At 42.6% G+C, this 46030-nt stretch carries 35 protein-coding genes, 2 tRNA genes and 2 rRNA genes; 22 read left to right on the top strand and 17 right to left on the bottom strand.

Annotated features, from left to right (window positions below; translation table 11 throughout):
- Nucleotides 1-193 precede the first annotated feature (193 nt).
- The 4 genes from VGA95_00830 to VGA95_00815 all read right to left on the bottom strand — a co-directional run bounded on the left by VGA95_00830 (nucleotide 194) and on the right by VGA95_00815 (nucleotide 3538).
- Nucleotides 194-1021, bottom strand: a complete 828-nt coding sequence (locus tag VGA95_00830) for a hypothetical protein (protein HEX9665085.1) — start codon at nucleotides 1019-1021, stop codon at nucleotides 194-196.
- Nucleotides 1022-1253: 232 nt separating this feature from the next.
- Nucleotides 1254-2273 (bottom strand): OmpA family protein, encoded by a 1020-nt coding sequence (locus tag VGA95_00825; GenBank protein HEX9665084.1) that lies wholly within the window; start codon nucleotides 2271-2273, stop codon nucleotides 1254-1256.
- A 19-nt stretch (nucleotides 2274-2292) separates the two neighbouring features.
- Entirely contained in the window at nucleotides 2293-2631 is a 339-nt protein-coding gene (locus VGA95_00820; GenBank protein HEX9665083.1) for a hypothetical protein, read from the bottom strand.
- 133 nt (nucleotides 2632-2764) lie between these two features.
- Nucleotides 2765-3538: an SDR family oxidoreductase gene (locus VGA95_00815; protein ID HEX9665082.1), complete on the bottom strand. Its 774-nt coding sequence runs from the start codon at nucleotides 3536-3538 to the stop codon at nucleotides 2765-2767.
- Nucleotides 3539-3826: 288 nt separating this feature from the next.
- Between VGA95_00815 and VGA95_00810 the strand changes: the two genes are divergently transcribed.
- A complete protein-coding gene (locus VGA95_00810; GenBank protein ID HEX9665081.1) occupies nucleotides 3827-4399 on the top strand; it encodes a DUF4126 domain-containing protein in 573 nt (190 codons plus the stop codon).
- Between the two features lie 134 nt (nucleotides 4400-4533).
- Here the strand turns inward: VGA95_00810 and hemG are convergent, their stop codons facing one another.
- The 3 genes from hemG to hemE all read right to left on the bottom strand — a co-directional run bounded on the left by hemG (nucleotide 4534) and on the right by hemE (nucleotide 9045).
- Nucleotides 4534-5955 (bottom strand): protoporphyrinogen oxidase, encoded by a 1422-nt coding sequence (hemG, locus tag VGA95_00805; protein ID HEX9665080.1) that lies wholly within the window; start codon nucleotides 5953-5955, stop codon nucleotides 4534-4536.
- Nucleotides 5956-6061: 106 nt separating this feature from the next.
- Nucleotides 6062-6994, bottom strand: a complete 933-nt coding sequence (hemH, locus tag VGA95_00800; GenBank protein ID HEX9665079.1) for a ferrochelatase — start codon at nucleotides 6992-6994, stop codon at nucleotides 6062-6064.
- Nucleotides 6995-7095: 101 nt separating this feature from the next.
- Nucleotides 7096-9045 (bottom strand): uroporphyrinogen decarboxylase, encoded by a 1950-nt coding sequence (gene hemE / locus VGA95_00795; GenBank protein HEX9665078.1) that lies wholly within the window; start codon nucleotides 9043-9045, stop codon nucleotides 7096-7098.
- A gap of 253 nt (nucleotides 9046-9298) precedes the next feature.
- Between hemE and VGA95_00790 the strand changes: the two genes are divergently transcribed.
- From VGA95_00790 to VGA95_00765, 6 genes are all read left to right on the top strand, one after another.
- The gene (locus tag VGA95_00790) at nucleotides 9299-9892 is read left to right on the top strand and encodes a 2-hydroxychromene-2-carboxylate isomerase (GenBank protein HEX9665077.1); all 594 of its coding nucleotides are present in this window, start codon (nucleotides 9299-9301) and stop codon (nucleotides 9890-9892) included.
- A 129-nt stretch (nucleotides 9893-10021) separates the two neighbouring features.
- Nucleotides 10022-11284 carry a diaminopimelate decarboxylase gene (lysA, locus tag VGA95_00785; protein ID HEX9665076.1) on the top strand — a complete coding sequence of 421 codons (1263 nt, stop codon included), beginning with the start codon at nucleotides 10022-10024 and terminating at the stop codon, nucleotides 11282-11284.
- 242 nt (nucleotides 11285-11526) lie between these two features.
- Nucleotides 11527-12183: a MotA/TolQ/ExbB proton channel family protein gene (locus tag VGA95_00780; protein HEX9665075.1), complete on the top strand. Its 657-nt coding sequence runs from the start codon at nucleotides 11527-11529 to the stop codon at nucleotides 12181-12183.
- Entirely contained in the window at nucleotides 12180-12602 is a 423-nt protein-coding gene (locus VGA95_00775; protein HEX9665074.1) for a biopolymer transporter ExbD, read from the top strand. Before VGA95_00780 ends, VGA95_00775 begins: the two co-directional genes overlap by 4 nt.
- 382 nt (nucleotides 12603-12984) lie before the next feature.
- Nucleotides 12985-13920, top strand: a complete 936-nt coding sequence (locus VGA95_00770) for a bile acid:sodium symporter family protein (protein ID HEX9665073.1) — start codon at nucleotides 12985-12987, stop codon at nucleotides 13918-13920.
- A gap of 29 nt (nucleotides 13921-13949) precedes the next feature.
- Nucleotides 13950-14855: a DMT family transporter gene (locus tag VGA95_00765; GenBank protein HEX9665072.1), complete on the top strand. Its 906-nt coding sequence runs from the start codon at nucleotides 13950-13952 to the stop codon at nucleotides 14853-14855.
- 283 nt (nucleotides 14856-15138) lie between these two features.
- Here the strand turns inward: VGA95_00765 and VGA95_00760 are convergent, their stop codons facing one another.
- The gene (locus VGA95_00760; protein HEX9665071.1) at nucleotides 15139-16248 is read right to left on the bottom strand and encodes a D-alanine--D-alanine ligase family protein; all 1110 of its coding nucleotides are present in this window, start codon (nucleotides 16246-16248) and stop codon (nucleotides 15139-15141) included.
- A gap of 387 nt (nucleotides 16249-16635) precedes the next feature.
- Between VGA95_00760 and VGA95_00755 the strand changes: the two genes are divergently transcribed.
- A complete protein-coding gene (locus VGA95_00755; protein ID HEX9665070.1) occupies nucleotides 16636-17829 on the top strand; it encodes an acetyl-CoA C-acetyltransferase in 1194 nt (397 codons plus the stop codon).
- A 101-nt stretch (nucleotides 17830-17930) separates the two neighbouring features.
- Here VGA95_00755 and nuoH read toward each other — a convergent pair whose 3' ends face one another.
- The 4 genes from nuoH to tatB all read right to left on the bottom strand — a co-directional run bounded on the left by nuoH (nucleotide 17931) and on the right by tatB (nucleotide 21671).
- Nucleotides 17931-18977 carry an NADH-quinone oxidoreductase subunit NuoH gene (nuoH, locus tag VGA95_00750; GenBank protein HEX9665069.1) on the bottom strand — a complete coding sequence of 349 codons (1047 nt, stop codon included), beginning with the start codon at nucleotides 18975-18977 and terminating at the stop codon, nucleotides 17931-17933.
- Nucleotides 18978-19004: 27 nt separating this feature from the next.
- Nucleotides 19005-20597 carry a molybdopterin-dependent oxidoreductase gene (locus VGA95_00745; GenBank protein ID HEX9665068.1) on the bottom strand — a complete coding sequence of 531 codons (1593 nt, stop codon included), beginning with the start codon at nucleotides 20595-20597 and terminating at the stop codon, nucleotides 19005-19007.
- Between the two features lie 110 nt (nucleotides 20598-20707).
- Nucleotides 20708-21310, bottom strand: coding sequence for a 50S ribosomal protein L11 methyltransferase (locus tag VGA95_00740; protein HEX9665067.1), 603 nt, complete (start codon nucleotides 21308-21310; stop codon nucleotides 20708-20710).
- A gap of 115 nt (nucleotides 21311-21425) precedes the next feature.
- Nucleotides 21426-21671: a Sec-independent protein translocase protein TatB gene (gene tatB, locus VGA95_00735; protein HEX9665066.1), complete on the bottom strand. Its 246-nt coding sequence runs from the start codon at nucleotides 21669-21671 to the stop codon at nucleotides 21426-21428.
- 422 nt (nucleotides 21672-22093) lie between these two features.
- Here tatB and VGA95_00730 point away from each other — a divergent pair, with 422 nt between their 5' ends.
- Nucleotides 22094-23089, top strand: coding sequence for a zinc-binding dehydrogenase (locus VGA95_00730; GenBank protein HEX9665065.1), 996 nt, complete (start codon nucleotides 22094-22096; stop codon nucleotides 23087-23089).
- 54 nt (nucleotides 23090-23143) lie between these two features.
- On the opposite strand, the gene VGA95_00725 is transcribed toward VGA95_00730, so the two are convergent.
- From VGA95_00725 to VGA95_00715, 3 genes are all read right to left on the bottom strand, one after another.
- Nucleotides 23144-23974 (bottom strand): hypothetical protein, encoded by an 831-nt coding sequence (locus VGA95_00725; protein HEX9665064.1) that lies wholly within the window; start codon nucleotides 23972-23974, stop codon nucleotides 23144-23146.
- Between the two features lie 14 nt (nucleotides 23975-23988).
- The gene (locus VGA95_00720) at nucleotides 23989-25473 is read right to left on the bottom strand and encodes a hypothetical protein (protein HEX9665063.1); all 1485 of its coding nucleotides are present in this window, start codon (nucleotides 25471-25473) and stop codon (nucleotides 23989-23991) included.
- Nucleotides 25474-25543: 70 nt separating this feature from the next.
- Nucleotides 25544-26803 carry an MFS transporter gene (locus VGA95_00715; protein HEX9665062.1) on the bottom strand — a complete coding sequence of 420 codons (1260 nt, stop codon included), beginning with the start codon at nucleotides 26801-26803 and terminating at the stop codon, nucleotides 25544-25546.
- Between the two features lie 541 nt (nucleotides 26804-27344).
- Here VGA95_00715 and VGA95_00710 point away from each other — a divergent pair.
- Genes VGA95_00710 through sixA form a run of 3 tightly spaced genes read left to right on the top strand, consistent with a single transcriptional unit; the run spans nucleotide 27345 to nucleotide 28843 of the window.
- Entirely contained in the window at nucleotides 27345-27782 is a 438-nt protein-coding gene (locus VGA95_00710) for a hypothetical protein (protein ID HEX9665061.1), read from the top strand.
- A gap of 22 nt (nucleotides 27783-27804) precedes the next feature.
- Nucleotides 27805-28335 (top strand): superoxide dismutase family protein, encoded by a 531-nt coding sequence (locus VGA95_00705; protein HEX9665060.1) that lies wholly within the window; start codon nucleotides 27805-27807, stop codon nucleotides 28333-28335.
- A 22-nt stretch (nucleotides 28336-28357) separates the two neighbouring features.
- Nucleotides 28358-28843, top strand: a complete 486-nt coding sequence (sixA, locus tag VGA95_00700; GenBank protein HEX9665059.1) for a phosphohistidine phosphatase SixA — start codon at nucleotides 28358-28360, stop codon at nucleotides 28841-28843.
- On the opposite strand, the gene hisS is transcribed toward sixA, so the two are convergent.
- The gene (hisS, locus tag VGA95_00695) at nucleotides 28837-30171 is read right to left on the bottom strand and encodes a histidine--tRNA ligase (protein HEX9665058.1); all 1335 of its coding nucleotides are present in this window, start codon (nucleotides 30169-30171) and stop codon (nucleotides 28837-28839) included. The two genes, sixA and hisS, sit on opposite strands and share 7 nt — an antisense overlap.
- A 953-nt stretch (nucleotides 30172-31124) precedes the next feature.
- On the opposite strand from hisS, the gene VGA95_00690 reads away from it, so the two are divergent.
- The 6 genes from VGA95_00690 to asnB (VGA95_00665) all read left to right on the top strand — a co-directional run bounded on the left by VGA95_00690 (nucleotide 31125) and on the right by asnB (VGA95_00665) (nucleotide 39442).
- Nucleotides 31125-32027: a CotH kinase family protein gene (locus VGA95_00690; protein HEX9665057.1), complete on the top strand. Its 903-nt coding sequence runs from the start codon at nucleotides 31125-31127 to the stop codon at nucleotides 32025-32027.
- The gene (locus tag VGA95_00685) at nucleotides 32027-32401 is read left to right on the top strand and encodes a hypothetical protein (protein ID HEX9665056.1); all 375 of its coding nucleotides are present in this window, start codon (nucleotides 32027-32029) and stop codon (nucleotides 32399-32401) included. Before VGA95_00690 ends, VGA95_00685 begins: the two co-directional genes overlap by 1 nt.
- A 472-nt stretch (nucleotides 32402-32873) precedes the next feature.
- On the top strand, nucleotides 32874-34598 hold the full coding sequence (gene asnB / locus VGA95_00680; protein HEX9665055.1) for an asparagine synthase (glutamine-hydrolyzing): 1725 nt from the start codon (nucleotides 32874-32876) through the stop codon (nucleotides 34596-34598).
- Nucleotides 34599-34722: 124 nt separating this feature from the next.
- On the top strand, nucleotides 34723-35937 hold the full coding sequence (locus VGA95_00675) for an ABC transporter permease (protein HEX9665054.1): 1215 nt from the start codon (nucleotides 34723-34725) through the stop codon (nucleotides 35935-35937).
- 284 nt (nucleotides 35938-36221) lie between these two features.
- A complete protein-coding gene (locus VGA95_00670) occupies nucleotides 36222-37376 on the top strand; it encodes a glycosyltransferase family 4 protein (protein HEX9665053.1) in 1155 nt (384 codons plus the stop codon).
- A 134-nt stretch (nucleotides 37377-37510) separates the two neighbouring features.
- The gene (asnB, locus tag VGA95_00665) at nucleotides 37511-39442 is read left to right on the top strand and encodes an asparagine synthase (glutamine-hydrolyzing) (GenBank protein ID HEX9665052.1); all 1932 of its coding nucleotides are present in this window, start codon (nucleotides 37511-37513) and stop codon (nucleotides 39440-39442) included.
- Between the two features lie 117 nt (nucleotides 39443-39559).
- On the opposite strand, the gene VGA95_00660 is transcribed toward asnB (VGA95_00665), so the two are convergent.
- Nucleotides 39560-40738, bottom strand: a complete 1179-nt coding sequence (locus VGA95_00660) for a glycosyltransferase family 4 protein (protein HEX9665051.1) — start codon at nucleotides 40736-40738, stop codon at nucleotides 39560-39562.
- A 387-nt stretch (nucleotides 40739-41125) separates the two neighbouring features.
- Between VGA95_00660 and VGA95_00655 the strand changes: the two genes are divergently transcribed.
- From VGA95_00655 to VGA95_00640, 4 genes are all read left to right on the top strand, one after another.
- A 16S ribosomal RNA gene (locus VGA95_00655) occupies nucleotides 41126-42712 on the top strand.
- Between the two features lie 166 nt (nucleotides 42713-42878).
- Nucleotides 42879-42955: transfer RNA gene (locus tag VGA95_00650), tRNA-Ile, on the top strand.
- Between the two features lie 75 nt (nucleotides 42956-43030).
- Nucleotides 43031-43104, top strand: a tRNA-Ala gene (locus tag VGA95_00645).
- A 182-nt stretch (nucleotides 43105-43286) separates the two neighbouring features.
- Nucleotides 43287-46030, top strand: a 23S ribosomal RNA gene (locus VGA95_00640); the annotation flags it as partial.

The raw sequence follows: 46030 nt of genomic DNA, 5'->3' as shown, positions 1-46030 counted from the left end.
GTTGACTCTTCTATATCATCTCATAGGGGCTTTTATATCACGCACTTAATTAATCTGGTGATTCAGCAAAACGTTGACAAAACGTCTTTGGGAAGTTAAATAATCAAGGATTTTTACATGTAATCTGGCTACTTCGGCATTCACCAGTCAAATTATGGTTATGATACGGATTGTAATGAAAGAAACACTTATTTCAAGGGTCTTTTTGTCCCCTTCCACCATCTTTCGAGAACTTTTTGATGACGAAAGTGATAACGATGAATCCTAAAACCATAACTATGACTGCCCCAATCAATATTATTAAAAGTTTTTCATTTAATCTCCCTAACCTCACCCCATAGAGTATATAGGATATGAAGCTAGTTAATATGATGAAAATCATGATCCATAAATAAGGTTTTAGGATCTTTTGTCTCCTTTCTTTTTCAAGGTACTTGATCATATCAAATTTATCTTCTTTTTCACTTTCCTGACTATTTTGCTCTTCTTGTTGATCGAGTTTTCGTTTTTCATCTTTATCATCTTTCATAAAATCGAAGTCGAGCTGATTTGGTATTTTGTCTTCTTCTTCTATTGAAGCCTCGTGATCAGATCTCTTAATTTTTTCGTATGCGGATCTGAGGAGATTCGCCGCCATGACATTCCGCTTCTTGGTTTCATTCCATTCTTCTCTGCCTACTTTATTCCGCATTATATACTCAAGTGTGTCCGCTTCTTTTTTTTCGCCTATGTTTATCAGGAAATATTGATAAGCCCACAATCCATCGACAATGCTTGGATCATTGTTGTTAGTCTCGTTTGGCAGCAATATGGTGAATACGAGATATTCATTGAAGCTTATCGGGATCTTCTGCTTTGCCTTAAATTGTGTACTTTCCCATTTCAGGAGCATATCGATCACAAATTGAGCGTGGGTGCTTTCCTCTTCAGATTTGGATAATTCCCTAATATCGTTGAAATAGTTTCTCATGTCTTTATAGGTTTTTTTTATTTTGTTAATGTCGAATCTTGAATCCTGCACTTCTATTCGCTCCGATAAACCGAGATGTTGTAGTACATGTTTAGAATTTCTGGTATTGGCAAACTTTTGTTTTGATGGCGCTAACTTGAATATAAGATAGTAAAGGGTGAATAACGGAATTGAAGGACTGGAAGCAATGTTTTCACTTTAGCACACCTAGTTTAAGTGCAAGTGGTGAAGAAGTGTATAACTCTATAAGAACAATAAGATTTAACTTGATAAGGATTTACTCTCATTCATTTGTGCGATAAGTAGTCAATGCCCCCGTGCCAGTACCCGGTTTTATTGATATGAATTGATCTCTTCTATTCAACTGATATGCTTCCTCAGTAGTCCCCGGAGCAAATCTCGCTGTGGCACCCTTGCTCACCGCTACAATTCTAACCGGATCTATACCCAGCCCAATCAGAAAATTTTTTGCTGCATTAGCTCTCCTCAATGCTAGTGCAAGGTTGTATTGAGCCGTACCTCTTATGTCAGCATACCCCTCAATCAGTAAGGTGAAACCTGGGTTCTCCCTGAGTGCCTTGGCATTTTCTTCAAGAACTGGTGTGGCGTCTGGTCTAATATCAGATTTGTCAAAATCGAAGAATATGTCCCTTAATTCCAATCCTATTTCGAGTGAAGATGGAGGTGGAGGAGCTTCAGGCATTTCCTGAGCGAGCATCTGTTTTTTCATCAGAGTTTCATTTATATCATTCAATACCATTTTTTCCAGGTAGCCCCTAGATCTAACAGTACCAAGGTATCCGATCTTATAATCAAAGTATGGCATGATTTTATAATTTACCTTTACCTCAGTCTCCGAGGGGGAAATGCTTTTGACATCAACACGCAATTTTTCCTTTACGAATTTTGGATTGGGTGGGGCTGGCGGAGGGGTTATTTTTTCGAAGTATGATATTTGTCTTAGATAAGACATGACCTTGGAATCTTTAATCTGGTCATTGGCGGGTTCAAGATATATTCTATCCCTTTCACCGAATTTGGGACTATAAACATATGATGTCTCAAATTGTATATTCCCATTGAGCTTATCTTGATTTTGAATTCGCCAATCGAGCGCTTCTAGAGCGGCAATAGTCGCAGACCATACTTCATCATAGCTGCCATTGAAAACGATTGGTTCATTTTCATAATATCCAGCCTCCGGCGCAGGTCCTACGGGTGTTTCACCTACGCATGATAGAAAAAGGACCGGAGCGAATATATAAAGTAGAAATCTTGTCTTTTCTTTTATTATTAAACTCATTCTCTATGATTATAGTAGTTTAATAAACGCAAGAGCTGGCCAGTTCGCTTTCTTTTTTCTGGTAAATGTGAACGCAAAATGGTTGCCTGAGTGCCGTTCTTCCCCTGTCAGCGAGTATGTCAGCTAACTGTTTTGCCTTTTGCGGGTTTGGCGGCGACCCAACCGCCTTTGAGGAAGTTTTCACCCATAATGATATTGGAGAATCCCAGTCTGCGCTAATAACACCGGGAAGACTCATTATAATTGAAGTGAAGTGCTTTTGTGATGCCGTTTGACTGTATTCCATTCCAAAGGAGCTAAGACCGTAGAAGCCGATTGCGAAAATCAAGGCGGAAACGATGGTTAACCTAATTTTCATCCTCACCCTCCTTTAAGATGATTTAGACTTTAAAAATGTCAGACATATTTATACCATCAATTTAAATCAAATTCTACACTTATTTCAGCGATAATTCACTGCGATGTAAAATTTTCATCCCGGATTAGAGCGGTTAACCAGCGATCCATCCAGCGTCAACTGAAAGCATAGAGCCAGTCATATACTTAACATTGTCGTCACAGAGAAATGAAACAGCATGAGCAATTTCTTCGGGTGTGCCAAAGCGCCCTAAATGTTTGGCAAGGGGTTGGAGTGATTCCAAATACCCCTTAAGCGCGTTTTGATCGGGCACGGCAGCGAAAAATCCTTCGACCATCGGAGTCCATATTGTGCCGGGACATATACAATTGACACGGATTCCTTTTTCCGCGTACTCTAGAGCCATGCTCCTTGTGAGCTGCGTTATGGCTCCTTTGCTGGCGTTGTACGCGGCCGCACCAGGAATAGCTTTCAATCCTAGTATAGAAGAGTTGTTGACTATGCAACCACCACCATTTTCTAACATCCTGGGAATCACATATTTTGACATAAAATAAGTGCCTTTTACGTTGACATCAAAAGTCTCTTCCCATTTGTCTGTCGGTGTTTCATGGGTGTTGTAAATATACAGGACGCCTGCATTGTTGAATAGAATATCTATGCGCTTGTGTTTTTCTAAAGTATAATCGACTGCGGCCTTGCAGTCCTTTTCTTTAGATACATCGCTAACAAAATAATCAATTTCCAACCCTTCTTTTTTCGCTTCTCCTACGGCTTCTTTTAAGGTTTTTTCAGTGCGACCCGTAATTACAACTTTTGCTCCCTCTCTCGCGAACAGAATTGCCGCTGCCTTCCCCAATCCCAGGCTTCCACCTGTGATAAGTGCTACCTTGTCCTTATGCTTCATTGATTACTTACCTCCGTTGGAATGTTTTGAATTATAACCAAACGTTTTATTTGAAGATATTTTTATTCGCATCCTTATTGTTTAATTTCTGACTTTGAATATTGGAGTTTCTAATATAATATCCAAACATTTATTAGTATCAAATCTTTTCAAATAAGCATTTACTTAAGCCTAGTAAGTATCAATGAAGAGTTTTATTTGGTCTGGCAATCTAGCATGCTAAATCTAGTTCTTTCTTGATCTCGAAAACACTGTTTATATAATTACTATAGCAGGAGGGCTAAAGCCATGGAAACATTACTTAGCATTTTTTTAGGTATTGGTCTCAGCGCTGCATGTGGGTTTAGAGTCTTCATTCCACTGATGATAGTAAGTGTTGCTTCACTTTCTGGGCATCTAATCTTGGCCCCTGGCCTTGAATGGATTGGCACTTATCCGGCTCTTGCAGCATTTGGGATTGCTTCGATGGTTGAAATATTTTCATATCATATTCCTATCATCGATAACCTCCTTGATACGCTTGCGGTTCCTGCGGCAACAATCGCGGGTACGATCGTGATGGCCTCGGCAGTTTCGGAAATGAGCCCGTTACTCAGATGGTCTCTTGCAGTTATAGTTGGTGGAGGAATTGCCGGTATGGTTCAGGGTTTGACTAGCATAACTAGACTGGCTTCAACCGCTGCAACAGGCGGATTTGCTAATCCTATCGTTTCAACTGCTGAAGCTGGCGGATCGGTAGCCATGTCGGTTATAGCAATTTCTTTGCCTGTGGTGGCGTTTATTTCAGTAATCGGAATAATATGGTTTGCGTTCGTCAAATTGTATAGAAGGCTGTTCAGAGAAAAGGCGTTTAATACATAGTCATATTTAAAATCTTTCGATTATGTATCGTTGACATCAGCAAATATGTAGAGACGCAAAATTTTGCGTCTCTCCTACAAATCTTGAACTCTGCAACTAGTAATGGATTACTGATTTTTTCGAATGGCCTACGCTCAACTGTGTTTATTTTTTAGATTGTTAAATATTTTTTCCGCCGCCATTTCACCGGAATTTATACAGTCCGGTATGCCAACCCCGCTGTACGCATTTCCGGCAAGCTCAAGGGACTTATATTTGCTTACTCGCTCTTTTATCTTGGAAACGAGGTCAAGATGCCCAACAAAGTATTGAGGCATTGATTGATAGTACCTACTTACCATCTTCAAGATGGGTTTATCACTTACTCCGAGTAATTCGCACATCTCTTCATGTGCTGTTTTCATCAGCCAGTTATCATCTCTTTCATAAATTTCGGGATTAGTTGCACCTCCCATGAAACAGCGTAGTAAAACCTTGCCTCTTGGTGCTCTTCCCGTGAATTTTAAACTGGTAAAAGAGCATGCTAAAATAGGGCGCTTTTCAACTGTCGGCACAACAAATCCGAAACCGTTTAGATTATGGGATATGTCGTCAAGATTGTAAGCGAGGTTGATAACGACAGAGGATTCGTATTTTATTTGTGATAATTCCTTAGCAAGACGACTGTCAAATCCTTCCAGTAAATGGTATGCCTTATTTGAGGCTAACGCGATTATTACACCATCGGCATCTATCATAGTGCCATCTTCAGTCATTAGGGTCCACACGCTGTTTGAAAGTTCTAAACGTTTAACAGTTTTCCCGAGTTTTAAAGATTTCCCGGGCAGACTGGAACCCAACTTTTCTATCAGAGATTCCATTCCATCTTTCAGCGATAAGAATAGACTATAACGGGCCCCGCTCTCACCAGATTTAGAGGTATTTCTTTTGTTTTTCTCTCTGATCAAAGCCCTTATTACACTTCCGTGCTTCTGTTCCAATTCAAGAAATTGCGGGAAAGTGGCCTTAAGGCTCAGGGATTGGGGGTCGGCGGTGTAAATCCCACTTATTAATGGTTGCGCAACAAGATCGAGCACCTCTCGCCCAAATCGTCGGGTAACGAACGATGCAAGGCTTTCATCACTTTGGCTGGATCTACTTGGCAGCACTGTCTCTAATGCTGTTCGTAGCTTCCCGCGCCATGTAAATAACGGAGATGTTAAGAACGATAAAAGGCGAGTCGGAGCAAGCATAAGAAATCCATCAGGCACGTATATAAGTCTTCCCCGTTTGACAACGTATGTACGACGGTTTTCTTCATTTGTAGGGATTAGTTCTGGACCTAAACCCAATCGCCTGCATAGGTTCAACGCCCATGGCTTAGTAGTTATGAATGAATCAGGTCCTTCTTCGATTAAAAAATCATATGCGTGTTTGGTAGATATAACCCCGCCGAGCTTATTACGTCCTTCAAATAGAAGAACTTCGAGCTGAGTTTCACTCTCAGAGCTCAACTCCATTAGCCGATGTGCGGCACTCAGACCTGTTATACCACCACCTATGATAACTATTCGCATTATTTGTTAAGTTATATAACCACAGATGAATAGATATTGTTAGAAATAAACCGATACGAGTAAAAGATCTACGATTCATGGCGGATCATGCATCCTGGATCCTGCATCATGCTTCCTGTCTTATGTGACTTTTAACAACGTCTGCTAATGCTTCAATAAACTTCTGATCATCATTTACCGTTTTAGCCCTCAACATTTTTATTCCGACCTCCTCAGCAACCTCTGCTGCTTCAATACCGATATCATAGAGAACTTCGACGTGATCACATATAAATCCGATTGGTTGAATTATTACATGAGCGGTGGATTTTTTGGAAAGCGCTCTGATTAGATCACACACATCGGGCTCGAGCCAGGGGTCTGTAGGACGACCGCTCCTGCTTTGATATGCAAGCAACCAGTTTTCATGACCGAGCCTCTCCGATATCAGTCGACATGAAATGGTAAGTTGCTCTACGTATGGGGATGCTTCGGCCATGGGAGTCGGTATGCTGTGTGCTGTAAAAATCAAAACGGTATCGTCGCGGTCAGTGGACGGTATCTGTTCAAGGCATTCGGCTATCCGCTCGGCTGAGTCTTCAATAAATAGAGGATGATCATAAAATGGTTCTGTGTAATCTACGGACAATTCAACACCTGTCGTAGAAATGGCCTCCTCCACATCTCGCTGATACCTTTCCCAGCTCGCATCGGATTGATGGGCTGCCATTATTATGGCCAGAGCATTGTTTATTCCTTCTTTTGACATTTCGATGACTGTATCTGACAAAAATGGATACCAGTTTCTCATGCCAACATAGACCGGTAAGGGATATCCGTTAATTTTCAGCTGAGCTTCCAGCCCCCTGGCTTGCCGGTACGTAATTTCATTCAGGGGCGATCTGCCCCCTATAAGCTCATAATGATGAGCTACCTCGTCTAAACGCTCGGGTGGAATAGGTCGACCGCTTGAGACCTTAGACAGGAATGGTCTTATGTCGCCGGTCTTTTCGGGTCCGCCAAACGCTATCATTAATATTGCATCATATCTGTTTGACATTTATCGACACTGCTTTTTAATCGGCAACTGAGGACGTAAATTTGATACATGATGTACGATACAAGATACATGATGCACGATGCAAGATGCAGGATGGCGCATCAACTTTTACTCCCAAAATCATGCACATAATCTATTAGTGCAAGGACGTTATCGACAGGGGTGTTAGGTAATACACCATGTCCGAGGTTGAAGATATGTCCTGGTCTTCTCTCGGCTTTCTCCATTACCATTGATGCTTTTCTCCGAATTTCCGCAGGCTTTGTCAATAGGATTGCAGGGTCTAGGTTTCCTTGCACTCCAACATCATAGCCAACTCGTGCCCAGGCATCTTTAAGATTCACTCGCCAGTCGAGCCCAATGACATTCCCACCGGCCTCCTTCATCAGTTCCAAAAGTCCGGCTGTATTTGTACCAAAATGTATGACTGGGGTGTTTTTTGCAATATTTTGAAACAACCTATTCATATGAGGTAGAACATATTCTCTATAGTCGTCTGGTGAAAGGCAACCAACCCAGCTATCAAAAATCTGTATTGCGTCCGCCCCTGCTGAGATTTGATGATTGAGGTAGGAAACCGTAGCATCGGTTAATCTATTCATAAAAGTATGCCAAGCGGAAGAATCACCGTGCATAATTGCCTTGGTGTTTTCGTAGTTTCTCGAGCCACCTCCCTCGATTATGTATGAAGCGACGGTAAAAGGAGCACCGGCAAAGCCTATCAATGGCACCTCAGGATCGAGCGCACTTCGTGTGATCCGGATAGCGTCATAAACAAAATTAAGTTCGTCGCCATTAAATTCCCTAAGCGTAGTGACTGCCCTCCTTGATCTCAGGGGTCTTCTAATTCGTGGCCCATCTCCCCTGGAGAATTCTAGCTCTATCCCTAACGGTTCCAAGATGAGCAGTATATCGGCAAAAATAATTGCGGCATCAACAGCTAGACGATCTACGGCCATCAGAGTTACTTCTGCCGCTAATTCAGGTTTCTTGCAAAGTTCGAGAAACGAAACCTTCTCGCGGAGCTCCCTATATTCGCGTAGAAACCTCCCGGCCTGTCTCATTAACCAAATTGGCGTATAATCCGTGTGCTCGAGCCGACATGCTTTCAAAAAGGGTGAGTTTTTGGCAACTTCCTTTGAGTTGAAACTCTTGTCCTTATTCCAGATCATATCAATTCTGTGCCATTTGTTTGTGTTAACATCGTTTGAATGCGCAATCCTTTTCTTTCGCAAAAGGGCTCCACCGCGTCTTGCCATCTCTCGGACTAGATTACCCATCTTGGGACTATTGGGTTCATAGTCCGCTGACAAGCCTGCCTCATGTAGAGTCTGAGTTGTCGTAGGTCCGATCGATCCTGTGACCAGGTTTTTGAAACCTTCTCTCAGCTGCTCTTCCAGTCCTTCATCGGACGCCACCTTGATCAAATGGTGTACCTGCTGAGAACTTGTAAAGAGGGATATATCAGTTTCTTGATCCGCAATCGAACGAATTGCTGTGCGAAGAGGGGTTAGGTCTTCGGGCAGGGCCCAGCGATAGACAGGTACAGGAGTAACAATTGCGCCTCTCTCTTGCAAGCTTGATAACAACGCGGTATTCGGTAAACCATATTCCTGGACAGCTACTCTTTTGCCATTTACGGGAAGCTCGTTATCTAATGTGATTAAAATATCGCGCCATGTGTTTGGTTCGGGTACAAGAAGGTCTGGTCTAAGTCCCAATTCGCGTAATGCGGCAACTGGTTTGGGGCCACGAGCCACCTTTTTTACTTTCCGGAGTGCATCTAGAAGTTTGTTTTGTTGATATTTTGCTGATACAGCCTTGAATAGAGTGCTAGTACCAACGCCGGTCATGAAAATTATGATATCAAATTGCCCTTCAAATAGACCCTTTGCAAACTCTAATGCCTCCGTTGCTTCAGATAACGGAACCTCCCTCATAGAGGGTGCCAGAACTGGTATGCCTCCGTGGTATAGGATCAGTTTTTCCATCTCTTTTGCCCTGCGGCTCTCAAAAGCGGTAACTCGAAGGCCATTGAATCCCTTTGTCATTTTTTATCTTCCTTGAATCTTCATAAAAAACTTTTATCTTTAATGCGTTTGGACGATGAGAGAGAGGCGAATTTGGCAAGTCATACTTCTTTAGCTTATTTTGATTTGCTACAATTTTATCTGATGATTGTATTTTGATTTTAGCACACTTGCATAGAGGGTCAAGGTTTAGGTCGTTGAGTCTAAAGTTTGGATGTATGAAAATTTCTGGAAAATTATTCGATTGTCTTTATTCATTGTTTCGGAGGAAAAGATGAGCAAGAAAGTCGAATTTTATTATGATTTTTCAAGTCCGTATAGCTATCTTGCTTCAACGAAAATTGAAGGGATATGCACAAGACATGGAGCCGAGCTCGATTGGAGGCCATTTTTGGTAGGAGGTGTATATAAGGAGACCGGCAACCGTGCCCCTTTGGAGGTGCCGAGCAAAAAGAGGTACATGATTCAAGATGTAAAAGATTGGGCTAACCATTATGGAGTAGAGCTCAATTTCCCGGATCTGTTCCCGGTGAATAGCGTGAAATCCATGCGAGGCGCTTTCGTTGCGAAGGAACAGGGAAGGGTTCGGGATTACACGCACAAACTTTTCAAGTTTTACTGGATTCAGAATGACGATATAAGCCAGGATGAGATATTGCAACTAGCTTTAACCGAGCTCGATATGGACTATGAACTATTTATAAAGAGAATTAATGACCAGGAAATAAAGGATCAACTCAGAATAGAAACTGCCGAAGCCGTTAGAAGAGGTGCTTTCGGTGCGCCAACAATTTTTCTGGGGGACAAGATGTTCTGGGGAAATGATAGATTGCTTTTTGTAGAATCTTATTTGAAGAGTAAATTGTAGATCCAGCGTTTCAAGTTGCAAGATAGATGATACATGATACATGACATGTGAATTGAATGAGCCTCGATGTGTAGAAATATGAGATTTTCGGCTAATTACGTGTACTAGTAATGAAAGGGAGCAAGTAAGATGCACCACGGATTTGGATATAGAGATAATGAATTTCATGTCGAGGAAGTTCCTGTGAGAAGAATTGTTGAATCTTTCGGGACCCCTTGCTACATATATAGTTTTTCGGCGTTAAAGCATGGCTTCACCCTTTATAATAATGCATTTTCATCCGTAGGTCCTCTTATTTGCTATTCAGTAAAGGCAAATTCTAATCTAGCGATTCTTAAGGCATACGCGAACTTCGGAGCAGGATTTGATATCGTTTCGCTGGGAGAACTCCGCAGGGTTTTAATTGCGGGTGGCGACCCACAAAAGATTGTCTTTTCTGGTGTTGGGAAGACGCTTGAGGAGATGAGGGAAGCAATTAGTTCAGAGATATTATTTTTCAATGTCGAATCCACTGAGGAACTTGAAGCGTTAAACACTGTCGCGAAGGATTTGAAGAAGAAGGCGAGGGTTGCGATTCGTGTTAATCCCGATATTGATCCAAAAACACATCCGTATATAACTACCGGGCTCAAAGAAAGTAAATTCGGAATCGATATTGATAAGGCGGTATATGTGTACGGGCAAGCTGCAGCGATGGATGGTGTAGAGATTGTTGGTATAGATGCACATATTGGATCACAGATTTTTGACCTCACTCCGTTTGCGGATTCATTAAGAAAACTTATAGAGCTTTCAGATTTATTGAGGGATGAAGGAATTAATATTCAGTATATAGATATAGGAGGGGGGTTAGCCATTAGTTATGAATTAGGTGAAGTATCACCTAAACCACGAGATTATGCGGAAGTAATAGTGAGAGAGCTGAGAGACAAGCCATATAGGCTGGTTTTAGAGCCTGGACGGTCTTTGGTCGGCAATGCCGGGATACTCGTAACAAAGGTTATCTATTTAAAAGAAGGAGAAACCAAGAAATTCGTGATCGTAGATGCGGCTATGAATGATTTGATTAGGCCGGCTTTCTATGACTCCTATCACGAAATTCTGAATGTAAATCAAGGTAACAGCCACGAAGAAAGGGTGGATATAGTGGGACCGGTTTGTGAATCCGGAGATTTTTTTGCAAAAGATAGAGAACTTCCAAGGGTAAAAAAGGGTGATCTTCTTGCAATACTCAGCGCTGGAGCATACGGGTTTGTAATGTCATCAAATTACAATTCTCGTCCACGCATACCTGAAGTATTGGTCAATGGTGTGGAATTTTTTTTGGTAAGAGAAAGGGAAAAAATTGAGGATTTAATGCGAGGTGAGAGTATTCCAGGGTTTATCAAGTGAAGAATAAGTTTTAAAGACAGTCTTCTAAGGTCTAGGTGTTAACCAAAATCTCTCGGATTTGAGTTATATTGTAAAGGGTATGGATGGTATTACACTTTTTTTCCTGATAGATTACGTCGTGGATAAATTTAAACAGTAAATCAAAATTGACCTAGAATTAGCCAATGTATATCCTTTTAGTGCGTTTTAAGTGATGTCGATCTTATATTTTTGTGATTATTCGTCAATATACGGAGGTTGTTATGATATGGGAGAGTAGTTTTTTTGAGTTTATTAGAAAGGGCGGATTCTTTATGTATCCCATAATGCTTTGCTCAGTAGTGGGCCTGGCGATTTTACTTCAAAAGATTTGGGTTCTAAGACCAAAAAAAATAATTCCCGAACAGTTTTTGAGCACCCTTTATGAGTTAATCTCCCAGGCCAAATTTGGTGATGCTAGGGTGTTATCAAGGGCAAATGATTCGCCCATTGCAAGAATAGCTTCCACCGCACTTGAGTATTTTGATAGACCCAAAGATGAACTGAAGGAAAAAATCGAGGAGTCTGGTAGAAAAGAGGCGACTGATCTCTACAGATATATCGAGGGTCTCGGTGCTATTAGTAATGTCAGCACACTATTGGGTCTACTGGGAACGATATCCGGAATGATAAAGATATTTAGGGTTATTGCCGAACAACCAATTGTAAATCCTCCAAGCCTGGCAGGGGGCATTTCGGAGGCGCTTTACACGACTGCCCTTGGGCTTTTGGTTGCTATACCAGCTTTTATAGCTTACAAATACACTTCTGGAAAAGCTGGAGAGATCACGGCGGAAATGGAAGAGGAAGGGATGAGCATTATGGAAGAAATTGTTATTGCAAATGACAGAAAGGAGAAGGCCCGAGAGATTGTCAGATGAGATTTAGAAAAGACGATGATCCAAAAAAGGGTTTAGCCAGTACACTTGATCTTACCCCTATAGTGGATGTGGTTTTTAATCTGCTCATATTCTTTGCGCTTTCTCTTAATTTTGCCGTTACCTCAGGCGGAATTAATGTCAAACTGCCGAAGGCCTCATCTGCGGAGCCCATAAAAGCTGAAGAACTTACAGTAAATCTCACCGCCGATGGTAAAATCTACCTGAATGATAAGGTCATTACACTGGAGAAACTTTCACAGAGATTGAAAGAGAAGAAGGATAAGGATTCTCTGGTAATCATAAGAGCAGATAGTTTAGTGACTCACGGCAGGGTTGTTGAGGCCATGGACACTGTAAGGACTAACGGCTTTTCAAGGCTCGCAATAGCTGTGGATCAACCCCCATTTGAGAAGAAGTGAATTGCCAGGACTTTAGTCCACAGGATCTGTGACCTAAGAGTGAAACAATTAATTATATTCGCAGGAGCGGCTTACAGTCGGGATTTCATCGGGACTGGAAAGCGCCCCCTATTGATTAAATGTGAAATTATTTCCCGATACGGATAGAAGGGGTTTTCGAACCCCGCATTAAAACGTGAAGATTTACCAGACAATTAATACCCCCCATCTTAATCTTCCCCCTCGAGGGGGAAGAGATGTGCGAACGGGGACATGGGTCAGTCTCCTCACCCGTTTGAGCGGGGATTAAGGTTGGGGGGCATAGATTCACATTGTTTGACAGCATTTATTATCTTATGTAGTTTTTCGCGTCCATTGAAAACGCTTCCTTTTAAATAACGCCGTGATAATCCTCAGATTTCTCAATATCCTCATCACGAATTATTTTACATTCTGGATAATTGGATTCTCGATCTCTACATACCTCTATCCTGATCCTTTCAGAAAGCTCATATATCTGATCACGCCTGCCTTGGGTGTAATTATGTTTGGCATGGGTATCACCCTTAGTGGTCAAGATTTCAAGAGAGTACTGCTCAGACCTCTGGATGTTGCCGTTGGATTTTGTCTCCAGTACGGATTCATGCCTTTAGCAGGATTTGTTCTTTCCAATATATTCGGTCTCAAACCCTTACTTGCAGCAGGAGTGGTGCTTGTTGGATCGTGCCCTGGTGGGACGGCTTCGAACGTAATCACCTTTCTGGCTAGAGGAGATGTCGCTCTCTCAGTTACGTTGACCTCGGTTTCGACTATCATGTCCCCTGTCTTGACTCCACTATTCACATACATTTATGCAGGACAGTGGATAGACGTACCTGCTTATAAACTCTTCATTACTACTATCAAAATAATTATTCTACCAATAGCACTTGGTCTTGGAATCAAGACCTTGTACAGAGAAAAGGTCATGTTCGCTGTTGAATTTCTTCCCCTGTTGTCCTCTGTTGCAATAATTTTCATTGTCGGAGTTATAGTAGCGGCCAATGCAGAATCCATTTCTGGGGTTGGACTTAGAACAGGTCTTGTTGTAATAATTCATAATGTCCTGGGACTGGCTGTTGGTTTTGGCTTAGCTAGGCTTGCAGGTATGAACATGAAAAAGGCGAAAGCGGTATCAATAGAGGTAGGTATGCAGAATTCAGGGTTAGGGGTTGCGTTGGCGGGAGCATATTTCGGGGCTCTGGCAGCGCTCCCTGCTGCGATCTTCAGCGTCTGGCATAATATATCTGGTTCCGCACTTGCATGGTGGTGGAGTAGGCAAGAAGAAAAGATTTCATAAGCTGGTCTCAAAGGATAAAAATCATAATATTGCGAATAAATGATAAAGGTTTTCCAATAAAGGGATATTTGTTCCTGATATGTTCGGCGTTCTTTACGTCCCTTTCCTATATATTCGGGAAAGCGATTAATGATGAATTTGGTCCCGAAACGACTGTTTTTTTCTGGTTTTTTGGCGCATTTTTGTGTTCTTCTTTTGTTGTTATTTTGCTGCCTTCCCAAAGATTGGAGATCAGGGGAGTCCGTAGGTATTTCCCGATATTTGTTTACAGTTCAATTCTGACTGCGGTCGGTGCTGCTTTGTGGATTTCCTCGATATGGATAATTGGTCCTCCTCTCACATCGTTTCTAATGAAATCGCAGACATTGTTTACTTTGATGCTTGGTTTTATCTTCTTGGGTGAGAGATTAAATAGATGGGAATTTCTTGGGATCATTATAACCATATTGGGAGCAGTAATCGTTTCTTACCAAAAAGAAGGATATCTGTTAATGGGGACGTTGTTGGCTCTTATTTCGGCTTTTTTCTACTCGATATTATCTTTTTTAATAAAGAAGATTGCACAGGATTTAAATATGCTCACGGTTGCAAGCCTCAGAGCTCTCGGTGTTTCAGTAGTCGTATTTATTTACCTGACAGTCACAAATACATTTAAGATGCCTGGTCTACTGGATGTCTTGTTCATGACTTTAGGAGGTATATCTGGCGCATTTGTCGCAAAAACAAGTCAGTTCCAATCCATAAAGTTGCTTGATGTATCTCGATCTACCGCAGTAATGCCATTGGAGTCGCTTTTCGTCGTCCTTTTTTCATATCTCTTTTTTGGCGACTTGCCCTCTTTCCTAAAACTTGCAGGTGGAGTGTGTATAGTAACTGGAGTTGTTTTCCTGGTTATTTTCAGGGGGGAGAAGGCTGATGTCCTTGAGCATGAATAATGATATCGGATTCACTGTACTTACTATTCAATGTAGTGGAAGACTTTAGTCTTGTATTCTCATTTATGATTTATTGCGACCCGAGGGTCGCCGGTACATTAAAAAAAATGATGTTTTAACGACCCTGGCGCACTATGCCATCAATATCAATAAATGTAGGGACTGACGCCCCCATCAGTCCGATCTATAAGGCCCATTCGTGTGGTGCTACGAATATTTTAGTAGCTGAGGGCTTTAGCCCTCCATATACCTATTTTTATTTGTTAGATAGTCTAATTATGGTTTAATACAAATCTTTAAAAGCCGTCCTCAACTTCTTAATGTTTTCATGTCTTTCAAAGGCTAGATTTATTAACCTGGAAATAAGCTCCTTATAGCTAATACCAGTGACTTCCCAGAGTTTTGGATACATGCTTATTTGCGTGAATCCGGGAATTGTGTTCAACTCACTTACGAAAATATCTCCTGTGCCTTTTTCCATGAGAAAATCTACTCTGGCCATGCCAAAACAATCTGTTGCTTTGAATCCCTTAATTGCGAGTTTTTGAATATTCTCAGTTGTTTCTTCATTAAGTTTCGCTGGAGCGACTAGTTCTGTTCCTTTCTCAGTGTATTTTGCTTTATAGTCATAAAATTCCCTATGTGGAATTATTTCTCCGGGCAATGAGGCAATTGGTTCTTCGTTTCCTAAGACGCTTACTTCAATTTCTCTAGGATTTAAAACAGCTTTTTCCACTATTATTTTGTTTGAAAATTCACAGGCGAAATCTACTGCTTTGTCTAGCTCATTTTCTGATTTAACCTTCGTAATGCCTACGCTTGAGCCCAAATTTGCTGACTTAACAAAACAGGGAATGCCAATTTCGCCCTGAATTCTTTTTTTAACTATTCCTTTTTGTTTTGTCCAATCTGACTTATTGAATCCAATGAATTGAACAACTGGTATACCGGAGTCTCTAAATATTGTTTTCATGGCTATCTTATCCATTCCAACCGATGAACCGAGCACGGAGGATCCAACAAAGGGTATTCCCATTAGCTCAAACATTCCTTGAACGGTTCCGTCCTCTCCATATGTTCCATGCAGAATTGGGAATAGGACATCGAGTTTGTGTTCCTGTTTTACCTTTTTATTTTCAATTTCATAAAAAACGGGCTTCTGAGGGTCTAAGGAAGGGGTAAGAAAGGTGAGGTCAGAAATAATAATTTCACCCCCGACTACCCAGTCCTCTATCGAGGCCTTTCTCCAACTACCGTCTTTCATTATAAAAATCGGGAAGATATCAAATTTGCGTGAGTCAATATTTTGTATGATTGACCTGGCAGATAGAAGAGAGATTTCGTGCTCAACAGACCTGCCACCGAAAACTATTCCAACTACTCTTCTGGACAAGATTATTCCTTTGTGTGGGTTTTTAATGAGTTACCTTAATGAGCTTTTAATGTCAAGATATTTTGGGATTATTTATTAACATCTAATGGAGCGCAGCGCTTTAGCCTCCCACAGGTGGCGACCTGAAGGTCGCCGCTACATTAAAAAAATAATCTCCCAGCAACCGCGTGGCACTGCGCCGGCAATATAGACAAATGTAGGGACTGATGCCTCATCAGTCCGGTTTATAAGGCCCGTTCGGGGAACGGGCCCTACGTTGGAATTTGTTTTTTTGGCTGGGCGAACGTTGCTGCTACGATTATGTATTTTGATATAACAGCTTTTTGCAAATGACCTTTTTCTTAGGTAGAATCCCAGCTATTCACAAAAATTTAGGAGGGATTTAACATGCAGAAGGCAGTAATATGTGAACCTCTAAGAACGGCTATAGGAGCGTTTGGTGGGTCTTTAAAGGATATACCTGCGACAGTTTTAGGTTCAACTGTTGTAAAGGAGATTTTAAGCAGGGCGGATATCGATCCTAAAGAAATTGATGACTGTATAATGGGTAATATATTGAGCGCCGGTCAGGGGATGAACCCTTCCCGTCAGGTTGCACTTAATTCAGGGCTCAGTATTGAGACACCTGCATTCACACTGAACAGGGTTTGTGGATCTGGCCTGCAAACGGTTGCTCTGGCGGCACAGGCAATAAAGGCGGAGGATTCAGACTTAATTTTAGCGGGTGGAATCGAGAACATGAGCGCGGCTCCATTTTATCTTATGAAGGCTCGCTATGGATACAGGATGGGCATGCCAAAGGAAGAGATAACGGATGGAATGGTCTATGATGGTCTCTGGGATATTTTTAATGACTATCACATGGGAGTAACGGCAGAGAACCTCGCCGAGTCGTATAACATTTCAAGGGAGGCACAAGACGAGTTCTCTTACAAGAGCCAGATGAAATGCAAGGCTGCTATGGAGGAAGGAAAATTTAATGATGAAATAGTTCCCATAATGATCCCTCAGAGAAGAGGGGATCCAGTTTCATTCGTCAAGGATGAGCACGCTAGGGCTGATACGACCCTCGAGGCTCTCGGAGGTTTGCGCCCTGTGTTTAAGGTTGGGGGAACAGTTACTGCAGGGAATGCTTCCGGTATAAATGACGGAGCTGCAGCAATGCTAGTTGCATCCGAGAAAAAGGCTCAAGAACTTGGGCTTAAGCCTCTGGTTTCGATCAGAGCCTATGCAGTGGCTGGAGTCGAACCCTCGATCATGGGGATTGGTCCAGTACCAGCCATGCAAAAGGTATTGGATAAGGCTGGCCTTTCTATTGACGATATAGATCTGGTTGAATTAAACGAAGCGTTTGCCGCTCAGTCTCTAGCAGTCTTGAGCGATTTCCCGATTCCGGAAGAAAAGCTCAATGTAAACGGTGGAGCAATAGCACTTGGACATCCAATCGGTGCGTCAGGATCGGTACTTCTAACAAAATTAATACATGAGTTACACAAGAGGAAAAAGGCAAAAGTAGGCCTTGCTTCCCTTTGTATAGGTGGTGGAATGGGGATTGCTATGATTGTAGAAAAGGTAAAATAATCGAAAACCAAACCTCCTGGAGGTATGAACCTTCGGGGGGTCATATTTTTTTATCATTAAGGCCAATCCTAAAATCGGTAGTGGCACGTTGCAACGTGCCACTACTGTAAATAAACGACAACTGCGCTTGTGCCTATTATGTTTAGGACCGCAAGGGGAAAGAGGACTTTCCAGCCGAGTCCCATAACCTGATCGTAGCGGAATCTGGGAATGGTCCACCTCACCCATATAAAAAGGAACAAAAAGAAAAAGACCTTTCCCACAAACACAATTGGAGGTAAAAACCAGTATCTTTCGATGTCTATTCCCCACCATCCTCCTAACGGTAGTGGATACCACCCGCCTAAAAATAGGCAAACCATAAGGGATGAGACGACTATCATATGTGCATATTCGGCCATGAAGAACATCGCAAATTTCATGCTGCTGTATTCTGTATGATAACCCGCAACGATTTCTGGCTCCGCTTCCGGCATGTCAAACGGTAGCCGGTTTGTTTCTGCGAAGGATGAAACCAGAAAGACGAGAAAACCCAAAGCCTGTGGCACAACATACCAAAGATTAGACTGTGCATGTATTATTTCGGTTAGTTTGAATGATCCTGCAAGAATTATGACACCTAAAACTGACAGGGTGAGAGGGACCTCATAACTGATCATCTGCGCAGCGGATCGGAGCGCTCCCAGCAGTGAGTATTTGCTGTTTGAAGCCCATCCTCCAATCACTATACCGTATACCCCTAAAGATCCTATAGCGAACACATATATAAGACCGACATTAATATCAGCGATTTGGAATCTTACATAGGTCGGTTCCTCTAATAGACCGAAGATTGTTGTGTTAAAACCTTCCCCTATAGGAATCACTGCAAGGGCTATGATTGCCGTAATAAAAGCGAATGCAGGGGCAAGAATATATAACGGCTTATACGCTTGTTGAGGGATTATATCTTCTTTAAATATAAACTTTAGACCATCGGCAAGGGGTTGAAGTAGTCCAAATGGACCTACTCGGTTCGGACCCAACCTGTCTTGAATAAATGCGCTGACTCTCCTCTCGGCAAAGGTTAAATAGGCAACTAGTGTTAATACTGCAAATAACAACAAGGCCACTTTTACAAAGGATATGCCTATATCAATCCAGAGCATTGATTCTCCTTTCTTTGAATACCAATATTAACTGTTCTTGTTAATCCCGAATGAGCTGATTTTATCGTAGCTTATTCCTTTGTAAGAAGGAATTTTCTCGGATATCTCAAGCATGATTTGAGACGGATTTGAGTAATTGAAACTTCCATCCTGAAAGGAATTTCCTATGAGTTTAATAATCTCCCAATCAGGCTTTGCATTCCCGGGTGGAGGGATAACTTGTTTAATCCTTTGCACCCGGCCATTGTCATTCGTAAATGTTCCGTCCTTTTCATATGGGGTAGAACCAGGAAGAATTACATGAGCCATCTGTGCAGTACCACTCAGTTTAAAATCTTGAACAATCAGCAGTGAAAGACTGGCCAAGGCTTCTGTGAAATTCGTTTTAGTCTCATCAGGAATAAAGTTGACTAGGTCCTCCCCTATCATATATACAGCCTTTATTTTCCTTTCCATGATAGCTTCTATCGTACCTTTTATATCTTCATTATTCTCAGATAAAATAATGTCTCTAACACCGGTGCTATTTGGGAAAGGGTCGGTGCTTATTAGTCCAAATTGCTTCTCACCTTCAGACTTAACTATGTTTGAAGAAATGTTTCTAATCCCCAAGATTCCTGCAAGCTTTTTAAGCATATAGAGTTCTTCATTTGTAAGAAGCGGGGAGCAGACAAATGTTATTTCCTCATTGGAATTCTTGATCCGTTTAATCTCAGATGTAATAAAACCGATAGCCTTTTCCCATGTTGTGATCTCAAAGCCTTCACCTGTTCTGATAATTGGATCTTTAAGACGCCTTCCAGTTTGTATAGCTTTAAAATTGTATCTGCCTCTATCACAAATCCAGTAGTTATTCACTTCAAGATTAGTCCTCGGACGAACCCTTGAAACCCGACCCATCCGTGGATCAACCCCAACCGTTATATTGCAACCGTTACTGCATAGGGGGCAAACCGTATCGGTAAACTTCCAGTACCAAACCCTTTCTTCGTGGAGGGTTTCTTTGTTGAGTAGCGCACCAACCGGGCAGAGGTCGATAACATTGCCTGCTAATTCATTGTCTAGATTTTTTCCAGGAAAGACAACGATCCTCTTTCTGAATGCACGCCCTTCGAATCCTAACTCTCCTGTCTTAGTGATCTCGTCTGTAAATCTCACACATCTTGTGCACATTATGCAGCGGTTTGGATCATATAATATTTTTTCGCTTAGGTAATACTTTTTCCTCACCCTTTTCTCTTCCGGTCCGTCGAATCTGCTGTACCCCGGCCCGTGAGTGAATGCGGTAAGTTGTAATGGACACTCTCCACCCTTATCACATATCGGGCAGTCTAGAGGATGGTTAATCAGGGTAAATTCGACAGTTGCCTTTCTTGCGTTGATTGCCTTTTCAGAATTTGTTTTAACGATGAGACCATCTCTAACAAAGGTGTTGCAGGCAGGCATTACCTTCGGCACACCTTCGACTTCGACAAGACACTGCCTGCACTGTGCTACAATACTTAAGGCTGGATGGTAGCAGAAGTGTGGAACTTCAACACCAATGCGTGATGCAGCCTGAATGAGGTTTAAACCGTCTTCGACCTCAACTTCTTTTCCATCTATTGTGAGCTTTGGCACTGGATTTCCTTAATTGAGTGTAGACAAAAATTGTATCCGACTATATTTTATAAGCAAGTTGTAAGTAAGAGTATGAGGCTAGCTTGTTTTACTGCTAAACATAACATTAATTATTCTAACTTCCTAAGCAATAGTGCGCTCCACTCGTCATCGGCTAACTGTTTTATTGGTATTAAGGCTTTATCGGTAAACTTCTTAATTACATCATTCCTATGTTCATTCTTAAAACCGGAGATTATAAGAAATCCATCTTGTTTCATCCTGGAAGCAAGGTCATCACTGATTAAGTTAATTAAATCTATTAATATGTTAGCTGTGATGAGATCAAACTTATCATTAATGGTCTCTATAGTTCCCCGATGAACTTCTATTCTTGAAGAAAGTCCGTTTTTGGCGATGTTTTCTCTGGCTTCATTCACCACCGATATCTTTATATCAAAACCCTGAGCAGTCTTTGCTCCGAGAGCAACTGCGCAGATTGCGAGAATTCCGCTTCCACATCCCACGTCTAAGACCTTTTCTATTTTTGTTTCTTTGAGCATATGTTCCAACATCTTTATGCAAAGGATGGTTGTAGTGTGATTCCCTGTGCCGAAGGCCATTCCTGGGCTTATCTCGATCGTTTTTTCGTGTCCGTTCGGGAGTAACAAGGGATACAATGAAGTTCGAGGGTGTAATTCGTATAATGGGACTCTGCTCTGTTTTTTGGTCATCTAGGTCTGATTGCGTCTTGATTATTTGTTTAAGGATTGAGCCTTAAACTTGGAGATGTCAATTTCTAAGGTGTGCAATAGTAAAGAGGATAGTCTTTTCGCAAACTCATTGGTTTCAAACCAATCTATCCTGCTGTTTTACTCCCTTATTCTCTTCTGCACTTTTTTCAGGTGTCTTCTTGTTCTCATCAATGTCTTCAAACTCCTTGTCGATTGACTGTCTTATTTCATCTTTGGTCCTCTGTAGGTCTCTCATCGTCTTTCCAATAGTTCTGGCAACCTTAGGTATTTCATTCGGCCCAAGGACAAGAAGGGCAATTAAAAGTATTATTAGAATTTCACCTGTTCCTATACCGAACATTGGACTATTATATCAATCGATTGTGTGAGTGATTGATTTTCTCCTAATCAAAAAAGTAGCACATTAATCCATCTTATTCAATGATTCTGATCTTAGGGGAATGTCTTCTTCGTTTTATTCTGTCATTCGTGTCAGATGGGCGGGGTTTTCCAACCCCAGCCCTCATCTCAATCTTCCCCCCTCAAGGGGGAAGAGAATATTGTCTCCCCCGCTTGTGCATGTCCTGAGAAAAAGCGAAGGAGGGGAGGGTGAAAGTTGGAGGGTGTTTAGGGGAGGACTTTACTCCCCCATTCTTTGTCCGGTTTTTTAAAAAAATTAAGTGATCTATAAAAATCAGATATATTATTGCGCTGCATGTAATATCTTAGCCATTCAATATTTTTGAAATAAAAATACTGAGTAGCAAATAAGGAGGGCCTTGTATGAAGGCAATTAGATATCATGAGTTTGGAGGCGTTGAAGTCCTGAGATACGAGGATGTGCCTGATCCTAAAGCAGGAGGTGATGAAGTAGTCGTGAGAGTGAAGGCTTCTTCTTTAAACCAATTGGATTTGCGATTGAGATCGGGTAAATCTCCGAGGCCAGTTGACCTCCCCCATATCGGGGGTGTGGATATTGCCGGAGATGTGGCAGAGGTTGGGATGAATGTTAAAGACTTGAAGATAGGGACAAGAGTTGTCATAGATCCGACGCTGAAGTCAGGCGGCCCCCCTAAGGTAATAGGTGTAAATCTTTATGGCGGGTTTGCGGAGTACGTGAAAGTACCTGCATCGAATGTTGTTCCCATACCCGATGACCTGTCATATGATGATGCTTCAACCCTTCCGATATGTTACGTCACTGCCTGGTATGGTCTATTTGAACGGGCAGGGTTAAAACGGGGTGAAATTGTACTTGTTCATGCAGCAGGGAGCGGTACTGGAAGCGCAGCAGTGCAGCTTGCAAAACTCTCAGGCGCGGAGGTAATTGCTACGGCGGGCACTGACGAGAAGCTTTCAAAGGCTAAGGAACTTGGGGCGGATGAAACCGTAAATTACAATAGGTTAGACTTTTCGGAAGAAGTGAAGAAAATAACCAATAATAAGGGTGTTGACGTTATATTCGACCAAATTGGGGCCTCGGTATGGGAAAAAAATATACAAGCTCTTTCTCCAAAAGGGAGGCTTCTGTTGGTGGGAGTTGTTGGTGGGGGTTCAGCTACAATAAATTTCGGGCCGATAATTATGAAAGACGTTTCCATTTTTGGAGTGACAGTGTTTAATGCGCCAAGGAATAATTTGATCAGTGTTATGAATTTGGTTTCTCAGAAAACTATTCGCCCTGTGATAGATAGGACTTTTCCTTTAAAAGAGGCGGCTATCGCGCAAAAGCTCTTGGAGGAGAGGAGTCAGTTTGGAAAGGTGATTTTGAATCCATGATGCACGATGCATCCTGCATCCTGCATCCTGAATCTTGCATCCTGCATCTTTATTTTAACTTGCCAGAATTTCGGCAATCTTTGGAAATATGTATTCCGCGACATCTCGACGTGAGCCCCCGCCCGTAATTATTAAATACCTGCCTTTACAAACCTCTTCCGAGAACTCTTTTACTACTCTTACGAGTTCAATAAAAAATCCCTCAGTTAATCCAATATCTCCATAGTCACCCCGGCAAGTATCATGGCCCAGAAAGTGAAATATCATCTCGGGCTTAAAGCTTCTAGCTCGAGGCATGAATTCAGTCTTTATCAGACTAAGATAATTTTCATCGGTTGAACTCCAACCCACACCAACACATTTATTTGTTTCGCTCTCAAAATCCGAGTCACAGAAACAGATATGAAAAAATGAATCGTCATTTTCAAACATATCCCTATCGCCGTCTCCATGATGACAGTCGGTATCAAGAAGGACAAATTTCTCAATACCAGGTGTCTTTCTTGCTGTATATACGGCTGGTGCAACGCAGTTTATGTAAGTCCCTCCCCATGCCGATGTTCGTCCAGCATGGTGTCCAGAGGCACTGTTGAATAGCAGACCGTTCTTTAATTCTCCACCCATAATCATTTTCGTAGCCGCAATACAGGCTCCCACTGAGAGGAATGCATTTTTCCCATACGATCTTTTTCTGAGATTCTCGATCATTTCCCTGGTGTGAAATTTTAGAAGCAAATCCTCTGTCACAGGTTCATGCTCAAATAGTCTTACGTTCGGTAATCGTAGAACTCCATCGAGCAATTCGGGGAAATTGATGAATTTCGGCCCGACCACAGGGCCCGGGCTTGTCTTAAATATGTGGCTATAGAAGATACCAGTGCTCATTTAGAACTACTAAATTATGACCCAAAAATTTGTTGAAAATTAGTTAACAGTTGGGTTGAATCTATTTCTTTTATTCCACATTTCTCGGCGATATCTTTTGATGTCATCCTGCCTCCATCTTTCCACAAGTTAAGAAATAAATTTCCAGCCTCTTTTTTCCTCCACCACTCCTCATCAAAAGCCTCTCTTAAGAAAGGTCTAAAACTAGCCTCAATGAAGCTCGATCTAAGATAAACAGCCGAATCGAAGAATGGTTCAGTATCGATTAGGTAATCCGCTTCATCATGTTTAGCCAATATAGCTTCCTTCAGGATTTGTGAGTAATATTCCGACCTATTTTGATGTTCATCGTTTTCATGAATTAAAAACTCATAGATAAGTTTCCCGCAGTAATATCTCAGGGTCATTAGCTGTCTTAAATGCATGAATTCCAAAAAGTCGCTACCCGGGTCAAGTTTTAAGTATTTTTTTATCCACTTGGGTTGATATATCAGATTTTTAAATAAATGAGAAAAGATCGCTAAATACGTCGATTCCCTGAGCATTCTGAATTCGAAGGATTCGTCTGGTTCGGTGTAAGCATAACATAATGCTTTTCCCAGTGTTTGAAAGAAGGATTCATAATCCTCGACCCCTCCAATCGGGTTTATTGAACACAGAATCTTGTTTGGGACTTCTATTGGAAGGCAAAATGATCCTGGAACTTTCCCATTTCTCTTCTCAGAATCTGTTTTTATGCTGCTGGCAAACTGTATATTCATTTCCGAGAGCAGACTTTTTGCGATTATTTCTAATAGCGATTTAGGGAAATTGGATCTCAATTCGAATGAGCTAAATAAGTAATGAAGATCGTTCAAATTCACGTCTTCCAGTTTCAGTTCCATACGCCTCAGGAGAAACCACTTGAGCAGATCCCTATAAATATACTCTGTATCACTCAAAAAAAGCTTTGCTTCTTCCCTTAATTTACTGAGCCCTATGCCCTCTGAGTCATCGCGCAGTCTAATATATGTTGGAAAGCCTAGCTCCTCTGAATCTTTATTAAAAGTTTCTAATAATTTGAGATACAGTGGATTGAGACTTAAGACGATTTCCTGTCTCTTCCTATTTAGTTCTTCCCTATTTGATCTCTTCGGTTCGTTTTTTATCTCGTACATAATAGATCTATAGTGAATAGATCTTTTGTTATAAATGATTGATGCCCTACTTTCGGTATTTAGAATTTGGTCTCTTAACTTTGCTGACCTGCCCTCGATAAAGGTTCTTGCCAAAAAGGATAGCATTAACCTCAATCCTTTCTCTTCTTTTTCATTGTGAGCGTGTATTGCTTTAATTGACAAAAAAGGTCCGGGGTCCAGGAAGTCAGAATAATTTCTGAATATATAGTCTAGATTACTTTCTGATTTCAAGCCCGAAAGAATGTTATATTTTTCGAGATTCAATGCCTTGAGAAATTTCTCGGCGGCTTCGCAAATGTCTGTAGTCGTATTCTGGTACATAGTTTACAAAATAATTTTACTTCAAACCTGATTGAATTCCTCATAACCTAGTTTGGAGGTCTTGCAAGTATTAAGCGACTGTAGCTACTTCTCCCCTAAGCTTCCTAGGCTTCTTTATGAAGAAACTCAATGATGCTGCCATATAGCAAAAGACTACGGCAAGAATAAATGAGTAAAGGTATGTGCCTGTCACATCGTGTATGTACCCTGCAATTAGAGGTCCTCCTATTGCAGCCACCGAATACGAGGTGCCAAAGAATCCGTAAATAGTTCCGAGTGCGCTTAGCCCAAAGAATCTTCCTAGCAGTGTCGGGAAGATAGGGACAGTGCCGCTATAGAAAAATCCAAACAGTAGTCCGAATAAATAGAATGACCAGATTTCTCCAAATCCGAGTATCAGTAGAATAGAGCTTCCCTGAAACAGGAAGCATATGAGTAGAACCTTAGTGGTGTGTATCACTTCTGTCAGTAGTGCCGAAAGAACAATTCTCCCGACTAAACTTCCAATCCCAATAGCTGCGGGAGCACCGGAAGCTACAAGAGGAGGGATTCCTAAATCAATTGCGAAGTTAAATAGATGTATGACTACGATTAGAAATGTAGTAAAACTTAGAAAGTACATGGAATACATAAACCAGAAGGTAGGTGTAGAAATTGCCTCCAGCGCCTTCCAGTCATCATTATTTTTAATTTTGCTCTGAATTGGCTGAGTTTTTGACCTATCTCCATTCTCCTCACCGTAAGGCTTTAGGTTCTTATCTGCTGGATAACCCCTTAACAGCAATGCCGAGAGAATGGAGATCATGATAATTCCGGCAAGCGAGAAGAATGCATCTCTTACTCCGAAGCTTGAGATTAGCCATGCGGTGAGAGGGTTCGTAATGAGTCCACTAAGTGGGATCCCAGTTGTTATGATTCCTATCGCAAGCGCTCTTTTCTTTACAAACCATCTGCTTACTACGGCAACACAGGTTATGTATAAAACTCCGTCTCCGAGTCCAATCAGCAGACCGTATGTCAAATAGAGCTGCCAGCCCTTCGTTGCGAGTCCTGATGAAAATACTCCGAGAGCAGCGATTATACCCCCTGCTAGCACTACCTTTCGAGGGTCATACTTATCCACGAGTTTTCCAGCCAGAGTCAAGGAGAAGGCGAGCACAAAGGATCTTAATGAGAATATCGAGGAACCCATTGCTCTGGAAAAACCGAACTCTTCATTTAAGAAAGGCAGGAATACGCCAAAGGAATAGAGAAGAAGTCCATCCATGATGATTAAAATCAGGGATGCTCCGACGATGTACCAACCATAGAAGATTTTCTTTCTTAACACTATAACTCTCTGTAATTTTTGCTAAGTTGCTACCAAAATGGAAGTAATTTTGCACATCTAGGTAATATGAAATATTCTCGAGTTTTAGGCTCAAGGGACTTAATCATACCTGGAAATATGCCTTAATGTTTATGCGTAATAATGTATATTATTAGATATCAATTTTTCGCGAATCCGCCGGCAAGCCTGCCCTGAGTTTGTCGAAGGGACTGCCGGGCTTACCCTATGAGATTTTAGACAACTTCCCCCTTCGGGTAGGTCACGGAGTCATTTGCGAAATTTGCAAAGCAAATTGAAGCAATCTCCTCTTTTGTTTTCTGTTTTAGATTGGTTCGTCTCCTTCGACGGGGTTTTTCCTGAGTTGTCAAAGGACTCAGGGCTCCTCACGTTGACTGAAGAGAGTGTTTGTTTATGTGCTGATACCCTGCAGCTTGCCGCATCGTTATTAATTAAGTAAGAAGTGTGTGGTAAGGTAATATAGTAGTCTTTCTGGACGAAATCAGTAATCATCAAAGATTCAATAAATCGTAAGGAGATATCTATGGCTGAGACAAATGAAACTTCCGATCTTCTTACCAAATTGAGAGAGGGATTAAACAAAGGCCTGAGAATCGTAAATATTTGGTCTAAAGAAGCCTATGAAACATTGAAGATCAAGAATCAAATCAAGAAACTCAGGACGAAGAGGAGGAGAAATATAGAGGATGTGGGCAATGCGGTGTACAGGATGTACAAGCACAATAATAAATTCAACGAGGAAAGCTTAAGATCGAAATGTATGGATATCTCTAGTCTCGAGGATGAAATTGAAGAAAGGCAACAAGAGTTGCGGGTCGTGCATTTAAACGCTCAAAAAGAGCTCGGCAGCTTAAAACAGCTTGCGAAGCCAATCGTCGTAGGGAGGTGTGAGTGTGGAGCAGATCTTTATAAAGGAATAAAGTTTTGTGGTAAATGTTTTAGAAAAATAGAGTTCAGTTAGTAACTAAACTAGGAGGTATATAATGGTAAAATTCTTTTCTTTAATTTTTACAATCCTCTTATTTCTTATGGCTGGTCTCACCGACTTACGGGCAGAATCAAAAATGGCTGCTACCAGGCTAATAAATAATCAAGGAAAAACCGTTGGGTATGCAACCTTTATAGAGGGGCCTGACGGTGTTGAAATATCTGTTCAAGTACATGATATGCCGCCGGGACTTCATGGTATTCATATTCATGCCGTCGGAAAATGTGAAACGCATGATTTCAAATCTGCAGGCGGACACTTCAACCCCTTTGAAAGGAAACATGGCTTAAAAAACCGCGAAGGAGCACACGTTGGAGACATGCCTAATTTGCTTGTGGGACCTGATGGCACCGCTTCAAAGGTTGTACTCGCACCCCTCGCCTCCTTGGGATCTGGCAAAAACTCTCTTTTCAATCCTGATGGTGCTGCACTTGTGATTCATGCTGGGAAAGACGACCAAATCACCGATCCTGCCGGCGATGCTGGAGCCCGGATAGCATGCGGCGTAATTAAGAGAGTGAAGTGATTTTATTTTCTTTGATAATTCCATGTACTTTTATCTGGTAAGGCATGGCGAAGCAAAAGGCGAATTAGAGGATCCCCTAAGGCCACTATCAGTGGAGGGGAAACAGAGCGTAGAACGAGTGGCTACCTTTTTAAGTAAACTGGGGATTCGACCCGAAGAGATTAACTGTAGTGAAAAATTAAGAGCAATAGAAACCGCTGAGATAATAGCAACAGGTTTGTCCATATTCGATAAAGTTAAGACTATTGAAGGACTTGCTCCAAATGACGCTGTCGATCCAATCGCAGATTTGCTTTGCTCGGAAGAGAAATCACTGATGCTTGTAGGACATCTACCATTTCTTTCGAGACTTTTAAGTCTTTTAGTTATTTCCGATCCTGAGCGTCCAGTAGTAAGCTTTCAGCCAGGAACTGTCGTTTGTTTGACCCGGGATGACTCACTTAAATTTCCCAGTCCGGGTAATGGATGGATAGTTAAGTGGGTTCTGTCTCCAGGAGACCTTTATTGATGATTGAATTGTGTTTTAATCTTTGTTTCCAATTCTGTCACATCCCCTATATCGATTTCCTCCTCGAGGCTTACTTTCATATTTCTTAACTTTACTTTGCCCCTTCCTAGCTCTTCTTCTCCTACAATTACCGTGAATTTAGCACCAAGTTTATCTGCCCTCTTGAGCTGGCCCTTGAGGCTTTTGTTTTCATAGTCCATTTCTACCGATACACCTTGCTTCCTCAGGTTATATGCTAATTGAAACGCCGGGTTTTTTGTTTTCTCGCCTATGAAGGCAATGAAGACATCCACTTCTTTTTGAAACCCTTCTGGAGCTATCAGCTCGTGTAGCGATACTAATCTTTCCATTCCTATCGAGAACCCGATTGCAGGTGTTGGCGGTCCGCCCAATTCTTCTACAAGACCGTCATATCTACCTCCTGCTGCTACTGCATTTTGGGCGCCAAGTTTTTCTGTTGTAATTTCGAAAACGGTGCGAGTGTAGTAGTCGAGGCCCCTTACGATCCTCGAGTTTATTACAAAATTAATACCGAAGCCGTCCAAAGAGCTTTTAACTCGCTCAAAGTGATCCGTACATTCGGTGCAGAGACTATCAAGCATTGAAGGAGCGTCTCGTGAAATTTCCTTGCATCTTTTTTCTTTGCAATCAAGTATTCTCAGTGGATTCAGTTCAAGCCTCCTCTGACAATTCTCACAGAGGACATTCCTCAGTGGTTTGAAGAAATCGACTAGCTTTTTTATATACAATGGCCGGCAATTTTCATCCCCCAGAGAGCTTATCTCAAGCCTGAGCAAGCCGATTACTCCAATTGTTTTGAGAAACTCCCATAGCATATTAATTATTTCGGCATCTGCATACGGGTTCTTTGTCCCAAATAATTCTGCACCAATCTGATTAAACCCTCTGTACCGTCCCTTCTGGGGCCTTTCGTGTCTAAACATCATGCCCAGGTAGTAGAACTTTGCGATCGGTGACTTGGCATATACGGAATTCTCTATGAATGCCCTGACGACACCGGCAGTACATTCTGGGCGAAGTGTGATAGATGAACCATCTCTATCTTTAAATGTATACATCTCCTTTTCGACTATATCAGTTGTTGTTCCTATACTCCTTGCAAATATTTCCGTAAATTCAACTACAGGAGTCCTTATTTCGGAAAAGCCATATAGCTCAAATGTTTTTCTAGCCGCTTCCTCTATGAAATGCCATCTCTTCGTCGTCTCAGGCAGTATGTCATTAAAGCCCCTTATCGATCTGACCTTCATGATTGCTTGGATTCTATCACACTGAATAAGAGTGCTCAAATTTATAAAACTTGTCATTTGAGCACTTCGACTCACTCAGTACAGGCTCCTGCGAAGCAATCTCACGGCCTGTCATTCGCGAAGAATACCGAATTGAAGGATTCGGGCACAAGCGTAATCGCGAATCCACGAAAGTGTCATTGCGAGAAACCAGTCCTGAATTAGATTCAGGATCTGGGACGAAGCAATCTCCTCCTTCCACCAATTACGCTCCCGCAAAGCAATTCCCACGAGGTGTCATTTGCTTCTCTCCTTTGGTAAAGGGGAGGCAGACGGATTGATCGTAGGATCGGTTTCCAGCAGTGAATACACATGTAGCGGAGGACTTTAGTCCTCCAGTTATCTTTTAATTGATAATGAAAAAAAGAAAGATGGCAAGAAAGAGGAAGATCTTGATGAGAAAAGTATCAATGTTGATTTAAAAAATAGAAGGGTAGAAGAACAAAAATAAAATAATTTAAACTACTTAAAAAAAGTCAGGGGTCAAATCTTTTGTTGACTAATTATCATCTTTATCTAAACTTCTATTAAATGTCTCGCCCGCGAAGAATTCAATGTCCAGGAGCTTATTATCATGTCATGAACAATGGGTTCACTCAACAGAAAATATTGCCCTGTTCGGAATGTATGTATTGGAGAGGCTATGCGATCCCACATTAAATGAGGTAGCGGCTCGGTTTGTAGTAGATAGCCACTGTTTTGTAGGGTGGACGTGCCATAAAGTTTGACCCCTTATTCATTATTCATATCAACTCATATGATACTAGTACCTCCGATCGCCTGAACCTAAAATAATCAGGAGATACGAAGCCCAATTTCGAGGAATTCTAATTATGATCTAACTCGTTCCCTTGACATAAAATCAGATTTGTTATAGTACGGATATTAAAATATTTGCAGTACAATACCCTTAGCAGTTGATTATACTGCATTTTTGCAGTCTACTTATTTTTTGAGAGGGAGGACAAGTTATGCGCTATCTAGCGATTCTGCTCATCGCGCTCAGTCTTATCGCTCCTGTGCCCGCCTGGGCTCAGACCTGGGTGGATGTCTTCAACCCGTTTCAGGTCCTCACGCTCAATCTAGAGATGGAGCAGACCGACTGGGACACCATCCGCCATGACACCACGAACGAAATCGAGGTGCCTGCGCTCTTCTGGGCAAATGGAGAGGAAGATGCCAAGCTCCTCGTCTCTGTGCGCCGCAAGTCGAGCCGTGCCCTGCCGTCCGAGGCTGACCCGATCAAGGTGGGGTACAAGGTGGACATCAACGAGTTCGTCAGCGGGCAGCGGTGGCGTAGCCTGACTAAGCTGAGCCTCGAGAACGGCGCTGACACCGATCCAGTCTCCGAGGGCCTCGCCTGGAATCTGCACGAAATGGCAACCGGACCGGGCTTCTACCCGAGCGACTACCACGCTGGTCTTGCGGCCTGGGTGCGTCTCGTCATCAACGGCCAGTACGTCGGCGTGTACATCAATGTGGAGGAGCGGGACAGCCAGTTCCTTCGCAACCGCGCTCTTCCCAGGGGGACTACTTCGGAGGGAGTGAGACGTTCGTGGCTCTACGAGATCGACGATCTCGGCGCCGGGTCCTTCGAACTCGAGGACGGCGACCTCCCCCACAGCCCAGCATGGACGGCGCTCTGCTACGCGCCCTTCACCGTCGGCACCAAGAAGAACCCGCCATGCCCCACGCCGGACGACGTCACGCTGGGGACGGAGCTGCCCGATCTCATCGACATGCAGATCATGCTACGCAGGGGACCGTTGATGCCTTCTCCTCGAACGGCGACGCGCTGTTCACCCACGGCAAGAACTTCCGGCACATCGACTTCAACACGGACCTGTTCCCCGAGCGCAGACGGCTGTATTTGATGTGGGACCTTGACGGTGCGATCACCGACGTCGGGGCGAACATCTACGCAAAGCAGGTGCGGAAGGGGTTCAGTCAGACGGAATACCAGCGCGTGATCCTCAGCCATCCGACGTTTCGCACGCAGTATAATGCAATCATGATGGGTCTCCTCGATCCGATGACCGGCCCGCTCTCCGAGACGGCACTTCACAACTTCCTGAACGGCGTGGAGGCGGCGGTCACGTCGGCACTCGTGGAAGATCCGTATGCGGGGTTCGACAGCGAGGAGGCGGCTGCCGCCCTCTTCACTGGCCTTCGCGGTTGGGTGAGCCAGCGGATCGTCAATGTGCAGGGTCAGGTGCAGGTGAACCAACCTCCTCCGCGGAGCCCATAGCCCGCTTTATATCTATAGGAAATACAAAGCCATTTTTTACGCGGAATTAAAGGGGACGCTACCCTTTAAGGATGTATATGATGCTAGACTTTATGTATATGCCCAGGGTTGCAAGAACCGTATTTGCTGACTTACCACACCATATCACTCAACGTGGAAAAAGGCGTGAGCCTGTTTTTTTTAAAGACAAACATCGTATTTTCTATGTCAGCTGGACTTAGAGAATTCCGTAAAATAAAGTGAGGGACTCGGGTCAGGCTTTGCTTATTTGATTATTACGTTCATCCAGATAAGTTCACTTTTTCCAAATTCCATAAACATTAGACGGTCTTTTAACCCCGTCCCTCAAGAATTAACAGAATGAATGGTAACATCGCTGACCATTAACTGGTGGTTTCTCACCAACGATTATTCCAGTCATACGACAATAATGAGGTTGTAAATGCGACTGATTGATTCATAATACTTGCTCATGAGTAAGATATTTGGCATTTACGATGGGGAAAACGTAATTCTAAATGACGAGGAATTATTGGCGGGGCGAAAAGATTCTATAAGTGTTACATACCAGGGTGAAATTTATAATTATAAAGAACTTGTCGTTACCTTAGAAAAAAGGGGCTGTAGATTTAAGAGTGGAACTGATTCAGAGCTCGTTGCTTGTGCTTACACGGAATGGGGAGAAGAGTGTGTGAGGAAATTTAACGGTGCTTTTTCCTTTTGTATCTATGATAAAGAGAAAGGAATTTTATTTATAGCAAGAGACCCGGTGGGTGAGAAATTCCTTTATTATACAAATCATGATGGAAAATTTATTTTTTCATCGCAAGTTGATTCAATAATTGAAACACCGCAGTTTCATAGAGAGATTGATTTAACAGCATTAAACCACTTTATTGCTTCACGTAATATTCCCGATGAACTTTGCATCTTCAAAAATATAAAGAAGCTTCTTCCGGGTGCGGTACTCAGGTTCGATTTAAAGTCTGGAATGCTTGAAACAAGAAGATATTGGGAGCCTCCTACTTTTGAACCTGAAAAAGGGAACGAAGCTAAACTTCTAGAGAGGCTCGAGGAAATACTGATCGATAGCTTAAAATTAAGAATGAAAGGCGAAAATTCTTTGGGTACATTCCTTAGTGGTGGAGTCGATTCTAGCTTGATCGTGGCCTTAATGAACAGGATTTCCCCAATCCGCGTGAAGACCTTTAGTGTCGGGTTCAATGAAGATAAATATAGCGAGTTGCCTTATTCTCGACTGATTGCGAATTATTTTAATACAGACCATAAAGAAGTTCTCGTCGGGCCAAATTTTGATGATTTTCTTGCGTCTGTCTTTCTTTTCGATGAACCAATTGGTGATCCATCTATCATCCCAACATATTATGGCTGTAAGATTGCCGGAGAAAGCGTTGATGCAGTTATGACAGGCGATGGGGCAGACAGCCTTTTTACTGGAATGAGGACCCATTCCCAGGTTATTAGAAATATGAGGATTAACAAGTTTGTCGTGCCGCCTTTCGATATGGTTTTGAGAAATATCGTCAAACTTATACCCGAAGAAGCTAAGTGGCGAATCTTTCTGGAGAATTTATCACCGATTGATTTCTATTCAAAGAGGGAGACAGTTTTTAGTACCCCGCTGAGAGAAAGGTTATTCCAAGATTGGGTATTGGATGAGCTTGGAAACAAATTATATGATCCCGATAGGCAAGATCTACCAAACACAGATTCACTGACTGGCATCCTGACATATCTAGAACTCATTGACACCGCTAATGATTCTCTCCCAAAGATCGAAAAGATTTGTAGGAATTTTTCGATCAGCGTGCGAGCTCCATTTCTGGACACGAAACTTATAGAGTTTGCTTTTACCGAGGTACCAGGGAATATGAAGATTAGAGGGGGGGTAACAAAATATCTTTTAAAGAAACTTGCGGCCAAGTTTCTCCCCCCTGAATTTCCTTTAAACAGGAAGCGAGGCCTTAATCCACCCTTAGCTAAGTGGATTAGAAATGAATGGGGAGAACACGTAACGGATATACTGCTCGGTGGCGAGGAAAAATTTTTTAAGAGGAGTTATATAAAAAAACTTCTGCGTCTTCATTCAAGTCATTTGTTAAATCAGGACAGAAAATTATTTTCCCTTCTTGTGTTCAAGATTTGGGAGAAGAGATATTTGAGTAATGGTAATTGAGATTGTGATGGATAAAAATCCTTAAATAGATTGCAAGGACTGGATTATCGATATTCAATTGATTGAATCGGTGCTGGGTTAGAGTTAGAAAGAATCGATATACTTTAATTGATAAAGAATTGTTATGAGTCTATGGGTTGCATCTAAAATTGCTTACAAGGCATTAAGAAGTTACAAAGTTCGCTCAATCCTTACTACTATAGGTATCATCATAGGGGTTGCTGCTGTAATAACTATGATGGCTCTTACGCAAGGTGCAAAACTCATGATAGAGGAAAATTTAACAGGTCTAGGTGGCAATTCGCTAATTGTTAATGCGGGGAAAAGAGCAAGGAGTGGTACCACGCTGAATCTAAACAAGGAAAAGCCATTAATGGCCAGTGACGCCGATGCAATTAGAGGTCTGAGCATTGTCAAACACGTGTCGGAGATAATTGATACAGCGGAACAAATAGCCTCCGGTAACATGAACTGGTTCACTACAATAGTAGGTGTATCCCAGGAATTTACCTATATCAACGACTGGTTCCCCGAAAGGGGGAGTTTTTTTAATGATGAAGACGTAAAAAATGCTGAATTAGTGTGTGTCATAGGCACTACAGTCGCATCAAAGTTATTTGGTAATCAGGATCCTACAGGAAAGATAATAAGATTAGGGGGCTTCTCTTATAGAGTAATTGGAGTGATGAGCCCTATCGGGCAGACCCCTAGTGGTGAGGATCAGGATGATCTGGTAATTATCCCTTATACAACCGTTCAGAAAAGAATAATGGGCATTTCTTATATAGAAAATATATCAGTTTCAGTGAACTCAACTGAAGATGTTCCCATAGCACAGGAGCAGATAACGCAAATTTTAAGGGATCGACGAAAGATTGCAGATGATTTGGAAGATGATTTCTACGTAAATACCCAACTCGTTCATATAGAAAGAATCTTTACCGTTTCAAAGATAATGACAATCCTTCTTGGGAGCATTGCTTCAATATCTCTCGTAGTAGGTGGAATTGGAATAATGAACATCATGCTTGTATCTGTGAAAGAAAGGACAAGGGAGATTGGGATTAGAATGGCTGTTGGAGCTAAGCAGTGGGATATACTGATCCAGTTTATGATTGAGGCTGTATTACTATCGGTAGTTGGTGGGTTCATAGGGATAATTTTAGGGATATTGGGATCAATAATTTCATCATCATTCACAAATTGGCCATCGGTTGTTTCAGCAACTTCAATTATCTTATCTTTTTGTTTTGCTGCAATAGTGGGGATATTTTTTGGTATATACCCGGCAAGAAAAGCCTCTCAGTTGGATCCGATCGAATCACTTAGGTATGGATAACCACCATTCTTCATGCCCTATATGTATGATCTATAGTTGTTTTTTTCGACTGAGTTGAGCAACGATTTCAATACATGCTTACAATTCATATAAAAAGGACATGTCTTTATCATTATACAAATCCACCGGTGTAATTTTTATCGGAAAGTCCTATGCCAGAACTTAAAATAAATCATATTCTTCAGTTATAATAAATCCCCTAATAGTATATTAAATGTTTGTCATTAATTAAAAGCTTATACTGGTTTGATATATAGTTTATTCTTCGAGTATTTACTGCAAAGTTGAAAGATAAAACGCGGTTAAGAGTTGCATATGTCGGTAGTCCTGAGCTTTTTCTAAGGGGAGCAAGTCCTATACATGTGATGAAAATGTGCCAGGCTATTGCTCGGCTGGGAATTAATGTCGATCTTATACTTCAGTCTTATGATTCAAAATTTGATATTTTTAAGTGTTATGGTGTTGAACCAATTTTCAATGTAATAACTACAATCCCCTCTACTAACGGCTCTTTAAGGCATTTTATACACGGTACCTATAGTTCATTTTATGTATGGCTCAATAAACAGAAGTACAATTTAGTACTTACTAGGAATATCATTTTTACTTATCTTTCCACCCAATTCTTTAGAATACCAACAATTTATGATGCCCATCATCCACTGGTGAATGGACCTGCAAGATTCGCATTTAACATGTTCAAGAAATCGGAATATTTAGTAAGATTCTCAACAAACTCTAGGGGCTTAGGGAAAATATACTCTCAGTTGGGTCTCCCGGACGAAAAGCTGGTTGTTGCCCATAATGGCGTAGATTTAGAACAATTCCAAAATATTCCCTCAAAGTCGGAAGCTCGCAAGAAACTTAATCTTCCCGTAAATAAAAAAATTGTTTGCTACTCTGGAAACATGTATAGGGGACGGGGTATCGATCTGCTGATCAGGGTTTCAAGCAGGCTTCAAGATGTGCTTTTTTTGATAGTCGGAGGACTTGAGAGTGATATTAATATCTATAGAGACATAGCTAATGAAAAGAAGTTAGAGAACTTTAAGTTTGTTGGTTTTGTTCCACACAATATTGTACCTCTGTACCTTTTCTCTGCTGACGCACTGGTGATACCCTATACATCTGACATGACAATCCAGGATGGAACGAACGCTATTGGGTTTACTTCTCCCTTAAAACTGTTTGAGTTTATGGCATCATGCCGCCCAATAGTTGCGACAAATCTCCCCGCTATCTCTGAAATACTTAGTGATAAAATAAATGCCTTATTAGTCGGTCCCGATAGTGCTGATTCTTTATTTGAAGGTATTAAGAGGGTGTTAGAAGATGAAGCTCTTGCTGAAAAAATATCCCTCCAATCCGCTTCCGACGTAAAGAATTACACATGGGAGGAAAGGGTAAAAAAAATACTAAATGGTTTAGATGGATTCTAAATCTGCGTTATTCTACTACAACATATCTGGAGAATTCATGATTGCTAATTAAGAATTAAAACTTAAAATCTATTGGTCTCATTTAACCATCAGAATTGTTTCTTTTGGTAAAAATGTAATTTTAGGAAATAAACGTGTGCGGAATAGTAGGATTTTGTAGTATAAATAAATGTACTGATGAGTCGATACTGAGATCGATGAGAGATACCTTAGCTCATAGAGGACCTGACGATTCGGGTTTATACATTGATCAAGAGCATAATGTCGGCTTGGCACACACGAGGTTGTCGATTCTTGATCTTTCCTCGCTCGGCCATCAGCCAATGTCGAACGATAACGGTTCGGTATGGATAACATATAATGGAGAGGTCTATAACTTTAAGGAGATCAGGGAAGAGCTTGAGAAAAAAAGATATGCCTTCAAGAGCAACACCGACACGGAGGTTTTAGTTAAGGCATATGAGGAATGGGGAATAGATTGTGTGCATAAATTCATTGGAATGTTTGCATTCGCAATCTGGGATCGGAATCAACAAAAACTATATCTGGTTAGAGACCGGGTAGGGGTCAAACCTTTATATTACTTTTTTAAAGATGGCATATTATTATTTGCTTCGGAATTAAAGGCTTTAATTAAACACCCGAATTTCAGGAAAGAAATCAATCTGAGTATACTGCCTCATTATCTGAGATTCGGTTTTATTCAATCACCCTATACAATTTTTCACGATACGTTTAAATTGAAGCCAGGCCATTATCTTTGTCTATATAAGAATAAATTAGTTGAGAAAAAATACTGGGATATAGTTGATTTTTATAATGCGGATCCTATCGAGGGCACTGAAGAGGAAATTACCTTGGAGCTGGAAAATCTTTTAGTGAATTCTTTCAAGTATAGACTCATTTCTGATGTTCCCGTTGGGGTTTTTCTAAGCGGTGGTTTAGACTCTAGTATAGTAACAGCATTACTGCAACATAACATTGGAAGTAAATTAAAGACCTTTACCATAGGTTTTGATGAAAGCGGTCTGAACGAAGCTGATTGGTCGAAAAGTATCGCAAGCTATCTTGGGACCGATCATACTGAGTACTATTTATCGGTCGAGGAAGCTGCAAATATAATTTACAAGATTCCCGAGATATATGACGAACCCCTTGGTGACCATTCTGTAATTCCTACATACTTAGTATCTCAACTCGCGAGAAAAGATGTAACTGTTGCTCTATCAGCAGATGGTGGAGATGAGCTTTTTTGTGGATATTCGAGATATAAGGCCTATGTGCGATTATACGAAAAGTTTTTAAGACTGCCCAAATTCTTGACTAATTCCGTCATTAAATCAATGACAAGCCTAAATCCCTCCAGGGTTGACGATTTTTATAGAACTTTTCAGGCAGTTATGCCAGAGGTTAAAGAGATAAAGGATAAGTATATAAAATGGAGAGATATGCTAATCGAGTCCAACAATGGAAATCTTATCGAGATGTACAAGTGCAACCTAAGTAAATGGACCACGGAGGAACTAGGAGGCATTATTGACTATAAATATAACTACTCATACGACGCAGCTTATGTTGACACAATCGAATCAATGCCTAACAATGAATTATTAAATAAGGTAATGGCATTAGACTTCAAGACGTATCTCCCAGACGATATCCTGACAAAGGTTGATAGGGCCACGATGAGTGTAAGCCTTGAGGGAAGGGAGCCATTCTTGGATCATAGGTTGCTAGAGTTTGTAGCACGTGTACCATTGAAATTCAAGTATCATGAAGGTACAAGCAAGTATATTTTGAGGAAAGTTCTATATAAACACATTCCAAGAGAATTAATAGAAAGGCCTAAACAGGGTTTTGTGGCACCTTTATCAAGGTGGCTAAAGGGTGAACTACATCAGGTTGTAAAGGAGTATTTGAATGAGGACAGGTTACGAAGAGAGGGGATATTTAACTCGGAGGTGGTTTCATCCTATATTAAGGATTTCTATAGCGGTGTTTCTATAAATGTCAATAAAATATGGTTCTTGCTAGTTTTTCAAATGTGGAAGGAAAAATGGACATAGGCAAGTATCGAAGTAGATTGGTCAAATTACTTCTAGAAATAGTGCTAGCCCTAAGATTGGTTTAATTTCTGGCATTCTTTTAGCGTAGATCAGCAGCACAGTTGATTTTCAGTAGATTTATCGTTGATCATAAATGATTTTTAAGTAGTTCTGAATCATTTTGGCTTCAGTATAACCCTCTGCTATTTTCCTTCGTGAGTTTTCACCAAAATCTTTCGCCTTTTTTTCGTTCTTGAGGAGGTCTAAAATATGCTCATAAATTGCGTCTATATTATTACCATCTTCCACGAATCCATTTACGCCATGCTCAACTATTTCTTTTGCCCCTCCCTCAGTTCCTGTAATTACTGGCCTTCCCCTTGCCATAGCTTCAAAGATCACGTTAGGCAATCCTTCGATACTTTCTTTTTCTTCATTAGAGGTGTTTGGCATTGCAAATAAGTAACAGAGATCAAGATAATCTTTGACATCATTATATGTCACGGGACCTGCAAAAATTACACTCGAGATAACACCTTCCTCAGATGCTAAATTTCTTAACTCTGTTTCGTATCCCCCTTCTCCCACAATCAGGTATTTTAAGTTTTCAAATTCCTTGAGTAACCGAGGTAGGATTCTTATAACTTCTTTATGTCCTTTTGAGGGGACCAGCCTCGAAACGGTTAGGATTAATTTATCCTCATTTTTCAAATTAAACTTGGCTCTCAGCTTCTTCAGGGCATCAGTGTCTGGTTTGTGAGATAACATATCGTCGCTGACACCATTATAGATCACCTCGATCTTATCCCTGGGTATTCCCGCTAATTCCAATAGTTCTCTGGTAGATTGGCTAGGGCTAACGATTGTCGATGCTTTCATATAAAGTCTTTTTATAGGTTTTCCGAGCAGTCTGTTATAAAATTTTTTACCAAGAAGATATCGATATGCTTCATAGCCCGCGACTCTCACAATTACCTTCAAGGGATAATCACGTAGAAGTCCTCCTGAAGTTTGTCCCTCCCTGGTGATAACCAACAGAGCATCTGGCCGATACTTTCTCATCGCGGTGTATAGTGAATAAATGCCGGCCGCTTCTGGCAAAGGCGAAGGTATACCATGGTTTCTGGATAGACCTGTCATTCTTTTTATCTGGAATTTACATTCAATGTCAACCTCATTATCCATATCTGAATAACGTGGGGCTAAGACAGTTACTTCTAAACCTCCCTCAGAAAAACCGCTTGCTAGCTTAAAACTTGTTTTAGCTAGACCTCCAAGAAATGGGGGGAACTCATGTGTATATATCAGGACCTTCATTTGTACTAAAAATTACTCTCTAGGATGTCCCTAAGCATGGGTATAATTGGTTTTGGATAAGTGGTAATAAAATAAAGTTTAATGATGTCTCTCATCGTATCATGATAAATCGTAGTTTTATTCACTCACTTTATGCTTATATTAATATAGATGAATATTTTGATCAAAAATACGTAAATTTTCTGGCTGATCTTTGGCGACTTGAGACCAGTTGATTCAAAATATTTTTCATTTAGTATTTCTTTATTGACAAGTAGTTTTCATTTTGTATAATACATATCTCTTGACTTAAATCAATTAATAATTATTGATAAATTGATTAGTTCTTTGAAAATTTAATAGCAGACACATGCGGGCGAATATACGCTAGCAGTAGATTAATGAGTTTCAATGAAGAGTTTGATCCTGGCTCAGAGCGAACGCTGGCGGCGTGCCTAACACATGCAAGTCGAGCGAAGGTATCGCGGGGGTAACCCCTAGATACACTGAGCGGCGAACGGGTGAGTAATACGTGGATAACTTGCCTTCAGGACTGGGATAACCCCGGGAAACTGGGACTAATACCAGATAAGACCACATTGTTCGAGGACAAAGGGGTAAAAGGTGGCTAGGCAACTAGCTATCGCCTATAGAAAGGTTCACGTCCCATCAGGCAGTTGGTGAGGTAATGGCTCACCAAACCTAAGACGGGTAGCCGACCTTAGCGGGTGAACGGCCACACGGGGACTGAGACACGGCCCCGACTCCTACGGGAGGCAGCAGTGGGGAATATTGGGCAATGGGCGAAAGCCTGACCCAGCGACGCCGCGTTGGGGAAGAAGGCCCTCGGGTTGTAAACCCATGTCAGGAGGAACGATGGGTCTGTGGGCTAATACCTCACAGACTTGACGGTACCTCCAGAGGAAGCCCCGGCTAACTCCGTGCCAGCAGCCGCGGTAATACGGAGGGGGCAAGCGTTGCTCGGAATTACTGGGCGTAAAGGGTCCGTAGGTGGCTTTGTAAGTTAGATGTGAAAGCTTAAGGCTCAACCTTAAAATTGCATCTAAAACTGCGGAGCTAGAGTACAGGAGAAGTTGGCGGAATTCCCGGTGTAGCGGTGAAATGCGTAGATATCGGGAGGAACACCAGTGGCGAAGGCGGCTAACTAGCCTGTTACTGACATTGAGGGACGAAAGCGTGGGTAGCGAACCGGATTAGATACCCGGGTAGTCCACGCCCTAAACGATGGATGCTAGGTGTGGGGGTTTATATCTCCGCGCCGGAGCTAACGCATTAAGCATCCCGCCTGGGGAGTACGGTCGCAAGGCTGAAACTCAAAGGAATTGGCGGGGGCCCGCACAAGCGGTGGAGCATGTGGTTTAATTCGATGCTAAGCGAAGAACCTTACCAGGGTTTGACATGCTGGCTTAAGCCTATGTGAAAGCATGGGGTGCTGTGGAGCTTGTCTTCACACAGTCAGCACAGGTGCTGCATGGCTGTCGTCAGCTCGTGCCGTGAGGTGTCCGGTTAAGTCCGGTAACGAGCGCAACCCTTATCTTTAGTTGCCATCATTTCAGGTGGGCACTCTAAAGAGACTGCCGGCGACAAGCCGGAGGAAGGTGGGGACGACGTCAAGTCATCATGGCCCTTATGTCCTGGGCTACACACATGCTACAATGGCGAGCACAATGGGTTGCAAACCCGTGAGGAGAAGCTAATCCCATCAAAGCTCGTCTCAGTTCGGATTGCAGGCTGCAACTCGCCTGCATGAAGCCGGAATCGCTAGTAATCGCGGATCAGCAACGCCGCGGTGAATACGTTCCCGGGCCTTGCACACACCGCCCGTCACACCACGAAAGTCGGTTCTACCCGAAGTGGCTGAGCTAACCCCTGAGCTTGTCGAAGGGGAGGCAGGCTCCGAAGGTAGGGCTGGTAATTGGGGTGAAGTCGTAACAAGGTAGCCGTAGCGGAAGCTGCGGCTGGATCACCTCCTTTTACACGGAGTTACCTTGCTAGTGTTTATTCAGTTCTGCTGTGTCTGCTATATATATGGTGCTCTTAAGCCAGACCTTGATATAATGGATGCAGGACGCAAGATGCATGATATAGGATAAAGATAAAGCATGCATCGTGTATCCTGTATCCGGCATAGTTTAATTCTGGGCCTATAGCTCAGCAGGCTAGAGCGTACCCCTGATAAGGGTGAGGTCGGTGGTTCGACTCCACCTAGGCCCACCATTATTAAGTACCAAATTTCAAGCACCAAATTTCAAGATTGGGATTTTGGATTTGTGATTTGGAATTCATAGAATTGGGGGTGTAGCTCAGTTTGGGAGAGCGCCTGCTTTGCAAGCAGGAGGTCGGCGGTTCAATTCCGCTCACCTCCATTTAAGGCACCACGAATTAACACAAATTTTTCACGAATACTTTACTTTGAATTTATTCGTGTTTATTCGTGGCAAATTAAATTTGTTGTGCGGCAATAGAGCCGCAAATGTTCTTTGACAATTGAATATTGTGCTGAGTAGATCAAGGCGCGTTTTAGAATGTAAGGTTTTTCATGCCTTGCAGTTAAGTTTTGTAGGGCAGATGGTGAATGCCTTGGCGATGGACGGCGATGAAGGACGTAGCAAGCTGCGAAAAGCCTCGGGGAGCCGCTAAGCAGGCTTTGATCCGGGGATCTCCGAATGGGGAAACCTAGCCGAGCAAACCTCGGCTATCATAGGGTGAATACATAGCCCTATGAAGCGAACGGGGGGAAGTGAAACATCTCAGTACCCCTTGGAAAAGACATCAAACGAGATTCCCCTAGTAGTGGCGAGCGAAAGGGGAATAGCCTAAACTTTATGGGTGTTAAAGCTCACAGGCGTTGCCCATAGAGTGTTGTGGGGTGTAAGCGGAGAAATCTGTGAATTTCTCAGGAAGTTACAAAACCTCATGCCAGCCGAACTATCTGGAAAGATAGGCCAAAGAAGGTGATAGCCCTGTAGGCGAAAGTATAAGGTCTTCCGTGTTTGCATTCCCAAGTAGCCCGGCCCACGTGAAAGGTTGGGTGAATCTGGGAGGACCACCTTCCAAGGCTAAATACGATCCGTCGACCGATAGTGAACAAGTACCGTGAGGGAAAGGTGAAAAGAACCCCAGTGAGGGGAGTGAAATAGAACCTGCAACCTTCTGCCTGTAACCAGTGGAAGGGCTATGCTTGTAGGGGCGCATTCTATGCGCCCATGCCGGAATGCCTGACCGCGTGCCTTTTGCATAATGAGCCGGCGAGTTATCTTCAGTGGCAAGGCTAAGCCGAACGAGGTGGAGCCATAGCGAAAGCGAGTCTGAATAGGGCGACGAGTCACTGGAGATAGACCCGAAGCGAGTCGATCTATCCATGGCCAGGGTGAAGCAGAGAGAAAACCTCTGTGGAGGCCCGAACCGGTCAGGGGTGAAAATCTGTCGGATGAGCTGTGGATCGGAGTGAAAGGCTAATCAAGACTCGTGATAGCTGGTTCTCCCCGAAATATATTTAGGTATAGCCTCATGTGATGGCGGACGGAGGTAGAGCACTGAATGGGCTAGGGAGCTGAAAGGCTTACCAAACCCAATCAAACTCCGAATTCCGTTTTGCTTAACATGGGAGTCAGTCCATGGGAGATAAGTTCCATGGTCGAAAGGGAAACAACCCAGATCGTCAGCTAAGGCCCCCAAATCCAGGCTAAGTGGTAAAGGATGTGAATTCGCACAGACAGCCAGGAGGTAGGATCAGAAGCAGCCATCCTTTAAAGAGTGCGTAACAGCTCACTGGTCGATGCGGATTCGCGCCGAAAATGAATCGGGGCTTAAGCCTGGTGCCGAAGCTACGGGTTACACAATAGTGTAGCGGTAGGGGAGCTTTCCCAACGGATAGAAGGGTTACCGTAAGGAGGCCTGGACTGTTGGGAAGTGAGAATGCCGGCATGAGTAGCGATAAAGGTGGTGAGAATCCACCTCGCCGTAAGCCCAAGGATTCCTGGGGAAGGCTCGTCCTCCCAGGGTAAGTCGGGACCTAAGGTGAGGCCGAAAGGCGTAATCGATGGAAAACGGGTTAATATTCCCGTACCACCTAGTTGGAGCGAAGGGGTGACAAAGGAGGGTAGGTCAGCCGGGTGTTGGATGTCCTGGTTCAAGCTTGTAGGGGGAAAGGACTGGAAAATCCGTCCTTTCATAACCCTGAGGAGCGAGTACGAGGGGCGTTAGCCCCACAAAGTGACTGAGCCCATGCTTTCGAGAAAAGCCTCGTAGCGTTGATGACTAGGTGCCCGTACTGTAAACGGACACACGTGGGCGAGTAGAGAATACTAAGGCGCGTGAGAGAACTTTGGCCAAGGAACTCGGCAAATTAACCCCGTAACTTAGGGAGAAGGGGTGCCCACAGTAGGTGTAAGCCTTCGCGGCTGAAGCCGAAGTGGGTCGCAGAGAATAGGCGGTGACGACTGTTTACTAAAAACACAGGGCTCTGCAAAGGCGCAAGCCGAAGTATAGGGTCTGACACCTGCCCGGTGCCGGACGGTTAAGGGGATGGGTTATTCTGGCTTGCCAGGAGAAGCCTTGAACCGAAGCCCCGGTAAACGGCGGCCGTAACTATAACGGTCCTAAGGTAGCGAAATTCCTTGTCGGGTAAGTTCCGACCTGCATGAAAGGTGTAACGATTGCCGCGCTGTCTCGGCCAAAGGCTCAGCGAAATTGTGGTTCTGGTGAAGACGCCAGATACCCGCTGCGGGACGGAAAGACCCCGTGCACCTTTACTATATCCTATCACTGGATTTTGGTGCTTCATGCGTAGCATAGGTGGGAGCCTGTGAAACTCTGCTTTCGGGCAGGGTGGAGGCAAAGGTGAAATACCACCCTTGTAGTTCTAGAGTTCTAACTGAGGGCCGTTATCCGGCTTCAGGACAATGGTAGGCGGGTAGTTTGGCTGGGGCGGTCGCCTCCTAAATAGTAACGGAGGCGTGCAAAGGTTCCCTCAGCCTGATTGGAAACCAGGCGCAGAGTGCAAAGGCATAAGGGAGCTTAACTGTGAGACCTACAGGTCGATCAGATGCGAAAGCAGGCCTTAGTGACCCGGTGGCTCCACGTGGGAGGGCCATCGATTATCGGATAAAAGGTACGCCGGGGATAACAGACTTATCCCGCCCAAGAGTTCACATCGACGGCGGGGATTGGTACCTCGATGTCGGCTCATCGCATCCTGGGGCTGTAGAAGGTCCCAAGGGTTGGGCTGTTCGCCCATTAAAGCGGTACGCGAGCTGGGTTTAGAACGTCGTGAGACAGTTCGGTCCCTAT

The organism is Thermodesulfobacteriota bacterium, assembly GCA_036397855.1.
In the GTDB taxonomy this organism is placed as follows: domain Bacteria; phylum Desulfobacterota_D; class UBA1144; order Nemesobacterales; family CSP1-2; genus DASWID01.
Note: the sequence above shows the minus strand (reverse complement) of the source record. Positions and strands in the feature narration are given on the sequence as shown.

What these genes read in the sequence shown, in the direction of transcription:
- VGA95_00820 (HEX9665083.1), bottom strand. Translation starts at nt 2,631, where the DNA reads ATGAAAATTAGGTTAACCATCGTTTCCGCCTTGATTTTCGCAATCGGC.
- hemE (HEX9665078.1), bottom strand. Translation starts at nt 9,045, where the DNA reads ATGACAAAGGGATTCAATGGCCTTCGAGTTACCGCTTTTGAGAGCCGC.
- VGA95_00675 (HEX9665054.1), top strand. Translation starts at nt 34,723, where the DNA reads ATGAGTCTATGGGTTGCATCTAAAATTGCTTACAAGGCATTAAGAAGT.
- VGA95_00660 (HEX9665051.1), bottom strand. Translation starts at nt 40,738, where the DNA reads ATGAAGGTCCTGATATATACACATGAGTTCCCCCCATTTCTTGGAGGT.
- VGA95_00690 (HEX9665057.1), top strand. Translation starts at nt 31,125, where the DNA reads ATGCGCTATCTAGCGATTCTGCTCATCGCGCTCAGTCTTATCGCTCCT.
- VGA95_00705 (HEX9665060.1), top strand. Translation starts at nt 27,805, where the DNA reads ATGGTAAAATTCTTTTCTTTAATTTTTACAATCCTCTTATTTCTTATG.
- asnB (HEX9665055.1), top strand. Translation starts at nt 32,874, where the DNA reads ATGAGTAAGATATTTGGCATTTACGATGGGGAAAACGTAATTCTAAAT.
- hemH (HEX9665079.1), bottom strand. Translation starts at nt 6,994, where the DNA reads ATGTCAAACAGATATGATGCAATATTAATGATAGCGTTTGGCGGACCC.
- hisS (HEX9665058.1), bottom strand. Translation starts at nt 30,171, where the DNA reads ATGACAAGTTTTATAAATTTGAGCACTCTTATTCAGTGTGATAGAATC.
- sixA (HEX9665059.1), top strand. Translation starts at nt 28,358, where the DNA reads ATGTACTTTTATCTGGTAAGGCATGGCGAAGCAAAAGGCGAATTAGAG.
- VGA95_00710 (HEX9665061.1), top strand. Translation starts at nt 27,345, where the DNA reads ATGGCTGAGACAAATGAAACTTCCGATCTTCTTACCAAATTGAGAGAG.
- VGA95_00755 (HEX9665070.1), top strand. Translation starts at nt 16,636, where the DNA reads ATGCAGAAGGCAGTAATATGTGAACCTCTAAGAACGGCTATAGGAGCG.
- nuoH (HEX9665069.1), bottom strand. Translation starts at nt 18,977, where the DNA reads ATGCTCTGGATTGATATAGGCATATCCTTTGTAAAAGTGGCCTTGTTG.
- VGA95_00730 (HEX9665065.1), top strand. Translation starts at nt 22,094, where the DNA reads ATGAAGGCAATTAGATATCATGAGTTTGGAGGCGTTGAAGTCCTGAGA.
- VGA95_00825 (HEX9665084.1), bottom strand. Translation starts at nt 2,273, where the DNA reads ATGAGTTTAATAATAAAAGAAAAGACAAGATTTCTACTTTATATATTC.
- VGA95_00780 (HEX9665075.1), top strand. Translation starts at nt 11,527, where the DNA reads ATGATATGGGAGAGTAGTTTTTTTGAGTTTATTAGAAAGGGCGGATTC.
- VGA95_00815 (HEX9665082.1), bottom strand. Translation starts at nt 3,538, where the DNA reads ATGAAGCATAAGGACAAGGTAGCACTTATCACAGGTGGAAGCCTGGGA.
- hemG (HEX9665080.1), bottom strand. Translation starts at nt 5,955, where the DNA reads ATGCGAATAGTTATCATAGGTGGTGGTATAACAGGTCTGAGTGCCGCA.
- VGA95_00775 (HEX9665074.1), top strand. Translation starts at nt 12,180, where the DNA reads ATGAGATTTAGAAAAGACGATGATCCAAAAAAGGGTTTAGCCAGTACA.
- lysA (HEX9665076.1), top strand. Translation starts at nt 10,022, where the DNA reads ATGCACCACGGATTTGGATATAGAGATAATGAATTTCATGTCGAGGAA.
- VGA95_00810 (HEX9665081.1), top strand. Translation starts at nt 3,827, where the DNA reads ATGGAAACATTACTTAGCATTTTTTTAGGTATTGGTCTCAGCGCTGCA.
- VGA95_00685 (HEX9665056.1), top strand. Translation starts at nt 32,027, where the DNA reads ATGTGGGACCTTGACGGTGCGATCACCGACGTCGGGGCGAACATCTAC.
- tatB (HEX9665066.1), bottom strand. Translation starts at nt 21,671, where the DNA reads ATGTTCGGTATAGGAACAGGTGAAATTCTAATAATACTTTTAATTGCC.
- VGA95_00740 (HEX9665067.1), bottom strand. Translation starts at nt 21,310, where the DNA reads ATGACCAAAAAACAGAGCAGAGTCCCATTATACGAATTACACCCTCGA.
- VGA95_00790 (HEX9665077.1), top strand. Translation starts at nt 9,299, where the DNA reads ATGAGCAAGAAAGTCGAATTTTATTATGATTTTTCAAGTCCGTATAGC.
- VGA95_00725 (HEX9665064.1), bottom strand. Translation starts at nt 23,974, where the DNA reads ATGAGCACTGGTATCTTCTATAGCCACATATTTAAGACAAGCCCGGGC.
- VGA95_00720 (HEX9665063.1), bottom strand. Translation starts at nt 25,473, where the DNA reads ATGTACCAGAATACGACTACAGACATTTGCGAAGCCGCCGAGAAATTT.